This window comes from Luteimonas granuli, assembly GCF_007795095.1.
GTDB lineage: Bacteria > Pseudomonadota > Gammaproteobacteria > Xanthomonadales > Xanthomonadaceae > Luteimonas > Luteimonas granuli.
Map to the genome: position 1 here is coordinate 1585353 of NZ_CP042218.1, position 54917 is coordinate 1640269.

Annotated in this window: 56 protein-coding genes and 3 pseudogenes (2 of these 59 cut by a window edge); 20 read left to right on the forward strand and 39 right to left on the reverse strand. The window is 69.2% G+C overall.

Going from position 1 to position 54917, the window contains the following annotated elements; translation table 11 throughout:
- Positions 1–1648 carry the 3' portion of a M28 family metallopeptidase gene (locus FPZ22_RS07240; RefSeq protein WP_144891704.1) on the forward strand. The gene continues 50 nt to the left of window position 1, outside the view, so only the last 1648 of its 1698 coding nucleotides appear in the window; its start codon lies beyond the left edge, outside the window; the stop codon is at positions 1646–1648.
- Between the two features lie 59 nt (positions 1649–1707).
- On the opposite strand, the gene FPZ22_RS07245 is transcribed toward FPZ22_RS07240, so the two are convergent.
- The 4 genes from FPZ22_RS07245 to FPZ22_RS07260 form a co-directional block, all read right to left on the reverse strand.
- Positions 1708–2013: a hypothetical protein gene (locus tag FPZ22_RS07245; RefSeq protein ID WP_144891706.1), complete on the reverse strand. Its 306-nt coding sequence runs from the start codon at positions 2011–2013 to the stop codon at positions 1708–1710.
- Positions 2014–2132: 119 nt separating this feature from the next.
- Positions 2133–2408, reverse strand: coding sequence for a DUF4242 domain-containing protein (locus FPZ22_RS07250; protein ID WP_144891708.1), 276 nt, complete (start codon positions 2406–2408; stop codon positions 2133–2135).
- Positions 2405–2800 (reverse strand): hypothetical protein, encoded by a 396-nt coding sequence (locus FPZ22_RS07255; RefSeq protein WP_144891710.1) that lies wholly within the window; start codon positions 2798–2800, stop codon positions 2405–2407. The genes FPZ22_RS07250 and FPZ22_RS07255 overlap by 4 nt, the downstream gene beginning before the upstream one ends.
- A gap of 131 nt (positions 2801–2931) precedes the next feature.
- Entirely contained in the window at positions 2932–3222 is a 291-nt protein-coding gene (locus FPZ22_RS07260; RefSeq protein ID WP_144891712.1) for a helix-hairpin-helix domain-containing protein, read from the reverse strand.
- Positions 3223–3483: 261 nt separating this feature from the next.
- On the opposite strand from FPZ22_RS07260, the gene istA reads away from it, so the two are divergent.
- A complete protein-coding gene (gene istA, locus FPZ22_RS07265) occupies positions 3484–4497 on the forward strand; it encodes an IS21 family transposase (protein WP_144891714.1) in 1014 nt (337 codons plus the stop codon).
- Complete coding sequence (gene istB / locus FPZ22_RS07270; protein WP_144891716.1) at positions 4494–5270, forward strand: IS21-like element helper ATPase IstB; 777 nt, start codon at positions 4494–4496, stop codon at positions 5268–5270. Before istA ends, istB begins: the two co-directional genes overlap by 4 nt.
- Positions 5271–5291: 21 nt before the next feature.
- On the opposite strand, the gene FPZ22_RS07275 is transcribed toward istB, so the two are convergent.
- The 14 genes and pseudogenes from FPZ22_RS07275 to FPZ22_RS07340 all read right to left on the reverse strand — a co-directional run bounded on the left by FPZ22_RS07275 (position 5292) and on the right by FPZ22_RS07340 (position 12768).
- Positions 5292–5612, reverse strand: coding sequence for a hypothetical protein (locus FPZ22_RS07275; RefSeq protein ID WP_144891718.1), 321 nt, complete (start codon positions 5610–5612; stop codon positions 5292–5294).
- Positions 5613–5654: 42 nt separating this feature from the next.
- A complete protein-coding gene (locus tag FPZ22_RS07280) occupies positions 5655–5999 on the reverse strand; it encodes a GFA family protein (RefSeq protein WP_144891720.1) in 345 nt (114 codons plus the stop codon).
- Between the two features lie 109 nt (positions 6000–6108).
- A complete protein-coding gene (locus tag FPZ22_RS07285; RefSeq protein ID WP_144891721.1) occupies positions 6109–6450 on the reverse strand; it encodes a YciI family protein in 342 nt (113 codons plus the stop codon).
- 102 nt (positions 6451–6552) lie between these two features.
- Entirely contained in the window at positions 6553–6786 is a 234-nt protein-coding gene (locus FPZ22_RS07290; protein ID WP_144891723.1) for a hypothetical protein, read from the reverse strand.
- 576 nt (positions 6787–7362) lie between these two features.
- Positions 7363–7914: a hypothetical protein gene (locus FPZ22_RS07295; RefSeq protein WP_144891725.1), complete on the reverse strand. Its 552-nt coding sequence runs from the start codon at positions 7912–7914 to the stop codon at positions 7363–7365.
- 119 nt (positions 7915–8033) lie between these two features.
- Entirely contained in the window at positions 8034–8417 is a 384-nt protein-coding gene (locus FPZ22_RS07300; RefSeq protein ID WP_144891727.1) for a VOC family protein, read from the reverse strand.
- A gap of 103 nt (positions 8418–8520) precedes the next feature.
- Positions 8521–8967, reverse strand: coding sequence for a hypothetical protein (locus FPZ22_RS07305; RefSeq protein ID WP_144891729.1), 447 nt, complete (start codon positions 8965–8967; stop codon positions 8521–8523).
- 43 nt (positions 8968–9010) lie between these two features.
- A complete protein-coding gene (locus FPZ22_RS07310; protein WP_144891731.1) occupies positions 9011–9241 on the reverse strand; it encodes a hypothetical protein in 231 nt (76 codons plus the stop codon).
- A gap of 106 nt (positions 9242–9347) precedes the next feature.
- Positions 9348–9680 (reverse strand): nucleoside triphosphate pyrophosphohydrolase family protein, encoded by a 333-nt coding sequence (locus FPZ22_RS07315; RefSeq protein WP_144891733.1) that lies wholly within the window; start codon positions 9678–9680, stop codon positions 9348–9350.
- Between the two features lie 331 nt (positions 9681–10011).
- Positions 10012–10329 (reverse strand): annotated as a pseudogene (locus FPZ22_RS14060) (GFA family protein); the annotation flags it as partial.
- 70 nt (positions 10330–10399) lie between these two features.
- A complete protein-coding gene (locus FPZ22_RS07325) occupies positions 10400–10744 on the reverse strand; it encodes a hypothetical protein (protein ID WP_144891737.1) in 345 nt (114 codons plus the stop codon).
- Between the two features lie 406 nt (positions 10745–11150).
- Positions 11151–11510, reverse strand: a complete 360-nt coding sequence (locus FPZ22_RS07330) for a VOC family protein (protein WP_144891739.1) — start codon at positions 11508–11510, stop codon at positions 11151–11153.
- 68 nt (positions 11511–11578) lie between these two features.
- Positions 11579–12205: a hypothetical protein gene (locus FPZ22_RS07335; protein WP_144891741.1), complete on the reverse strand. Its 627-nt coding sequence runs from the start codon at positions 12203–12205 to the stop codon at positions 11579–11581.
- A 68-nt stretch (positions 12206–12273) separates the two neighbouring features.
- On the reverse strand, positions 12274–12768 hold the full coding sequence (locus FPZ22_RS07340; RefSeq protein WP_144891744.1) for an adenosylcobinamide-GDP ribazoletransferase: 495 nt from the start codon (positions 12766–12768) through the stop codon (positions 12274–12276).
- Positions 12769–12938: 170 nt separating this feature from the next.
- Here FPZ22_RS07340 and FPZ22_RS07345 point away from each other — a divergent pair, with 170 nt between their 5' ends.
- Positions 12939–14015, forward strand: coding sequence for an integron integrase (locus FPZ22_RS07345; protein ID WP_144891746.1), 1077 nt, complete (start codon positions 12939–12941; stop codon positions 14013–14015).
- A gap of 19 nt (positions 14016–14034) precedes the next feature.
- Here the strand turns inward: FPZ22_RS07345 and FPZ22_RS07350 are convergent, their stop codons facing one another.
- Positions 14035–14514 carry an Lrp/AsnC family transcriptional regulator gene (locus tag FPZ22_RS07350; RefSeq protein WP_144891748.1) on the reverse strand — a complete coding sequence of 160 codons (480 nt, stop codon included), beginning with the start codon at positions 14512–14514 and terminating at the stop codon, positions 14035–14037.
- 239 nt (positions 14515–14753) lie between these two features.
- Between FPZ22_RS07350 and phhA the strand changes: the two genes are divergently transcribed.
- Both phhA and FPZ22_RS07360 read left to right on the forward strand, forming a co-directional pair.
- Positions 14754–15656, forward strand: a complete 903-nt coding sequence (gene phhA / locus FPZ22_RS07355) for a phenylalanine 4-monooxygenase (RefSeq protein ID WP_144891750.1) — start codon at positions 14754–14756, stop codon at positions 15654–15656.
- 154 nt (positions 15657–15810) lie between these two features.
- Positions 15811–17956: pseudogene (locus tag FPZ22_RS07360) on the forward strand (TonB-dependent receptor family protein).
- Between the two features lie 59 nt (positions 17957–18015).
- On the opposite strand, the gene FPZ22_RS07365 reads toward FPZ22_RS07360, so the two are convergent.
- A complete protein-coding gene (locus FPZ22_RS07365; protein WP_144891752.1) occupies positions 18016–19107 on the reverse strand; it encodes an MgtC/SapB family protein in 1092 nt (363 codons plus the stop codon).
- A 246-nt stretch (positions 19108–19353) separates the two neighbouring features.
- On the opposite strand from FPZ22_RS07365, the gene FPZ22_RS07370 reads away from it, so the two are divergent.
- Positions 19354–20364: a class 1 fructose-bisphosphatase gene (locus tag FPZ22_RS07370; protein WP_144891754.1), complete on the forward strand. Its 1011-nt coding sequence runs from the start codon at positions 19354–19356 to the stop codon at positions 20362–20364.
- An 83-nt stretch (positions 20365–20447) separates the two neighbouring features.
- Here the strand turns inward: FPZ22_RS07370 and FPZ22_RS07375 are convergent, their stop codons facing one another.
- Genes FPZ22_RS07375 through FPZ22_RS07385 form a run of 3 tightly spaced genes read right to left on the reverse strand, consistent with a single transcriptional unit; the run spans position 20448 to position 22897 of the window.
- Positions 20448–20912 carry a response regulator gene (locus FPZ22_RS07375; RefSeq protein WP_144891756.1) on the reverse strand — a complete coding sequence of 155 codons (465 nt, stop codon included), beginning with the start codon at positions 20910–20912 and terminating at the stop codon, positions 20448–20450.
- Positions 20909–21727, reverse strand: a complete 819-nt coding sequence (locus FPZ22_RS07380) for a sensor histidine kinase (RefSeq protein WP_144891758.1) — start codon at positions 21725–21727, stop codon at positions 20909–20911. Before FPZ22_RS07380 ends, FPZ22_RS07375 begins: the two co-directional genes overlap by 4 nt.
- A gap of 54 nt (positions 21728–21781) precedes the next feature.
- On the reverse strand, positions 21782–22897 hold the full coding sequence (locus FPZ22_RS07385) for a PA0069 family radical SAM protein (protein ID WP_144891760.1): 1116 nt from the start codon (positions 22895–22897) through the stop codon (positions 21782–21784).
- A 52-nt stretch (positions 22898–22949) separates the two neighbouring features.
- Between FPZ22_RS07385 and cls the strand changes: the two genes are divergently transcribed.
- From cls to FPZ22_RS07400, 3 genes are all read left to right on the forward strand, one after another.
- Positions 22950–24398 (forward strand): cardiolipin synthase, encoded by a 1449-nt coding sequence (gene cls, locus FPZ22_RS07390; protein ID WP_246121017.1) that lies wholly within the window; start codon positions 22950–22952, stop codon positions 24396–24398.
- A 101-nt stretch (positions 24399–24499) separates the two neighbouring features.
- Positions 24500–24766, forward strand: a complete 267-nt coding sequence (locus FPZ22_RS07395; RefSeq protein WP_144891764.1) for a hypothetical protein — start codon at positions 24500–24502, stop codon at positions 24764–24766.
- 63 nt (positions 24767–24829) lie between these two features.
- A complete protein-coding gene (locus FPZ22_RS07400) occupies positions 24830–25570 on the forward strand; it encodes a pyridoxine 5'-phosphate synthase (protein WP_144891766.1) in 741 nt (246 codons plus the stop codon).
- 779 nt (positions 25571–26349) lie between these two features.
- On the opposite strand, the gene FPZ22_RS07405 is transcribed toward FPZ22_RS07400, so the two are convergent.
- The 10 genes and pseudogenes from FPZ22_RS07405 to dnaA form a co-directional block, all read right to left on the reverse strand.
- Complete coding sequence (locus tag FPZ22_RS07405; protein WP_144891768.1) at positions 26350–26763, reverse strand: ExbD/TolR family protein; 414 nt, start codon at positions 26761–26763, stop codon at positions 26350–26352.
- A gap of 15 nt (positions 26764–26778) precedes the next feature.
- The gene (locus tag FPZ22_RS07410; RefSeq protein WP_144891770.1) at positions 26779–27204 is read right to left on the reverse strand and encodes an ExbD/TolR family protein; all 426 of its coding nucleotides are present in this window, start codon (positions 27202–27204) and stop codon (positions 26779–26781) included.
- Between the two features lie 32 nt (positions 27205–27236).
- Positions 27237–27983, reverse strand: coding sequence for a MotA/TolQ/ExbB proton channel family protein (locus FPZ22_RS07415; RefSeq protein WP_144891772.1), 747 nt, complete (start codon positions 27981–27983; stop codon positions 27237–27239).
- A 99-nt stretch (positions 27984–28082) separates the two neighbouring features.
- Positions 28083–28748 carry an energy transducer TonB gene (locus tag FPZ22_RS07420; protein WP_144891774.1) on the reverse strand — a complete coding sequence of 222 codons (666 nt, stop codon included), beginning with the start codon at positions 28746–28748 and terminating at the stop codon, positions 28083–28085.
- Between the two features lie 142 nt (positions 28749–28890).
- Entirely contained in the window at positions 28891–30087 is a 1197-nt protein-coding gene (locus FPZ22_RS07425; RefSeq protein ID WP_144891776.1) for a tetratricopeptide repeat protein, read from the reverse strand.
- Positions 30088–30208: 121 nt separating this feature from the next.
- On the reverse strand, positions 30209–31024 hold the full coding sequence (locus tag FPZ22_RS07430; protein WP_144891778.1) for a M48 family metallopeptidase: 816 nt from the start codon (positions 31022–31024) through the stop codon (positions 30209–30211).
- A 140-nt stretch (positions 31025–31164) separates the two neighbouring features.
- Positions 31165–33618, reverse strand: coding sequence for a DNA topoisomerase (ATP-hydrolyzing) subunit B (gene gyrB, locus FPZ22_RS07435; RefSeq protein WP_144891781.1), 2454 nt, complete (start codon positions 33616–33618; stop codon positions 31165–31167).
- A 724-nt stretch (positions 33619–34342) separates the two neighbouring features.
- A complete protein-coding gene (recF, locus tag FPZ22_RS07440) occupies positions 34343–35428 on the reverse strand; it encodes a DNA replication/repair protein RecF (protein WP_144891784.1) in 1086 nt (361 codons plus the stop codon).
- A gap of 73 nt (positions 35429–35501) precedes the next feature.
- Positions 35502–36603, reverse strand: a pseudogene (gene dnaN, locus FPZ22_RS07445) (DNA polymerase III subunit beta).
- A gap of 254 nt (positions 36604–36857) precedes the next feature.
- The gene (gene dnaA / locus FPZ22_RS07450; RefSeq protein WP_144891786.1) at positions 36858–38192 is read right to left on the reverse strand and encodes a chromosomal replication initiator protein DnaA; all 1335 of its coding nucleotides are present in this window, start codon (positions 38190–38192) and stop codon (positions 36858–36860) included.
- A gap of 233 nt (positions 38193–38425) precedes the next feature.
- Here dnaA and rpmH point away from each other — a divergent pair, with 233 nt between their 5' ends.
- The 5 genes from rpmH (at position 38426) to FPZ22_RS07475 (ending at position 43321) form a co-directional block, all read left to right on the forward strand.
- Positions 38426–38566, forward strand: a complete 141-nt coding sequence (gene rpmH, locus FPZ22_RS07455; protein WP_027070414.1) for a 50S ribosomal protein L34 — start codon at positions 38426–38428, stop codon at positions 38564–38566.
- A gap of 50 nt (positions 38567–38616) precedes the next feature.
- A complete protein-coding gene (rnpA, locus tag FPZ22_RS07460; protein WP_144891789.1) occupies positions 38617–39033 on the forward strand; it encodes a ribonuclease P protein component in 417 nt (138 codons plus the stop codon).
- Between the two features lie 13 nt (positions 39034–39046).
- Positions 39047–40813 (forward strand): membrane protein insertase YidC, encoded by a 1767-nt coding sequence (yidC, locus tag FPZ22_RS07465; RefSeq protein ID WP_144891791.1) that lies wholly within the window; start codon positions 39047–39049, stop codon positions 40811–40813.
- A 10-nt stretch (positions 40814–40823) separates the two neighbouring features.
- Positions 40824–42194, forward strand: a complete 1371-nt coding sequence (gene mnmE / locus FPZ22_RS07470; RefSeq protein WP_246120666.1) for a tRNA uridine-5-carboxymethylaminomethyl(34) synthesis GTPase MnmE — start codon at positions 40824–40826, stop codon at positions 42192–42194.
- Positions 42195–42292: 98 nt separating this feature from the next.
- On the forward strand, positions 42293–43321 hold the full coding sequence (locus FPZ22_RS07475; RefSeq protein WP_144891795.1) for an energy transducer TonB: 1029 nt from the start codon (positions 42293–42295) through the stop codon (positions 43319–43321).
- Positions 43322–43392: 71 nt separating this feature from the next.
- Here FPZ22_RS07475 and FPZ22_RS07480 read toward each other — a convergent pair whose 3' ends face one another.
- From FPZ22_RS07480 to FPZ22_RS07500, 5 genes are read right to left on the reverse strand one after another with little or no spacing between them, the layout of a single operon-like run.
- Entirely contained in the window at positions 43393–44574 is a 1182-nt protein-coding gene (locus FPZ22_RS07480) for an ABC transporter permease (RefSeq protein WP_144891797.1), read from the reverse strand.
- Positions 44571–45317: an ABC transporter ATP-binding protein gene (locus FPZ22_RS07485; protein ID WP_144891799.1), complete on the reverse strand. Its 747-nt coding sequence runs from the start codon at positions 45315–45317 to the stop codon at positions 44571–44573. Before FPZ22_RS07485 ends, FPZ22_RS07480 begins: the two co-directional genes overlap by 4 nt.
- 1 nt (position 45318) lies before the next feature.
- Positions 45319–46833 (reverse strand): alpha/beta hydrolase, encoded by a 1515-nt coding sequence (locus FPZ22_RS07490; RefSeq protein ID WP_144891800.1) that lies wholly within the window; start codon positions 46831–46833, stop codon positions 45319–45321.
- Entirely contained in the window at positions 46830–47027 is a 198-nt protein-coding gene (locus tag FPZ22_RS07495) for a helix-turn-helix transcriptional regulator (protein ID WP_210412651.1), read from the reverse strand. The genes FPZ22_RS07490 and FPZ22_RS07495 overlap by 4 nt, the downstream gene beginning before the upstream one ends.
- A 21-nt stretch (positions 47028–47048) precedes the next feature.
- Positions 47049–47771, reverse strand: a complete 723-nt coding sequence (locus FPZ22_RS07500) for an FAD-binding oxidoreductase (RefSeq protein WP_246121018.1) — start codon at positions 47769–47771, stop codon at positions 47049–47051.
- Positions 47772–47894: 123 nt separating this feature from the next.
- Here FPZ22_RS07500 and FPZ22_RS07505 point away from each other — a divergent pair, with 123 nt between their 5' ends.
- The 3 genes from FPZ22_RS07505 (at position 47895) to FPZ22_RS07515 (ending at position 50696) form a co-directional block, all read left to right on the forward strand.
- Entirely contained in the window at positions 47895–48866 is a 972-nt protein-coding gene (locus FPZ22_RS07505) for an ABC transporter ATP-binding protein (protein WP_144891804.1), read from the forward strand.
- A complete protein-coding gene (locus FPZ22_RS07510; RefSeq protein ID WP_144891806.1) occupies positions 48863–49672 on the forward strand; it encodes an ABC transporter permease in 810 nt (269 codons plus the stop codon). The genes FPZ22_RS07505 and FPZ22_RS07510 overlap by 4 nt, the downstream gene beginning before the upstream one ends.
- A 76-nt stretch (positions 49673–49748) precedes the next feature.
- Entirely contained in the window at positions 49749–50696 is a 948-nt protein-coding gene (locus FPZ22_RS07515; protein WP_144891808.1) for an OmpA family protein, read from the forward strand.
- Between the two features lie 3 nt (positions 50697–50699).
- On the opposite strand, the gene FPZ22_RS07520 is transcribed toward FPZ22_RS07515, so the two are convergent.
- Positions 50700–51497, reverse strand: a complete 798-nt coding sequence (locus FPZ22_RS07520) for a TatD family hydrolase (protein WP_144891810.1) — start codon at positions 51495–51497, stop codon at positions 50700–50702.
- A 631-nt stretch (positions 51498–52128) separates the two neighbouring features.
- On the opposite strand from FPZ22_RS07520, the gene hrpB reads away from it, so the two are divergent.
- Positions 52129–54672: an ATP-dependent helicase HrpB gene (hrpB, locus tag FPZ22_RS07525; RefSeq protein WP_144891812.1), complete on the forward strand. Its 2544-nt coding sequence runs from the start codon at positions 52129–52131 to the stop codon at positions 54670–54672.
- A 107-nt stretch (positions 54673–54779) separates the two neighbouring features.
- Positions 54780–54917, forward strand: partial view of a hypothetical protein gene (locus FPZ22_RS07530; RefSeq protein WP_144891814.1) — the beginning only. 294 nt of this gene lie beyond the right edge of the window; 138 of the gene's 432 nt are visible here — the first part of the coding sequence; the start codon lies at positions 54780–54782; its stop codon lies beyond the right edge, outside the window.

Genomic DNA, 54917 nt, shown 5'->3' on the forward strand with positions numbered 1-54917 from the left:
CCTGCTGCTGGCCATGCCGGCCTGCAAGCGCGAGCCCGCGCCCGAAGCCGGCGCGCCCACCGCGGCCGTCCTGGAGCGCTCGCAGGACCCCGCCGCCCACCGCATCGAGGACGACGTCCGCGCCCTGGCCGACGACCGCATGCAGGGTCGCGAGACCGGCACCCCCGGCCACGAACTCGCCGCCGACCACGTCGCGCAGCGTTTCGCCGACGCCGGCCTGGTCCCCGGCGGCGAGGATGGCGGCTGGTTCCAGCGCGTGCCGCTGCTGCGCGCCACCCTGGACGCGGACGCGCGCCTGCAGATCCACCTCGATGGCCGGGTGCGCGCGCTGGAATTCCAGCGGGACTTCCTGCCGCTGGCCAACTTCGACCTGCCCGAGGCCTCGGTGGGGGAGGCCCCGGCGGTGTTCGTCGGCCAGGCCATCCATGCGCCCGGCCTGGGCCACGACGACTTCGCCGGCCTGGACCTGCGCGGCAAGGTCGCGGTGATGTTCGGCGGCGCGCCGGAGCGCTTCGACGCCACCCGCCGCGCCTTCCATGGCTCGACCCGCGAGAAGCTGCAGAACGTCGCGGCGCGAGGCGCGGTCGGCGCGGTCTTCGCCGGCACGGCCGCCGACGAGGTGCGCGCACCCTGGGCCCGCAGCGCCGCCGACTGGCAGCGGCCGTCCATGCGCCTGCGCGACGCCGACGGCCGCGCGATCGACGGCTGGGCCGGCCTGGAAGTGGTGGCACGCGTGAGCGCCGCCGCGGCCGACGCGCTCTTCGCCGGCGGCGACCGCAGCGCCGCGCAGCTCGCCGACGCCGCCCGCGCCGGCACGGCCGGCGGCTTCGACCTGCCCGTGCGCCTGTCGCTGGCGGCCCGCACCCGCGTCGAGCCGCTGGACTCGCGCAACGTGGTCGGCCTGCTCCGCGGCAGCGACCCGGTGCTGGCCGACGAGTACGTCGTCCACACCGCCCACCTCGACCACATCGGCATCGGCGCCGGAGTCGACGGCGACACCATCCACAACGGCGCCCTCGACAACGCGCTCGGCGTCGCGATCATGACCGAGGCCGCGCGCGGCCTTGCCGCCGCCGACGCGGCGCCGCGGCGTTCGCAGCTGTTCGTCGCCCTCACCGCCGAAGAGCAGGGCCTGCTCGGATCGCAGTGGTTCGCCACCCGGCCCACGATTCCCCGTGGCGCCCTGGTGGCGAACATCAACATCGACATGCCGGTGCTCACCGCGCCCAGCCGCGACGTGGTGGCGATCGGTGCCGAACATTCCTCGCTCGCGGCGGTGGTGGCCGCCGCCGCCAGCGACATCGGCGTGCGCGTGTCGCCTGACCCCTTTCCCGAGGAAGCCGTGTTCGTGCGCAGCGACCAGTTCTCGTTCGTGCGCCAGGGCGTTCCCGCGGTCTACCTCGACGCTGGCATCGAGCCGGTCGACCCGGACCGCGACCCGAAGGTCTCCGCCACCTGGTTCATGCGCAACTGCTACCACCGCCCCTGCGACCAGGCCGACCTGCCGATCCACTACGACGACGCCGCCCGCCTGGCGCGCCTGTCGGCGCGCATCGCCGGCCTCATCGGCGACGCCGACGCACGGCCGGCGTGGAACGAGGGGGACTTCTTCGGCGAACGCTTCAGCGGCGCTGCAGGGGTACGCTGAGGCCGGGAAGCCACCTCAGCGCATTGCGCAAAGCCCCGGCTCGAAGCCCCGGCGGATGATCATGCGTCGTTCGGGCGGCGCCGCCGCGACCGCGCCCTCGCCAGTACGGCGTCCGCGCCAAGGTAGGGCAACAGTCCCAGGATGACGACGAGAGCCGCGTCCACAGCGCCGGGGAGCCCGGGAGCGTAGCGGGCAAGCAGATTCGAGACGGCGTGGGGCCCGATTCCCGCGACTTTCCACAACGCCACGAGCGTCCTGAGCCGCAGCGACCCGGAGGGAAGATCCACCACGAGGAGCAGCAGGAAAAGGAACAGGGAGCCGACCCCGAGGAGCAGGAACGGATGGGTGCGCAGCCACTGGCGCATGAGGCGACTCCGGATGCATGCGGTGGGGCGGACCGAAGAATGGTACCGCTCCGCGGCGCCCGCCATGACGTGCGCGGATCGCGACATGCGCACCCGGGCCCGATGCGCGCCCTCGCGCGCTAGCCCTCGGCCGTACCGGGATCGATGACCGCGGTGATGGGGGTGATCCTGTCGGCCGGGAATCCGGCCTTCTCGGCGTGCTCCCGGATCAGCTGCTCATTCGATGCGTCGTAGATGCAGTAGATCTTGTCACCTGCCACGTAGCTCTGGACCCAGGTGATCCCCGGACCCATCTCCGCAAGCACTTCGTTCGAACGCCTGGACGCGTCCCGAAGCGCTTCCCGGGACATGTTTCCGGCACCGGCCATTTCCCGCTCGATCAGGTACTGGGTCATCGCTTTTCTCCTGTCGCCGGATTGGCGCGGCTCGCCTTGAGTGGATTGTCTGACGCCACGTCGACTTCGATGCAACGGAGCTCATACCGTTTCCCACCCTTGACGGGGAGAGATTCAACGGAGGACCCGCGTGCATCGACAAAGCGTCCGTGCAGATCAAGCGCGGGAAGCAGGCCTCCGGCGTGGCTGGCCGGCTCGTTCGCGTCACACCAGTCGAGAGTGTCGTTGATGCATTGCCTGTAACCGGCATCTCCCAGATCCTTGCCGGGATGCTCCCGGTTGCAGGTCTGCGTCGCGCGGTTGTAGCAGTCATCCGACCCTGCATCGGGTTGTTTCGGTGCGGCTGACGCGATTGCCGGAACGAGCAGGAGGGGCAGAACGATCTGCATCATTCGACTATTCGACATGGCTGGTTCCTCCTTGCGGGACAGGGCCCCTGGAGGAACGCCGGATCCGGCGGGAACAGGCCATGCGCCTGACGGAGGCTCGTACGGGGGCAGGGCCGCGAGGAAGGGATCCCTACCTACAACCGTCCATAGCGCTGCTTCCGCTTTTCCGTGAAGTGCCACCAGGGTTCGGGTGGTCCACCGGCCAGGAAGGACGTGACGGACATGAAGACATCCAGGACACACGGGTCCTGCCGCGTCCCTGTCGCGATGCAGAGCGACTGATAGAGATCCAGTGGATCCGCGCCGACCAGCTGGCCCGGTTCACTGTAGCCCAGCACTTCGAAGTCCCTGGCCGCGGCGGGCCCGACATTCGGCAGGTCGGTGAAGCGCTTGACCTCTTCTCTCACGACTCTGGATGGATTCATGGCCGCCAGCGCCCGGGGTCAGGTCGACTCTCGCCGGCGCCACCGGTCCCCCGGTGCCTTGAAGTAATGCCGGAAGACATGGTTCCACGGAATCACGATGGGTACCAGCACCACGCCCATGAGAGTCGCGAACAGTGTTTCGGACGCGTACTCGTCCAGCCCGGGGCCCAACTGTCACCGCCGACGTAAAACTGACCCACCCGCGCCGATGTAAATCTGACCCACCCGGGCGAGGATGGCGGTCTTTTGGAGGCCGCCTGGATGTTAGCCCAGGAGGAAGCAGTGGAAGTCAGAGTGATGGCCCGTCAGGGCAAGGGGATCCGGGAGATCGCACGCGATCTAGGGGTGTCTCGGAACACGGTTCGGCGGTACCTGCGAGGCGCCCAGGCGCAGTACACGCCACGGCCCAAGCGGCCGACCAAGTTGGCGCCGTATGAGGACTACGTCCGGGCACGATTGGCCGCGGCCCAGCCGGATGTGATCCCGGCGACGGTGCTGATGCGCGAGTTGGCCGAGCAGGGCTACACCGGCGGCATCAGCCAGCTCAAGGCGTTCATGGCGCCGCTGCGTCGTGCAGCAGCCGACCCGGTGGTGCGCTTTGAGACGGCGCCGGGCGAGCAGATGCAGGCGGACTTCACCACCGTGCGGCGCGGTCGTGACCGACTGGTGGCCTTCGTGGCCACGCTCGGCTACAGCCGCACGACCTACGTGCGCTTTGGCGAAGAAGAGAGTTTCCCGGCGTGGGAGGCCGGGCTGGTCGGCGCGTTCGACTACTTTGGCGGCGTGCCACAGCACGTCCTGTTCGACAACGCCAAGCCGGTGCTGCTGGATCGCGACGTGTACGGCCCTGGCCAGCATCGCTGGAACCCGCAGATGCTGGATCTGGCCGAGCAATGCGCCTTCACCCCTCGCGCGTGCCGGCCCTACCGTGCCCGCACCAAGGGCAAGGTGGAGCGCTTCAACGGCTACCTGAAGGGCAGCTTCGTGGTCCCGCTAACGGCCACTCTGCGCAGCGGCGGACTGGTGCTGGACGTGCACACAGCCAACCGGGAGGTGCGCCGCTGGCTGGATGACGTAGCCAACCGTCGGACCCACGGCACCACCCAGGCCCGTCCCTGCGACCTGCTGGTGCACGAGCACCAACACTTGCAGCCGCTGCCAGAGGCTGTGATGTCGAGGGTGCTGCCCCCACCGCCGACCGCCCGGGTGCTCCCGTTCCCGTCGATCCAGCACCCGCTGTCGGTCTACGGCGAGCTGATGGAGGCGATGGCATGAACCTGCAGCACGACACGGTGCAGGCGCTGTGCGAGCAACTGCGCTTGCCGGCGATCGCCGCCCAGTGGCCAGCCCTGGCCCAACATGCGGTCGCCAACGAGGCCAGTTATGGGGACTTCCTGGAGCAGGCGCTGCAGGCCGAGATGGCGGCCCGCACCGAGCGCACCCGCCAGACCCTGCAGAAGCTGGCCACTCTGCCCTCGGTCAAGACGCTGGAGGCGTTCGACTTCGGCTTCGCAGCCGGCGTCTCCAAGCCCCAGGTCATGGAGTTGGCCAGTCTGGCCTTCATCGAGCGGGCCGAAAACGTGGTGCTGCTGGGCCCGTCTGGCGTGGGCAAAACGCACTTGGCGATCGCGCTGGCCATGCGCGCCGTCCACGCCGGCATCAAGACCCGGTTCCTGTCAGCCGCCGACCTGATGCTGCAGCTGGCATCGGCCAACGGCCAAGGGCGGCTGCGCGAGTACTTCAACCGCGCCGTGCTGGGGCCACGGTTGCTGATCGTCGACGAGCTCGGCTACCTGCCGTTCGGCCGCGAGGAAGCCAGCCTGTTCTTCAACGTCGTCGCCAAGCGCTATGAGCGCGGCAGCATGATCCTGACCAGCAACCTGCCGTTCCCGCAGTGGGCCGGCGCTTTGGCCGACGACGCCACGCTGACCGCGGCCCTGCTGGACCGGCTGCTGCACCACGCCCACATCGTGCAGATCACCGGCGACAGCTACAGGCTGAAGGACAAGAGAAAGGCCGGAACCATCCGGCCGCAAAGCACCACTTGAGCGCCCGAGGTGGGTCAGATTTCAATCGGCGATAACGGGCCAAAGTGGGTCAGATTTCAGTCGGCGTTGACACAACCACATGGGTATGGCGGATGCCACGACCCAGATGAGCTTCCACAGCAACTCGAAGAGGAGCAGGGGAAGCATTCGCAGTGGATATCGCAGCCCCAGCAGACACATCACGGCCAGCGCTCCCAGGAGAGCGCGGATCACCGAGTTGGGCCCCGCCACCAGGCTTGCCGGGGCGATGATGTGCGGCCAGATCGTGACTGCCAGGCCCATCGCGACAAGCAGGTACATGGCTCGAAGCAGGTACAGCCTCAACGTGCTGACGTCGTTCATGTGGCGCCGCTCCCGGGATGGATGGATTGTCAGCTGTCCTTTCTAGAACTCACGACCGTTGACCGGCACCCGCGGGATGCGCTCCAGCTCGATGTCGTCCAGGCAGCGCACGTTCACCGCGGCCGTTTCCACTCCGTCCGGGCGCCGCCCGATGCTGAAGGGCTGGCTGCCGCAGTCCGAGCAGAACTGGTGCCTGATGACGTGCTTGTTGAACGTGTACGTGGTGAGCTTCTCCTGGCCAGCCACGACCACGAGGGCCGACTCCGGTACGAACCAGAGCAGCAGGCCCTTGCTGCTGCAGTGCGAACAATTGCACTCGATCGCCCTGTCGGGTTGGCCTTCGGCGGTGAATCTGACGGCGCCGCAGTGACAGCTTCCAGACTGCATGAGTGCTCCCAGGACCGCTGAGGTCCGGATCGATCCCGCCGCGTAGCGGCAGAAGCCGGAGAATGACACGTCTGGCGCCCGCTATGCACCATGCGTGCGTGCGCTTCTCTCAGGACTGCGGGTCGTACCCGAAGACTCGCAGCTCCTGGTCACAACGACAGGCCTTGGCGATACGTGCGGCCCATGCGACAGCCTCGCCTCGCGAGGTCAGCTCCAGCACGGTGAAGCCTCCGTTGAGCGGGGGCGCCCAGGGGTAGCCGCCCTGGGCAATCGCACCCGTCGCCGAAACCAGCACGGGAGGCACGCCCTCGTCGATTCCCCCGCCGAAGACGTAGACACCTGCGGCCTTCGCCTCCTCGATCACGACATGAGAGTCGCGGACCACCGCCTCCCATTCATCGTCAGGCACAACCATTGCGGCGCCGGGAAAGGAAATCAGGTACTTGGCCATAGTGCCGACTCCTCTTGGATCTGACGGCCGGGCTCTCTCGACCGGCATCGATCCATCGATGTGAGCCCGATCACCTCTACGGGCGCCGGCCTGAACGCATTGTCAGGCCGCTGCCGCCTGGCGCCCATGCCCTCTCGCGGAGCGCCAGCCCAGTAGACGAGCCGGCAGGAAGAGAATCGCCTGCAGGAGCGCAAACATCGCGCCGCAGGTGATGCCCACCAGGCGGAACGGCAGGGAAAGCAGCCAGGCAAGCGGCCAGAGTACGAGCGCCAACAAAGCGAGTGGCCAGCACAGAACAAAGAGGATGCACCAGGCAACCACACCCACGAAGGTCATTCCCAAACTCCTTGCCGCCATGTGACACGGCTCCGTTGGTTAGATTGACGCGCTGGATAATGCCTGGCAATGGGTTTGCGACGAAGCGCCCGATAGCCCGACGAAGCGGGATTACTGGCGCTAGGCCGCGCCCGAGCCTTGTGCGAGAACCAGAAGCGCGGCGCCAAATGCCACCCATGCGGCCGCCGTGGCAATTATTGCAGCAAGTGACAACCGGCGAGCCAATGTTGCGGAGCCGCTCCTCCGCCAGATAAAAGTAGCGGACCCTACGGCGGCCAGCGATGCCAGAATCACGACAGCAGCGGGCCAGGGCGATATGGCGACGTACGTGGGGCCGTCGCCGCCGAGCTGCGCGACGTGCCAGATAACCACTGCCAGACAGAGGATGGCGACAGAAAAAAGCAGAGCGCCTGCGGCCATGAGGAACCCTGACCAGCGGACTAGTGAGTTTGAACTGTGGATGACGTCCATAGCGGGATGACAGTCAAGCCGAGACTCGTAGTGGGGCGAAGCACATGACAGGCTGTACCCGCCATGTGGTTTTCGGAGCGAAGCGGCATCGGCTGGAATGAATTGTCAGTCGCTAGTCGCCGAATGCTCAAACTTGATCTTTGCACCGTTCATCAACCGCATAAAGGGCTCCGTAGGCGACAACTTCAAGTCTGCCCACAGAGTGACCTCAGTGGGGTTTGCTGGCACTTTTGAGAATGGCGCGCTGACGCTGAACTCAAAGCCTGTCGGGTCCTGTACGAGTACGTGGCGCTGCAGCAGTTGGAGCTGACGAGCGCCGTCAGAGCTCAGCGCCAGCAAGTACGTGGACACAGGGATGTCTGCCTTGAACACTCCGCCAGGGCGTGACTCCTTGGTCACGCCAAGAAGCGACAGCTTCATCGCGGCCGAGCGAACTCCGGACGGGGTTGTGAGAGACAAACCCAGATGGCTTTCGGGAACGTCGATCTCGAAGTCTGCCGGCACGGATATCTTGACCCGGACTTGTGTGGGGTCAATCTGTGCCAGGGCACGAGGTGACATCGACGACAGGTTCAGGACAGTGGCAAGCGGGATGGATGCGCAGCCGCCATTTAGAGCCATCATCATTGTCAGCACTACCATCGCAACAGCTCGCATGACTTCACCTGACAGCTAACATCTGAATCAGGGCGGCCCGCTCAGTGGTGCGGAACACATGGCAAGCTCTTTCTGCCATGCGGGCCGCGTAACGAAGCGGCTTCGGCCGGAACGCATTGTCAGGCCGCGGCCGGGACCCGCCAAGGCGGATTCTTGCGGTTCTGCCCGGCCCAGAAGAGGCAGAGAGTGTTGCCAGAGGGGTCCTGGAGCCTGGCCTCGCGCCAAAGCCCGCGCTCATCCGTCGGGAGCCTGGAGAAGACAAAGCCGCGCTTCTGCAGCTCCACCACCCGCGCATCCAGATCGGTGCACTCGAAGTACACCACAGCGCCATTCGACGCCGAAGGAGCGTCCGACAGATGGACCGAAAAGGTTGCTTCGCCCTCAGGGCACTCAAACCTCGCGTAGTGAGGCGAATGAACGATGAGCGTGAATCCCATGCCTTGGTAGAACGCGATGGCTGCGTCGGTATCCACGACGGGAAGTGTCACCTGGTTCAAGTTCACTGCGGTCCCTCCTGGCGGCCCAACGCTTGAGTCAAGCCGGCGTCTTCTGCCATGTGTTGATGGAACGAAGCAAATTCGGCTCGAGCGAACTCCTAGTCCTCAGCTAGAGCACTTGGATCTGTAATGCGTCGGTGACCCGCACATGCGTCTGGTAGTAGTACTTTCCGCTGGGCTTGCCGCCTACAACGAAGTCGATCCTCGTGCGACGTGCAGTCCCTGAGACGAGAATACGCTTGCCTTTAAGCGCTACCTCAGGGGGAGCGTGGAGAAGGGCCTCCAGCTCCTCAGCGGCACTTGGCATTACCGCAATGGAAAGGTTCCGCGGATCTCGATAATCCGCTTCGGAGTTGAGGTGGACCCTGTTTGTGCGGCCCGTTGCTTTTACGGTCATGGCGAACACACCGGTTAAGCCAGTCCTTGGGGCCGCAGCCGCTTGAAGCACCGCTTGACCAGGCTCGATCCAGGGCAACGTCGATGGCGCAGGAACGCTCGCACAGCCGGCAGCCCAAGCAAGGATGAGAATGAGGGTTGTTGCTTTCCAGAAGTTCATAGGAATCCTTTCGTGAGGATCAGCCGCCCGCCCCTGGACCGAGTTAAGCCGCGGACCGCTGCAACCTTTGCGCTGCCAGCTCAGTGCGTGTGGCCGCCAGTTCGGCTGCGATACGCCCCAACTCTGCGTTGGTCCTCTTTGACTCCTCGATGATCGCGGCAAGCTTGTCTTTCGTGCCAAAGATCGCAAAAGGAAGCAAGAACCACAGCAGTGCGAGTACAAAGAGAAACAGGATGATGATGAGGCCGAAGCCGCCCCCCAGTAGATCAGCCATCTCTAACTCCCCCTGAGTTGATGTTGCGGATCACAAACAGAACTGGCCCCTGTGAGGCCTAAGCCGCGCCGCGAAGAAGCGTCGGCTCGGACGAACTGTCAGGCGGCTACCGCCACCTCGCGAGCTCGCCTGACACATACTCGGAAATCTCGCTGGTGTTCTTGATGAACTCCGCCTCGAGATCGACGCCGCACTTGTTGGCCAGGACCATAATCGACCACAAGCAATCGGACAGTTCGTGGCCTATTTTCGCCTGATGATCTTCAATGGTTCGGACGCCGGCGTGCGCTTGGATCAGCTTTGCAAGATCGCCGACATCGCCCATGAAGCCAAGCGCCAACTCCTGCGTGGTCCAGACGCGACCCCACCGTTTGACCTCCAGCTCTTCGTAGAGACCATTGAGCTCAAGCGCTGCTTCTTCGAGATCGCTGAATTTCATTTCATGCTCCCAGCGGCTCCGAGATCACGCCCTGAATCCATTCGATGTAGTGGCTCAAGCGGACATTACAGGTCAGCTGGCCATAGAGCCCTGGCCGCGTGGCCCTGACATCGCCGTGAATGAATCCCCAGGCGGACAGCCCGACCAATACCCATTGGTCATTGATCTGGACGAGCGCCGGTCCGCCGCTGTCTCCGCTTCCAGTTTTGCCCTCAAGGGGCAGGGCTGACGAGGACTCGTCGAAAACATAGCAGAACCAGCGCTCATGAGCACTGGTGATCGTGTTGAACGCGCGGCGAAGCTCCGTGCGGTTGGGACCGCGGACGTCATGCCCAGCGTTGAAGCCGTATTGGTCGGGATTGGACCGGCGTTGGTGGTGCGTGTAGATGCCGCAGTTGCCACAGAAGTAGTGCTTGGCAGTACGGGTGTTGAACTCGTAGAGCTTGAGATGCTCCGAGCCTTTGACGATGCGAATCCCCGATAAGGAAACCGAGGCCACCACTGCACCCTTGCGACGGCAGATGGAACAGTCGCAGCGCCGGGGATCAACGATGCCCTGTGGCAGATCAAGCTCGAGCTCCACCGAGCCGCAGTGACACGTGGCACGGTGCTTGGCCAGGACAGGCACGCCGCCGATCTCTTTGAGCACCTCGGACTCTCCCTTGAGGCCTGACACCAGAATCAAGCCGCGCCGCGAAGCGGCGTCCGCTGGAACAGCGTCAGGCTCCACGTGCTGTATGTGCGAAGCCGGTCCGAAATGTAACGAGTTGGTGGAAACAATAAATGCCCCCAATCAAGCTTATCGTCACATGGAGCAACAAAGCCGCCCAGTACGCTTTCGTGCGCTCCAAGGGAGCAGGCATAGCCAAGTTCTGCAGAATGCCAGGCAGCTCGGGCTGGAAAGCGTCGATCACGACCATGGCCATGAATGTCAGCGACGCGGCAATCCCACTGGACCACCCGACCACGCCCGCCACCCGAGGAGCTACACCACGCACCAAGTAAGCGATACAGACTATCGCCAGAGCAGCATAGATAATCATCGGAAATGTTTGTTGGTTCATATGGGTTCCAACACGCCTTGTTAGGCTGCCCGCGGCCAACGGCGGAATCCGCTACTGAAGCTTGCGGGCATGGCCTGCATTAGTGGGGTTCAGAAGGCTGGCTGCACGTCCCGCTGTAGCCATCCAGGTACCCGCGGGCAAAGTCCGGAAAGCCCCCCAAGAAAAGTGCAATGCCTGCCACTACAAGAACGTACCGATTGTTCTTTGCAAACCCAACAAGAAGTAGAACAAGACCAAGTAGAGCAAACGCAATCCCGATCCACTGCATTTTCGGTCCTCCGACACGAATTTTTCGGATGCGAGGCCTAACACCTAAGTTAAGCCGAGACGCGCAGTGGAGCAAAGCACATGGCAAGCTTTATCTGCCATGTGCTTTGCGTAACGAAGCGGCTTCGGCTTGAACGTGTTAGGCCTCAGGCTCCGACCACACAGCGAGCTCATTGCCACCGGGCTCTGTGAAATGGAACCTGCGACCACCTGGGAAAGCAAAGATTGGCTTGACCAAGTCACCGCCTGCAGCCTCGACTTTGCGGAGCGTACCTTCGAGGTCGTCACTGTAAAGGACGATAAGTGCGCTTCCTGCTTCTGTGCGAGCCGCCAAATTAGACCTGAAGAATCCGCCATCCAGTCCTTGGTCGGAAAATGCGACGTAGTCGGGACCGTAATCCTCGAACGCCCAGCCGAATGTCTGGCCGAAGAATCGCTTCGTTCCCTCCAAGTCTCGCGAAGGGAACTCAACGTAGTTGATCTTCTCGTGTCGCGGCATTGCTGGCTCCTGAGGCCTAACGCCAGAATTAAGCCGAGCTGCGAAGCGGCTCCGGCTTGAATGAATTGTTAGATTTCACCGCCGGACCGCAGATCTTGCAAGATCACAAGATAGTGGTTGGCGATGAGGTCAAATCCAAAGCGCAAATCCAAGAAGGGAAAGTTGCACTGTCTTCCGAAGACATGCTCAAACACGGCATTCAAGTTCTTTCCGTGAGTATCAAAGCTTGCAATGCGATAGACGAGGTACAAGTAATCCAGCCTGTCGCCGTGATCATTTTTTAACTGAGCGAGCATGCTCTTCACGTCTAGCGCAGCAGGAAGGCCTGCCCAGGTCGGATCTGCAGCTTCAATTTGTGATTTCTGTGGAAATAGGTTCTCGTTGTAGAGCTTTAGATAGTCGCGCTTGAAAGAGTTTACAAACTCCTCATAGCGCGCCCCGCGAGTGGCAGGGGCATCAAATATGTACGCATGCCAGAAAAACCCTTCAATGACCGACCTCGCCAGAATGTGCGTTATGTAGCGCTCATCCACCGAACTCTTGTCGAGCTTCATGTTCTCCAACAGGGTGCCAGCGATCGAGTGAAACCGCATGACTTCTTGGCCGAAGTGACGGAGTGCGCCTGTCATATCTCCAAGCTTCTGGAAAGTTGGCAGCTCCGACTTGAGCAGGGCGAAGTGATCTGGACTTGGCATGGACTCTCCGTGAAATCTAACGCCTGAATTAAGCCGACCCGCGAAGCGGGTTCGGCTTGAATGAATTGTTAGGCACTACCGCCGTCACTTGCCTTGTCAGCAAAAGTGCGAACCGCGTTGTGATGCCTATAGATGAGAACTGCAGCGGCAAGCGACACCGCCAGGAACACCACTGCGCCCGCAGGAGACATGTGCCAGATGAGTGAAACGACGGCTATGAGCAGGAGGAGCATGCCGGAAATGGCGAAAGCAGCAGCAACCAAGGAACCCTTGGGGCTGTTGAAATGCTCATACGATGGCTTTCCGCAGAACATGTACGCCTCAACATACTGCCAAGCGGCGATCCAAGCGGGAATTGCGAAGATTGCAGAGTAGAGCGCGATCTCTAGCGCCCTACTATCGAGGCTTGTCTGTAGCAAAAGCAATATCACGCCGAGTGCAATGCCAGCGCCGCCTATAGCTTGGGTCCTCATACGTTCGAGCGTGGCCTCCGTAAGCCGCTCAGTTACGGCCGTGCGCATGCCCTTGGCGTAGAGACTGTTGAAGTCGCGCTGATCTGTCATGTGGTGCCTAACACTAAGTAGATCTCAAAAACGGAATGTAGCAGGTAGCCTCGCTCCGCGCCCTGCGAGTTCAAGCAAGAAAAATCCCACCCGAAATCAGGCCCTTGTCGCCTACCCATGCGCGCCCACAGCGGTAATGATTCCGGCAAATACCCCGTTGATGAGGCGGTATGTCATACCGGGCCAAGAGTGAGGCGGTAACCAGCGCTGCGGGGGACAGCGGCGCTTCCTCCGGCGCCCAGCGGCCCGCTGCGGGTTTCCCCGGATCCGGATCCCCCGCGCCGAACGGATCCCCCAATCTCCTCGACCAGATCCGCATCCGCTGCCGCGCGAAGCACTACAGCATCCGGACCGAACGCGCCTACGTCGGCTGGGCGCGCCGCTTCATCCTCGCCAACGACCGGCGCCATCCACGCGATCTCGGCCTGGCCGAGATCGAGGCCTTCCTCTCCGCACTCGCGGTGCGCCACGACGTCGCGGCCAGCACCCAGAACCAGGCGCTGGCCGCGCTGCTGTTCCTCTACAGGGAGGTGCTGGGGCTGGAGATGCCGTGGGTCGGGTCGGTCACGCGTGCGAAACGGCCGAAGCGCTTGCCGGTAGTGCTGACGCATGCGGAGGTGCGTGCGCTGCTGGCGCTGCTCGACGGGCAGGCGGCGCTGATGGGCTCGCTGCTCTACGGCGCGGGCATGCGGCTGATGGAGGCGGTGCGGCTGCGGGTGAAGGACGTCGACTTCGGGCGCCACGAGATCCTGGTCCGCAACGGCAAGGGCGGGAAGGACCGGAGGGTGCCGCTGCCGCGCAGGCTCGAGGCCGGGCTGCAGGCCCAGATCGAACGCGTGCGGGTGCTGCATGCGCGCGATCTGGCCACCGGGCACGGCGAGGTGTGGCTGCCGCACGCGCTGTCGCGGAAGTATCCGACCGCGGGGCGGGAGTCCGGCTGGCAGTGGGTCTTCCCGGCATCGCGGCTGTCGGTGGATCCGCGGAGCGGCACCCGCCGTCGCCACCACGTGGACGAGGCGGTGCTGCAGCGCGCGGTCAAGGCGGCGCGGGTGGCGGCCGGCATCGACAAGCCGGCGACCTGCCACACGCTTCGGCACTCCTTCGCGACGCACCTGCTGGAATCGGGCCACGACATACGCACGGTGCAGGAGCTGCTCGGGCACAAGGACGTGGCCACGACGCAGATCTATACGCATGTGCTCGGGCGCGGCGCGGGCGGCGTGCTGAGCCCGCTCGATCGCGATTGAGCGCGTTCGATCGCGGGAGCTACGGCGACGGCAGTGGCAGTCCGCGCATCGGCTTCACCGTGCGCAGCACGAAGCTGGAGTTCACGTCGCCCACGCCCGGGCGGGCCAGGACGCGGTCCAGCAGGAAGCGCGAGAAGTGCTCGAGGTCGCCCACGGCCACCTGCAACAGGTAATCCATGTCGCCGGTCAACGCATGGCAGGCGACAACCTCGTCCCATTCGTTGACCCCGCGTGCGAAGTCGGCGACGGCCGCGGCGTCGTGGTGGTTCAGGCGGATGCGGACGAAGGCGGTCAGGCCAAGGCCGAGGCGTTCGCGATCCAGTTCGGCGCGGTAGCCGGCGATCACCCCGCTGCGCTCGAGCCGCTGCACGCGCCGCAGGCAGGCCGAGGGCGAGAGGTGCACGCGCTCGGCCAGTTCGGCATTGCTCAGCCGGCCTTCGCGCTGCAGCTCGGCGAGCAGCTGGATGTCGATGCGATCGAGGGTGTCGGGGGCAGTCATGGCCGCTTCCGGTGGCTGGACGCAATGATATTGCGCCTGACGCCCTGGACACGGCAAGAATCGCAACCATATTGCGGGCGTGAGCGGATAAAGTCGAATGCAGACCGCGTCGTATGCGCGCGAAAGTTGCGGCGCCATGCCGTCGCGATGATCGCCCACCGGCAGGAGTCGGCCTTGCCTTTCCCCGGATCGACGGGGATCGGTCGCCCGGCCCCTTTTCCAGCCCTTCGGAGCCCACCATGTCCGCCCAGGCCCCCACCGCCCCCCGCCGCGTCGAGAACCTCCACACCGACAAGGGCAAGGTGCCGGTCTACGCCACCGGCGTGGTCGACCAGCACTGGGACAGCTACACCGCCGAGGACCATGCGACCTGGGCGACGCTGTTCGAGCGCCAGCGCAGGCTGCTGGTCGGCCGTGCCAGCGAGGCTTTCCTTCACGCGCAGGACGCGATGGGCATGACGCCCGACCGCATCCCGAAGTACGAGGACCTCAACCGGGTGCTGGAGCCGGCCACCGGCTGGCGCCTGGTCGGCGTCGAAGGACTGCTGCCGGAACTCGATTTCTTCGAGCACCTGGCCAACCGCCGCTTCCCGGTCACCTGGTGGATCCGCCGCCCCGACCAGATCGACTACATCGAGGAGCCGGACCTCTTCCACGACCTGTTCGGCCACGTGCCGCTGCTGATGAACCCGGTGTTCGCGGACTACATGGCCGCCTACGGCCGCGGCGGGGTCAAGGCGCACGGCATCGGCCCCGACGCGCTGCAGAACCTGACCCGCCTGTACTGGTACACGGTGGAGTTCGGGCTGATCCGCGAGTCCCGCGGGCTGCGCATCTACGGCAGCGGTATCGTGTCGTCGAGCGGCGAGTCGGTGCACTGCCTGGAGTCGGCCGCGCCCAACCGCATCGGCTTCGACCTCGAGCGCATCATGCGCACGCGCTACCGCATCGACACCTATCAGAAGACCTACTTCGTGATCGACAGCTTCGAGCAGCTGATGGACGCGACCCGGCCCGACTTCAGGCCCATCTATGCGCGCCTGGCCGACCAGCCGTCGATCCCGGCCGGCACGGTGCTGGACACCGACACGGTGTTCCAGCGCGGCACCGGCGAAGGCTGGCCGACCGACGCCGACGTCTGAACCGAGCCGCCCACCCTGTAGGAGCGGCTACAGCCGCGAGCAGCGAAACGCAAAAAACCAGGCATTCCTTTCGCGAGAGAACGCTTCCACCAGCCCGCCACCTGTCGCGGGCGACAATGGGCGCATGACTCCCGCCCCGCTCATCCTGCCGGCGATGGCGTCCGCGCCGGCGACGCTGTCCGTCGCGATTGCGATCGCGCTCGCATTCGCCGCCGCGCCGGTCCGGGCCCAGGCACCGGTCGCCTCGCCTCCGGGTTCCGCCGACGCCCCGACCACCCTCGACGCCGTCGTCGTCGAAGCCACGCGCCTGCGCACGGTCCCGGCCTTCGAAATCCCCGCGTCCACCGCCACCATCGACCTCGACGGCGAACGCTCGAACGCCGATGGCGACGTCTCCGAAGTGTTGCGCGGCATCCCCGGCCTGCTCGCGCGCGACCGCCAGAACCTGGCGCAGGACACGCAGCTCTCGATCCGTGGGTTCGGCGCGCGCGCGACCTTCGGGGTGCGCGGTCTGCGGCTGTATGCGGACGGCATCCCGGCCTCGATGCCCGACGGCCAGGGCCAGCTCTCGCACTTCAGCCTCGCCGGCGCCGAGCGCATCGAGGTCCTGCGCGGGCCGTTCTCGGCGCTGCACGGCAATTCGTCGGGCGGCGTGGTCTCGATCCACGGCGCCGACGGCCGCGCCGGCGATCCCTGGCGGGTGCGCGCCACCGTCGGCAGCGACGGCACATGGACCGGCGCGGCGCGGTTGCTCGGCGGGAATGGCGTGCTCGGCTACAACCTCGCCGTGTCGCGCCAGGACACCGACGGCTGGCGCGACCATTCGGCGGCGCGCCGCGACGTCGCCAACCTCAAGCTCGGTTTCGACCTCGGCGGGCGTCGCCGCCTCGACCTGGTGCTCAACCACGTCGACATCCCGGAAGCCCGCGACCCGCTGGGCCTGACCGCGCAGCAGGTGCGCGAGGACCCGCGCCAGGCGGTGGCCAACGCCTACCTCTTCGACACCCGCAAGAGCGTGCGCCAGTCGCAGGCCGGCGCGGTGTTCGAGCAGGGTTTCGGCGAGGCGCAGGCGCTGCGCCTGTCGGCCTGGGGCGGCGACCGCGAGGTGATGCAGGTGCTGCCGATCCCGCCCGCGCCGCAGCGCAATCCGCTGCATTCGGGCGGCGTGATCGACCTGGACAACCGCTACTCCGGGTTCGATGCGCGCTGGTCGTGGAGCGGTGCGCTCGCGGACCGTCCCCCTCGAAGTGGCGGCCGGCATCGCGGGCGAGCGCCAGCGCCAGCACCGCCGCGGCTTCGAGAACTTCGTCGGCGAGGCGCTCGGCGTGCGCGGCGCGCTGCGCCGCGACGAGCGCAACGAGGTCGAGTCCGACGCTCTTTACGCGCAGGCCTGGTGGCGGATCGCGCCGCGCTGGTCGCTGCTGCTGGGCGCGCGCCGCAGCGAGGTCGGTTTCAGCTCGCGCGACCATTACGTCAGCGCCGGCAATCCCGACGACAGCGGCCGCGTCGACTATTCGGAGACTTCGCCCGTCGCCGGCATCACCTTCGCGCCTTCGGAGCACCTGCGTCTGTACGCCTCGGCCGGCCGCGGCTTCGAGACGCCCACCTTCAACGAGCTGTCCTATCGCGCCGACGGCGGCGCCGGCCCAGCCTTCGGATTGCGTCCGGCGGTGAGCGACAATGTCGAGCTCGGCATGAAGTGGCGCATGCCCACCGGCGGCCGGCTGGAAGCCGCGCTGTTCCGCGCCGACACCGACGACGAGATCGCGGTGGCCACCAACATCGCCGGGCGCAGCAGCTACCGCAACGCCGGCGGCGCGCGCCGCGAGGGCATCGAGCTGTCGTGGTGGCAGCCGCTGGGCGAAGCCTGGGATCTGCAGCTGTCGGCGACGGCGCTGTCCGCTGAGTTCCGGGGCTGCGCGATCGGCGCGGGGGGCGGCTGCGATGCCGCCAGCGGCCGCCGCATCCCCGGGGTCCCCGAGCGCCAGGCCTTCGTGCGCCTGCAGTGGAATGACGGCGGGCCCTGGACCGCGGCGCTCGAAGCCGAAGCCATGGGCGACGTGATGGTCAATGACGCCGGCACGGAGTCGGCCGCCGGCCATGGCCTGCTGCACGTGGAAGCGTCGCGTCGCTGGAACACCGTCACCGGCCCCCTGCGCCTGTTCGCGCGGGTCGACAACCTGCTCGACCGTGACCACATCGGTTCGGTGATCGTGAACGAGGGCAACGGTCGCTACTACGAGCCAGGCGCCGGCCGCAGCTGGATGCTCGGAGTGGAGTGGCGCTTCGACCGCCCCTGACCGCCGCCTGTTTCATCCGCACGCGGATGCGTGGCGGGAAAAGCCCAGGCCGTCCTCCGTCAGCCGGGCGCCAGGGCGGCCGCCGCTGCGCCAGCGGCCAGCGACGCCAGCAGCCCGACGGCCACGCGCAGGCCGTAGCCGCGCCCGCCGCTGACCACCGCCAGCACCGACTTCGTGCCCATGCTCGCCGCCAGCAGGCCGACCATCAGCCAGCGCCCCTGTGCAGCATCGATCGCGCCGCCCAGGCGCAGGCTGCCGAGGGTGGCGATCGACGCATGCAGCTCCGCGGCCGCGGCGATCACCGCGGCCGCCATCGCGCCGCCGGCGCCGATCCACCGGTTCAGCGCCGCCGCGAGCAGCACCATGCCTCCGACCAGGACCGCGAAGCCCAGCGCGTGGCTGAAGCGGAACATGCGTGTCTCCGCGGTCGGCGGCGCCACTTCGTCCTCGCGACCGGCGTGCAGGCCGAGCAGGCCGCCGGCCAGCAGCACCGCGGCGACGGCCAGCAGCACCCAGCGCTGTTCGGCCACCAGCGAGGGCGACAGCGCGCCCAGCACCGGCACGCTCAGGCTCAGCGAAGCCAGGTTGGCCAGCAGCGCCGCGCCAACCGCCGAGCGCGTCAGCTGCGGCGACTCCTTCGCACGCTGGCCGAAGCCCAGCACCGCCGCCGTCGAGGAGACGTAGCCGGCGAAGAAGCCCGACACCGCCAGGCCCCAGCGGTTGCCGATCACGCGCAGCGCGACATGGCCCAGCGCACCCACCGCCATCACCAGCACCACCAGCAGCCACAGCGTGCGCGGATTGAGCGCGTCGTAGGGACCGAAGCCGCGGTCGGGCAGCAGCGGCAGCACCACCAGCGCCGAGGCCAGCAGGAAGAGGCCGTCGAACAACTCGCGCTCGCTCAGCAGGTCGCGGCTCAGCCTGTGCAGCGGCTGCTTCGCGAACAGCAGCACCGCGACCACCACCGCCAGCCCCGTGGCGAGCGCCGGCGAGCGCACCGCCAGCGCGCCCAGCAGGGCCGAGGACAGCAGCGCGACCTCGCCGGTCAGGCCGGGGTCGTCCTCGTGGCTGGCGTGGTAGGACATCGCCGCCAGCAGCGCCACCCCGGCCAGGACCACGAGCAGCACCGCGTTGCCCAGCCAGGCCGCCACCGCCGCCGACAGCGCGACGATGGCGTGGGTGCGCAGGCCCGCGGTGGAATGGGGGGGCGTGGCCGCGTTCGCGCACGAGGCCGATCAGCAGTCCGGCGCCGAGCGCCGATGAACCGGCCAGCAGCAGGGAAACGGTGTCGTCCGGCACGGGTCGCATGGTCCTCGGGAGATCGCCAGTCTGCCACGCGCTTGCTTCCCCGACGCAGGCCGGGAGAATGGCGGCCTCCAGTCCATCCCCGGGTCGCCATGTCCAGCCACGTCTCCCTCACCCGCCACCTGATCGAGGAGCAGCGCGCCGGCCGCATCAACGCCGACCTGCGGCAGCTGATCGCGGTGGTCGCCCGCGCCTGCACCAGCATCTCCATCGCCGTCGGCAAGGGTGCGCTGGGCGGCGTGCTCGGCGACGCCGGCACCGGCAACGTCCAGGGCGAGGCGCAGAAGAAGCTCGACGTGATCAGCAACGAGATCCTGCTCGAGGCCAACGCCTGGGGCGGCCATCTCGCCGCCTGCGCCTCGGAGGAGATGGAGCACTGCCACCCCATCCCCGACGCCTATCCGCGCGGCAACTACCTGCTGCTGTTCGATCCCCTCGACGGCTCCAGCAACATCGACGTCAACGTCTCGGTCGGAACCATCTTCTCGGTGCTCCGCTGCCCCGAGGGCGTGGCCGCGCCCGGCGACGAGGACTTCCTGCAGCCGGGCACCGCCCAGGTCGCAGCCGGCTACTGCATCTACGGACCTCAGACCACCCTGGTGCTGACCTTCGGCCACGGGACCCACGCCTTCACCCTCGACCGTGAGCAGGGCGCATTCCTGCTCACCCGCGAGGCGATCCGCATCCCGGAGGAAACGAAGGAATTCGCGATCAACATGTCCAACCAGCGCCACTGGGAGGCGCCGATGCAGGACTACGTGCGCGACCTGCTGTCAGGGAAGGAAGGCCCGCGCGGCAAGGACTTCAACATGCGCTGGGTGGCCTCGATGGTCGCCGACGTGCACCGCATCCTCACCCGCGGGGGCATCTTCATCTATCCCTGGGACCGCAAGGATCCGTCGAAGGCCGGCAAGCTGCGCCTGATGTACGAGGCCAACCCGATGTCGTTCCTGGTCGAACAGGCCGGTGGCGCGGCCACCAACGGCCGCGCGCGCATCATGGACATCGCACCCGCCGAGCTGCACCAGCGCGTGCCTGTGTTCCTGGGCTCCAGGGCCGAAGTCGAGGCCGCGACCCGCTACCACCTCGACCACGACGCCTGACCGCGGCGGCCCGGCGCTTCTCCCGCAGGGGGCGGCCCTGGCTGCGGCCCGGCGTGCCGGGAACCCCCCGGCCGTTCCCGCTCCTAAAGGGGGGCCGGCGGGACCAGGGGCTGGTCTTCGCGGGGGTGGTTCAGCACGAGCCAGTACAGGCCGACCTGCTTCACCGCCCACATGAACTGGCCGAAGTCCACCGGCTTGCGGATGTAGCTGTTCGCGCCCAGCGAGTAGCAGGCGTCGACGTCGAAGGGTTCCGCACTGGTGGTCATCACCACCACCGGCAGGCTGCGCGTGCGGCTTTCGGCGCGGATCGCCTGCAGCACCTCGCGGCCGTCCATGCGCGGCATGTTGAGGTCCAGCAGCACCAGCGACGGCTGGCCACCGTCTTCCTGGCCGGCATGCGCGCCGCGGCGGAACAGGTAGTCCAGCGCCTCGGCGCCGTTGCCGACGACATGCAGCGGGTTGGCGATCTTCGCTTCGGCAAGGGCGATGCGGGTGAGCTCGACGTCGTCCGGGTTGTCCTCGACCAGCAGGATCGGACGGGTGTTCATGACGGCGTGGAGCCTCCGGCCCGCGGCAGCCCGACGTGGAAGGTGCTGCCCCTGCCGGGCGCGGTGTCGACGCCGATGTCGCCGCCCAGGCGCACGACGATGCGCTGCGCGATCGCCAGGCCCAGCCCGTGGCCGCCGCCCTCCTCGGGGGCGTGCATGCGCTGGAAGGGTTCGAAGACCTGCCCGGCATGCCGCGGGTCGAAGCCGCTGCCCTGGTCGCGGACGTGGATGCGCACGCGGTCGCCGACGGATTCCGCGGTCACCGAGATCCGCACCGGCCCGGTGCCGGCGGAGAACTTCCAGGCGTTGTGCAGAAGCTGGTCGAAGAGCAGCTTCAGCAGGCGCTCGTCCGCACGCACCTGGATGCCCTGCTGCACCTCGGCCTCCACCGGACGCGCGAGGTCGGCGTCGCGCAGCTCGGCCAGGGCCCAGTCGGCGAGCAGGCTGGCATCGACGTCGGCGATGTCGAGCGGGTCGTGCGCGGCCCGGGAGAGCGCCTGCAGCCCGTCGATCAGCGACGCCATGCGCGACGCCGCGGCGCGGATGCGGGCGAGGTGGTCGCGTCCGGAAGCGTCCAGCGCCTCGCCGGCGGTGGCCTCCAGCATGGCCGCGAAACCGTCGATGGCGCGCAGGGGCGCGCGCAGGTCGTGGGCGATGCCGTAGGACACGAGGGCCTGGTCCTTCAGCACGCGCGCCAGCTCGTCCTGGCAGGCGCGCAGGCGCGCGCCGGCTTCGCCCTCGTCGTCGGCGTGCGCGTCGGACGTCCGCGGGGACTGCCCGGAGGGCGACCAGGCCTGGGTGGGTTCCGGCATCATCGCGGCACCGTACACCAACGAACCGTGGTCGCGGCGTATAGGGTTGCCGAAGCTCTAGAACAGACAACCCTGCGGGGATTCCGGGCGCGGCGGGACGAAGCGGGAGCAGTCCAGCGGCGGCGGCCGGATGAACCCCAGCTGTCGGTGCGCGCGGGCGAAACGTGCGGCCAGCAGCTGCGCGAACGGCCCCTCGCCGCGCATCCGCGTACCGAAGGCGCTGTCGTAGTCGCGGCCGCCGCGCATCTGCGCCACCAGGCTCATGACATGCGCCGCCCGGCCGGGATAGTGCAGCGCGAGCCATTCACGCCAGATCTCCTTGAGTTCGTGCGGCAGGCGCAGCAGCACATAGGACGCGGTGCCGGCGCCCGCACCGCGGGCGGCCTCCAGGATCGCCTCCAGTTCGGAGTCGGTGATCGCCGGGATCACCGGCGCCACCATCACGCCGACCGGCACGCCGGCCTCGTGCAGGCCGGCGATCGCCTTCAGGCGGGAATGCGGCGCCGAGGCCCGCGGTTCCATGCGCGCGGCCAGCCGGTTGTCCAGCGTGGTCACGGAGACCGCCACCTGCACCAGCCCCTGCGCCGCCATCGGCGCAAGCAGGTCGAGGTCGCGCAGCACCAGCGCGTTCTTGGTGATGAGGTGGACCGGATGCCGCGCCTCGGCCAGCACTTCGAGCAGTCCGCGGGTGATGCGGCGGCGGCGTTCGAGCGGCTGGTAGGCGTCGGTGTTCACGCCCAGGGCGATCGGCGCGCAGCGATAGGAGGGACGCGCCAGCTCGGCGCGCAGCAGTTCCACGGCGTTGGCCTTGGCGAACAGGCGGGTCTCGAAGTCCAGCCCCGGCGACAGGTCGAGATAGGCGTGGCTCGGGCGCGCGAAGCAGTAGACGCAGCCGTGCTCGCAGCCGCGATAGGGGTTGATCGACTGGCTGAATCCGACGTCCGGCGACTGGTTGCGGCTGATGATGCTGCGCGCGCGCTCCTCGCTGACCACGGTGTCCGGGCCCGGCTCGATGGCCTCGCCGGTGGCGTCGCTGAAGTCGTGGCCCGAGCCCCAGCCGTCGTCGATGCGGGCGGCGCGGCGCTGTTCGAAGCGACCGGGCACGAACGAGGCCGCGCCGCGGCCCTTCCCCGGCCCCAGCACCGCCAGCCTGGTCTTGCCATCGTCGCGCATCGGGCTAGCCTACGCCCACGGTGTCGCAGCGGCTGCGACGGGGGACGCGAACCTGGACGCACTGCGCGACGCCTGGCAGGAACTGCTCTCCCTTCCCCACCTGGTGGCCTGGCTGGGCCTGGCCTGGGCGGTGTACATGGCGGTGCTGGGCGGCTGGATCGTGCTGCAGAAGCGCGAACCGGTGGCCACCCTGAGCTGGCTGCTCGGGCTGGCGCTGCTTCCCTATCTGGGCTTCCTCATCTACCACGTGTTCGGGCCGCAGCGGATCCACCGCCAGCGCCTGCGCCGGGCGCGCAGCCGCGAGCTGCTGCCGGCCGAGGGGGACCTCGGCGGAACCTTCCACGTCGACGCCGCCGAGCTCGCACGCCTGGGCGCGGCCACCACCGGACTGCCGCCCGCGAGCGCGAGCGACGTGCGCCTGCTGGTCGACGGCGGCGCGAAGTACGGCGCGCTGCTGGCCGACATCGCGGCGGCGGAACGGCACGTGCACCTGGAGTACTACATCTACGAGCCCGACCGGACCGGCACCGCCCTGCGCGATGCGCTGGTCGAGCGTGCGCGCGCCGGCGTGCAGGTCCGGCTGCTCCTCGACGCCATCGGCTCGGCGCGGGCGCGGCGCTTCTTCAGGCCCCTGCTGGATGCGGGGGGCGAGCTGGCCTGGTTCCATCCGATGCGCTTCGGCCGCATCTGGCGGCGACCGTGGGCCAACCTGCGCACGCACCGCAAGATCGTGGTCATCGACGGTCGCGTGGCCTACACCGGCGGCATGAACATCACCGACGAACAGGACGAGCGCCTGGGGGATTCCGCCTACCGCGACCTGCACCTGCGGCTGGAGGGCCAGGTGGTGCGGTCCCTGCAGCTGGTGTTCTGCGAGGACTGGGCCTACGCCACCGGCGACCGCGGCTTCCTCGCCGCCGTCGCCCGCGAGACGCCGCGCGAGGCCGCCCCCGGTCCGGTGCGCGCGCAGGTCCTGGTGTCCGGGCCGGACTCGCCCTGGGAGGCCATTCATCGCCTGCACGTGTCGGCGATCCAGGCGGCGAAGACCCGGGTGTGGATGACCACGCCCTACTTCGTTCCCGGCGAGGCGGCGATGATGGCGCTGACCTCGGCCGCGCTCGCCGGCCTCGACGTGCGCCTGCTGGTGCCGCGCGAGAGCGACTCGACGCTGGTGACCCTGGCCGCGCGCTCGTACTTCGGGCCGCTGCTGCTGGCGGGCGTGAGGATCCACGAGTACGGCCCGCGCATGCTGCACAGCAAATCGCTGCTCGTGGACGACGCGCTGGTGGTGGTGGGCAGTGCCAACTTCGACCATCGCAGCTTCCGCCTCAACTTCGAGGTCTCGGTGCTGTTCGACGATCCCGGCATCGCGGCGGAGCTTTCGGCCCTGTTCGAAGGCGAGCTCGCGCATGCGCCGCGGGTGCACCGCGGGCGCCCCCGGCCGCTGCTGCGCGCACGCCTGCCCGAAGCGCTGGCGCGGCTGATGTCGCCGCTGCTCTAGCAGGACCGCGACCGGCGGCGCGCCGCGGCCGCCGGGCGGCGACGCCGGTCGCGGCCGGCAGCGGCTAGACTTCGCTGCGAGTCCCTGCCGAGGCGCGCACGATGTCCTGGGTGTTCCTGCTGCTCGCGCTGGCCGCCTTCGCGGTGGCGCTCAATACATCGTCCGTCGCGCTTGCGGTGGTCTGCCTGCTGGTCGCGCTCGCGGCCACGGTGGCCTGGGTCCTCGGGCTGCTGGCGCAGCGCGTCGGCAGCCTGGCGCGCGACGACAGCGCGATGCTCGATCCGGCCGAACTCCGCCGGCTGCGCGAGCAGGCCGAGGCGCGCCGCGCGGCGGCAGAAGCCGCCGGCGCGGAGCCGCCCCAGGCCTGAATCCGCGACGTGATCGCGGCGTCGCATGCGCGACGCCGTGCCGGCGGCGTTATCCTGCCCTGCATGACCCGCCTCAGCGTCAATCTCAACAAGATCGCCCTGCTGCGCAACTCGCGTGGCGGCAGCGAGCCCGACGTGCTCCGCGCCGCCCGCACCTGCCTCGATGCCGGCGCGCACGGCCTCACCCTGCATCCCCGCCCCGACGCGCGCCACGCCCGCGCCGACGATGTCATGGCGCTGGCCGCGCTGGCATCCGGACGCGACGTCGAACTCAACCTCGAGGGCAATCCTTTCGCCGCGCCGCGGCCGGGCTATCCCGGTTTCATCGCGCTCTGCCGCGAGGCGCGTCCGGCGCAGGCGACGCTGGTTCCCGACGACGACGGCCAGATCACCTCCGACCACGGCTTCGACTTCGCGCGCGACGGCGCCCGGCTCGCACCCGTGGTGGCGCAGCTGCGTGCCCTCGGCTGCAGGGTCAGCCTGTTCGCCGATGCCGGGAGCGCGGTCGAGGCCGCCGCCGCCACCGGCGCGGATCGCATCGAGATCTACACGGGGCCCTTCGCCGACGCGCACGCCGAAGGCGATGCGTCCGCCGCGCTCGCGGCCTGCGCCGACACCGCCCGGCGCGCGCGCGCCGCCGGCCTGGGCGTGAATGCGGGACACGACCTCAGCCAGTCCAACCTGCGCGACTTCCTGGCCGCGGTCCCGGAAGTCGAGGAAGTCTCCATCGGCCACGCCCTGGTCGGCGAAGCCCTTTACGAAGGCCTTTCGACGACGATCAGGCGCTACCTCGAGCTTCTGTAGCCGCCCTTTTCCGTAGCGAACGGAAAAGGTTGGTCTCCAGGCCCAGGGGTGATGGCGGGCAGTGGGCGCGGTTGTCGTGCCAGGAAGAGCGAGGAAGAGCCAGGAGCAGCTTCATTGGGGCCCGCGCAGCCCGTCCCGCGGCACAGGAGCGGCTCCGTTGTGGTCCGCGCAGCCCGTCCCGCCGCACAGGAGCGGCTCCGTTGTGGTCCGCGCAGCCCGTCCCGCGCACAGGGGGTGTGCTCCCCCGGCCGTCTCCGCGTCCTGCTCCCATCGGCCGGCCGCCGGCCATCCATGGCCGGCTGTCCGCACACCCCCTGTGCGCGGGACGGGCTCCGGCGTTCTCCGGCTTCGGGAGGGAAGATCAAGAGCGGTCACGGCCTGCCCGGCTGCTCCCGGTGATGCCCCCCTTTTCGACATCGACGTCGACCTTCTTCCCGACCTCGACCAGAGGTCGTGCCCGCCGCGGATGCAGGGGGGATGCCCAGAGCCGGCCATGGATGGCCGGCGGCCGGATCTGGCAGCAGGACGCGGAGAATCCGGCTGGGCATCCCCCCCTGCGTCCGTGGCGGGCGGCCCGGACTCCAGCGGAGCGCCCCTGGCGGGCGGCCCGGACTCCAGCGGAGCGCCCCTGGCGGCCGACCCGGACTCGAACGGAGGCGTCCCCTCGATCGGGAGAAGAACCCAAAAAAAGCGCCGCCCTTGTGGGGCGGCGCAAGAAAGCAAGCGTGTTGTTGTCCCGTGGCGCGCTGCAGGCGACGCCGCGGGCGGTTCTTCCTGGATCAGTTGCGGACGAAGCCGATCTTCATCATCTGCGCGTTCTTGGCCTCGGCAAGCACCTTGGCCAGGACGCCGTAATCGGCCTCGGCATTGACGTCGATCTGCAGCGTCGGCTGGTTGCCCGGATCGCGCTGCACCTCGGTCTCCATCATGTTGCGGAGCGCCGAGATCGGTGCCGGGCTGTCGTTCCAGAAGATCTGGCCCGAGCCGTCGATCCGGAGCTTGATCGGCTCCGGCGGTTCGACCGGGTTCTCCGGGCGGCTGAGCGAACGCTGCGGGAGATCGATGTCGATCGGGTACGACAGCTGCGGTGCGGTAACCATGAAGATGATGAGCAGGACCAGCATCACGTCGCAGAGCGGAATGATGTTGATCTCGGCCATCGGCCCTTCGCCGGAACCTGAAGAAAAAGCCATGGTACGAACTCCGGGTCAGTTGCTCTCACGGGTGGCGACGAAGCCGACCTTGCGCATGCCCGCGGCCTGCGCGAGGTCGACGACCTCCTTCACCATCCCGTACTTCGTGGTCTTGTCCGCGCGGACGTTGACCGGGGGCTGGGGGGTCTTCTGCGCCTCCACCGCAAGCGAGCTCTCCAGCAGCTGGAGGGTCACCGGCGAGTCGTTGAGGAAGACGTCCCCGTTGTCGGTCACCGCGATGGTGATCGGCGGGGCGGGCGGCGCGGTATCCGGCCGCTCGTCCAGATTGGCCTGCGGGAGCTCGACCTGGACCTTGTGGGCCATCAGCGGTGCCGTGACCATGAAGATGATCAGCAGCACCAGCATCACGTCGACCAGCGGCACGATGTTGATCGTGGCGTTGACCTTGTCATGGCCATTACCGCTTGAACTGTAAGCCATGTCGGTTCTCCCTAGGACCTGACCTTACCGACTCAGCGCTTCTGCTCGCCGACGCGCGAGCCGGTGGCGAAGAAGTCGTGCAGGTCGTGGGCGAAGGTGTCGAGCATGTTGTTCACGCCGCGGTTCAGGCGGACGAAGAAGTTGTAGCCGAGCACCGCCGGGATCGCGACGCCGAGGCCGATCGCGGTCATGATCAGCGCCTCGCCCACCGGGCCGGCAACCGCGCCGATGTCCGCCTGGCCGCTGGCACCGATGCGGATCAGCGCACGGTAGATGCCCCACACGGTACCGAGCAGGCCGACGAACGGCGCGGTCGAGCCGACGGTGGCGAGCACGGTCAGGCCGGCCTCGAGCTTCAGCGACTCGCGGGTCACGCCCTGGCGCAGGGCGCGGTCGACGAACTCGGAGCGGTTGAGCGACTCAACCAGGCGCGAACCCTCGTGGCGCTGGTGGTGCGCGGCGGCCTGGGCGGCGTCGAGCGCGACCTTGGAGAAGGGCTCGCTGCGCGACTCCTCTTCCATGGCGCGGATCGCGTCCTGCGCGTTCTGGGTTTCCCAGAACGTGCTGATCACGCGGTCCGAGCTGCCGCGCAGGCGGGCGTGCTTGATGGCATTGAAGATGATCCAGTAGATCGACATGGCCGACATGACCAGGAGGGTGATGAGCACCACCCAACCGACCGCGTCCATGTGTTGGACCATGTCCGCGAAGCCCATCTGCTGGAGCGCAGCGGCGTTGCTGCCTCCGGCGGCGGGGACGTTAGTGGTTTCCTGCAGCATGACGCTTACCTTCTAGATGTTGTGGTGTTGGAAAAAGGGTGGAGCGGGCACAGCGGGTGTTGCATGGGGTGCGGTGGCGCGCCATGGCGCGCCGCCGTGTCAGAGGACGAAGTCGACCGGGACGCGGACGCGGCCGGCGACTGCGACGCCGTCGCGGATCTCCGGGTTGAAGCGCCAGCGGCGCGCGGCGTCGATGGCGGCGCGGTCGAGGTCGCGGTTGCGGCTCGAACGCTCGACGGACACATTGGTCACGTTGCCGTTCGGGTCGACGTCGATCACCAGGATCACCTGCCCGGTGATGCCCGCGCGCAGGGCTGCCGGCGGGTACTTCGGCGGGTTCATGCTGCGCGAGGACGGGTCGACGCTGGCGCCGATGTTGGGCGTCGGAGCCGGCGGGGCCGGGGGCGCCGGCGGCGGGGCCGGGGTGTCCATCGGCGAGGGCTCGTCGAAGACCACCGGCGGCTCTTCCGGCGGCGGCGGCAGCGGCGACGGCTGCGGCGGCACCAGCTCGCGGATCGGCTGGGGCTCCGGCGGCTTCGGCGGCGGCGGCGGCGGCGGCGGGGGTGGCGGCGGCGGTTCGATGATCACCACGCGGGTGACCTGCTCTTCCTCCTGTGCGGCGCCGGGCGGATTGACCGGGGCCAGCAGGAGCAGGACGGCGGCGGCGTGGAATGCCACCACCATGGTGAAACCGGCGATACGCGCCCAGTTGAGGCCCTCGTCCTGGTCATTGTTCCGGTCAAGGGTCGTGGCGTGCTGCGTCATGCGGGGAACTCGATTCTGGCTGGGCGATGAGCGCCCCGAACGGTGTCAGGACCCGCGCCCTTGTTCTGCGCGGGAATTTCCAAGCTTATACCAATCAATGCACGGAGTACCACCGCGCCTGGCATGCGATTTCCGGGACGTGTCAACGCGCGAGAAGCTTGCGCGCTTCCTCCGGATTCGGCAGGCCCTTGTCGAGCGCCTGCTGCGCCGCGGCCTTGGATTCCGCGGTGCGGCCTTCGTTGGCCAGCACCTTGGCGAGGTTGAGGTAGGTGCCGCCGTCGTCGTCGAGCGGGGCCGCCTTGCGGTACGCCTCGATCGCCTTCTCGTACTGGTCGGAGAAGTAGTAGGCCTGTGCCAGAGAGCTGTAGGTGGTGTAGTCGCCCTTGAGGACACCCTTCGCCAGACCCTCGTTGATCACCTCGATGGCGGCGCGCTCGCCGTTGTCGGTGTTGAGGTGCAGCGCGGAGAGGTTGCGGTAGTCGCGCTCGTCGCTGAGCTGGCCGGCCTGGCGCAGTCGCTCGTAGACGGCGATCGCCTTCGGATAGTCGTCCGTCTGCAGATAGACGCTGGCGAGGTTGAGCTGGGCGCGCTTGTCGTCGGGCGTCCGCGATGCGATCTGCTCTGCGAGGGCCGTGGCTTCGCCGGCGCGCCCGCTTTCGGCGTAGGACGCCATCAGCAGCTGCGTCCAGTCCGCGCGCGCGTCGGGATTGCCCTTGATCACTGGCTCCAGCGCGGCGATGGCCTCGTCGTAGCGCTCCAGGCGGTACAGGGCGTTGCCGCGCAGCACCTGGATCTCCGGCTTGTCGGATTTCGTCTCCGCCAGCATCCTGTCGAGCATGGCCAGCGCGCCGGTGTAGTCGTCCTCCTGCATCTGGATCTGCGCCAGCGCGAGCATGGAACCGTAGTGCTCGTTGTTGGCGAGCCCGTCCAGTTCGATGGTCTGCCGCAGGTAGTCCTTCGCGCGCTCGTTGTCGACGTCGAGCAGGAGGTCGGCGAGCAGGCGCAGGGTGATCGCGCGTTCGTAGGCGTTGGCCTTGTCATTGCCGAGGATCTCCGCCGCCGCTGCCTCGGCGGCGGCGAGGTCGCCTGCCTGGTGGGCCTCGGAGACCTTGTTGATGCGCGGCCCGATGCGCGAGCTGGCGCGCAGCCCCGGATCCTTGCGCGCGGCCGCCGGATATTCCTCGGCACTTGCGCCCTTCTTCGCGGCCTCCTGTGCGGCCTGTCGCGCGGCACGGCGTTCGCCGGAGGACTGGGCGAAGGCGTCGCCGGCGGTGCCGAGAAGGAGCACGGCGGCGATCGTGGCGGCCACGACATTGCGGGGAGTCTGGTAGGTGGACATGCGGACCTCGGGAAGCGTTGGCACGTATGGCGACGGACGCCGGCCCGTGCGCAGGGATTTGCCAAAACTAACAGAATCGGGGCTACCCGCGCGACCGCACTAATGGCCGATGACAAATGGTTCAGCCGCAGGCTGGACGGCGCCCCGCCCCGCGTGCCTGCTCCCAGATCGGCATCAGGGAGGTGGCCCGCGCCTGCAGTTCGCCGATCCGGGCCCTGGGGTCGGGATGGGTGGAAAGCCACTGCGGCGGCCGGCTGCCGCCGCTTGCCGCGATCATGTTCTGCCACAGGTCGACCGCCTGGCGCGGATCGAAGCCCGCCTGGGCCATCAGCCGCTGGCCGACGATGTCGGCCTCGGACTCCTGCTCGCGGGAGTTGGGCAGCAGGAAGAGACCCTGCGCCGCGGCGCCGCTGATCTGGGTGGCGGTCTGGCTGGCGCCCTCGCCGTAGCGCGAACCGACCAGCGCTCCGACCAGGCCCACGCCCGCCTGCGCGCCCAGCTGCCGGGTGATCCGCTCGTCGTGGTGGTGGGCGATCACGTGCCCGATCTCGTGCGCGACCACGGCGGCCAGCTGGTCCTGGTTGCGGGCCGTGGTGAAGATCCCGGTGTATACGCCGACCTTCCCGCCGGGCAGCGCGAAGGCGTTCGGGTTGTCGTCGACGAACACCGCCGATTCCCAGGCGATCTGGCGTTGCGCCGGCGGCAGCTGCGCGACGATCGCGTCGACCACGCAGCCGACGTAACGCTTCTGGCCGGCGTCGCCGGTCTGCCGCTTCGTCGTCTTCTGCTCGGTGAAGGCCTGGGCGCCGAGCCGGTCCAACTCCGCCTGCGACACCGCGCCGATGTACTGGGTGCGGCCGGTGGGCGAGGTGGTTGTGGCGCAGGCGACGGCCAGCAGGGCGGCGGCCAGCGCCGTGGCGAACGGCGGGATCCTCATCGGTGCGTCCTCCTCAGCTGCGATTCTTGTATCGGCATCCGCCTGAAGGCGGCGTCAACCGGTCAGGGGCATGCCTCCCCCGGGGGGCCGGGCGAAACGCCTGGCCCGCCCGGACGCCGCGCCGCAGGGACCCGGCGCCCTCAGACGTCCAGGTTGGAAACCCTCAGGGCGTTGTCCTCGATGAAGGCGCGGCGCGGTTCGACCACGTCGCCCATCAGGGTGCTGAAGATCTGGTCGGCCCCGACCGCATCCTCGATCGTCACCTGCAGCAGGCGGCGGGTCTCTGGATTCACCGTGGTGTCCCACAGCTGCTCGGGATTCATTTCGCCCAGGCCCTTGAAGCGCTGGATCTGGCGGCCCTTCTTCGCTTCCTCCAGCAGCCAGGCCTGGGCCTGGGCGAAGCTGGTGACCGGCTGTGCGCGGTTGCCGCGGACGATCTGCGCGCCTTCGCGCACCAGGCCGTGCAGCAGCGCCGCCGCGTCGCGGAGCGCGCGCAGTTCGCCGCCCTCGAAGGCCGAGAACGGCAGCACCTGCACCGCCTCCACGCCCATGTGCCTGCGCTTGACCACCAGGGCCGGACCGGCGGTGGTGGTGGCCGGCTGGAAATCCAGGGCGTAGCGGGGCTTGCCGAGGCCGGACTCGTTGAGGCGCTTCTCGAGCATGTCGAGTTCGTGGCGTTCGTCGACGTTCTGGGCCAGGCGCTCGGTATCGAGCGGAGTGAAATCGACCAGGGCGCGGAGCACGTCGGGATCGTAGCGCCAGGCGTTGCGGTCGATGGTGTCGCGCGCGGCGGCGTAGGACAGCAGCAGCTTCTCCAGCGCCTCGCCGCTGATGCCGGGTTCGCCCTCGGCCGGGATCAGGGTCGCACCCTCGACCGCATTGCCGGCGAGGTAGGCATCCAGCGCCGCGTCGTCCTTGAGGTAGAGCTCGGTCTTGCCCTGCTTGATCTTGTACAGCGGCGGCAGGCCGATGTAGACGTGGCCGCGCTCGATCAGCTCCGGCATCTGCCGGTAGAAGAAGGTCAGCAGCAGGGTGCGGATGTGGGCGCCGTCGACGTCGGCGTCGGTCATGATGATGATGCGGTGGTAGCGCAGCTTGTCCGGGTTGTACTCGTCCTTGCCGATGCCGGTGCCGAGCGCGGTGATCAGCGTGCCGACCTCGGCGCTGGACAGCATGCGGTCGAAGCGCGCGCGCTCGACGTTGAGGATCTTGCCGCGCAGCGGCAGCACCGCCTGGTTCCTGCGGTTGCGACCCTGCTTGGCCGAGCCGCCGGCCGAGTCGCCCTCGACGATGAAGAGTTCGCTGAGCGCCGGGTCCTTCTCCTGGCAGTCGGCGAGCTTGCCCGGCAGGCCGGCGATGTCCAGCGCGCCCTTGCGGCGGGTCAGGTCGCGGGCCTTGCGCGCCGCCTCGCGGGCACGGGCGGCGTCGACGATCTTGCCGGCGATGGCCTTGGCCTCGACCGGATTCTCCTGCAGGAACGCGTCGAGCTCGGCGCCGAAGGTGTGCTCCACCACCGGACGCACGTCGGAACTGACCAGCTTTTCCTTGGTCTGCGAGGAGAAGCTCGGGTCGGGCACCTTCACCGAGAGCACCGCGATCATGCCTTCGCGCATGTCGTCGCCGGACAGGCTCACCTTGGCCTGCTTCGCGATGCCGTTCTGTTCGATGTAGTTCGTCAGCGTGCGGGTGAGCGCGGCGCGGAAGCCCATCAGGTGGGTGCCGCCGTCCTTCTGCGGGATGTTGTTGGTGAAGCAGAACATGGTCTCCTGGTAGGAGTCCGTCCACTGCAGCGCGACTTCCACGGTGATGCCGTTCTCCTCGCCGGAGACCGCGATTACCTTCGAATGCAGCGGGGTCTTGAGCTGGGCGAGGTGTTCGACGAAGGAGCGGATGCCGCCCTCGTACTCGAACACGTCGCGGCGCGCTTCGTCGCCGCGCTCGTCGGCGAGCGTGATCTTCACGCCGGAGTTGAGGAAGGACAGCTCGCGCAGGCGGCGCGCCAGGATCTCGTAGTGGAACTCGACGTCGCTGAAGACCTCGGTGGCGGGCTTGAAGCGCAGCGTGGTGCCGCGCCGGCCCTCGGACGTGCCCACCGCCTTGAGCGGGTACAGCGGCACGCCCAGGGAGTATTCCTGGCGGTGGTGCTGGCCGTCGCGCCAGATGTCCAGCCACAGGTGCTCGCTGAGCGCGTTGACGACCGAGACGCCCACGCCGTGCAGGCCGCCGGAGACCTTGTAGCTGTTGTCGTCGAACTTGCCGCCGGCGTGCAGCACGGTGAGGATCACCTCGGCCGCGGAGACCTGTTCTTCCTTGTGGATGTCGACCGGGATGCCGCGGCCGTTGTCCGAGACCGAGACCGAACCGTCTTCATGGATGGTGACAGTGATGTCGTCGGCGTGGCCGGCAAGCGCCTCGTCGATCGAGTTGTCGACCACCTCGAACACCATATGGTGCAGGCCGGTGCCGTCATGCACGTCGCCGATGTACATGCCCGGACGCTTGCGCACGGCCTCGAGGCCGCGCAGGACGGTGATCTTGCTGGAGTCGTAGCCGGTGTTGGCGGCCTCGGGGGTGCTGCCGGTGTGTTCGGTCATCTAGAGGTTCTGGCCGTTTGGATCGCCCCGGCAACGGCCGGCGCGGCTGCGCCGGCGCACGACACATTACTTATAGGGGCTTGAGGCGCGATTATAGCATTCCGGGGCGCGTGGCAGGGCCTGGGGCCGCGTCGGGACGCCGCGGGGCGGACGCTCCGATGGAGTCGCTCCCGCACAATTCGGCACACTTCGGCGCTTTCCAGCGCTCCCGCGCCCCTGGTGCACTGCCGCGCGGAGAAGCTCCTCGTTGGAGCCCGCGCAGCCCATCCCGCGTACGGGGGGTGTGCTCCCCCGACCGTCTCCGCGTCCTGCTACCACGGCCGGCCGCCGGCCATCCATGGCCGGCTGTCCGCAACCCCCTGTACGCGGGACGGGCTCCGACGTTCTTCGGCTTCGGGAGGAAGCGAAAGAAGGGCGAGGGCAAGAGCGGTCGCGCCCAGGGCCGCTCCTGGCCCGTCAAGACCCCGACCGCTTCGACGTCGACGAGTTGGTTGCCTGCGTGCGGGCCGGCCTTCCATTCGCTGATCTTCTCCCCCGACCGCGACCAGAAGTGGGGACGGTTGCGGCAACCCGATGCAACGGCCGAGCGGCAGCCACGCAGGGGACACTGGACGCTATAGTTCCACGTGAAACCATTCACCAGTCCCGGGAGCTGCGGTCTCAGCCCCTTCCCGGTCCAGCGTTCCGGAAAGGGCGCTGATGCTCCCCGGCCTGTCTGCCAGCTTCATTCACGCCGGCTGACGCGACCCTGTTCCACGTGGAACACCACGGCCGTGGCCGTGCTTCTGACTGTTTCCGGCTCGTCTGTCCCCGTGATGAACACCTGTGCCGGCGTGGCATCGAGGTAGTCCAGGACGCGCTGGCGGTGCGCGGCATCCAGCTCGGAAGCCAGGTCGTCAAGAGCGATGACCGGCCAATCTCCACGCTCGTCGGCACAATCCGCGGCCTGGGCGAACAGGCACGAAAGCGCAGCCAGCTTGGCCTGCCCCCGCGACAAGGCTTCGCCACGCTCCTTCTCCGACAGCACCAGCTTCCAGTCGGCGCGATGCGGACCGACCGTGGTATGCCCCAGCATCCTGTCCCGGTCCCCCGCCACGGCCAAGGCGTCGGCCAGGGACAGGTCGGAGCGCCGCCATCCCGGGTCGAACTCGAGTGACATCCGGCCCAGCAGGGGCGCCAATGCCCCGGCCACGGGCGTGAGCCGCTCCTGCAGCCGATCCAGGTAGAGGGCGCGACGACGAGTCAGCTCCTCGCCGGCTGTCGCCAGCTCACGGTCCCAGGCCGCGATCTGTCCTGCCCCAGCCCCAGACTTCAGCAGAGCATTGCGCTGCTTCAAAGCTCGGGAATACCGGCGCCAGACCGGAAGGAAGTCCTGTTCCACGTGGAACAATCCCCAGTCCACGAAACGCCGCCGGGGCTCTCCGCCTCCCGACACCAGGGCGTGGCTTCCCGGCTCGAAGGTCACCACCATGAACGCTGCACAGAGCTCGCCAAGATGCGCCACCGGCGTGCCGTCGATACGCGCTTCCCAGTGATTTCCGGCATGCCGCAATCCGGCGCGGTGCTCGCCCCGGCCCCCTTCGAGCTCCCATTCGGCGAAGACGTTCACGGCATCCTGTCCGGTCCGCACCAGTCCGTCCCGGACCCGGCCACGGAAACTGCGTCCATAGGCCAGCAGATGCAGGCCTTCCAGGATGCTGGTTTTCCCCGCGCCGTTCGGTCCAACGAGCAGGTTCAGGCCCGGCCCGGGATGCAGCTCGACCTCGGCAAGGTTGCGCAGGTCGCGCAGGACGAGTCGGGTCAGGCGCACGGTACGTCGCTCGGAAAAGCAGAACGCCCGGGCGATGCCGGGCGTTCGTGTTCCACGTGGAACCCCGCGGACCTCACAGCCTCAGCGGCATCACGACATGGCGGGATCGTTCGTTGGCCGCCTCGCGCACCAGCGCCGAGGAGTTCGCGTCCCGCAGCGCCAGCACCACGGAGTCGTCGCGCAGCGCGCCCAGCGCATCGAGCAGGTAGTTCACATTGAAACCCACCGCCAGGCCGTCAACGGACGTATCCGCCTCGACCTCTTCCTGCGCCTCTTCCTGCTCCGGGTTGTGGGCGCTGATCTTCAGCTGGCCCGGCGACACCTCGATGCGCACGCCCCGGTACTTCTCGTTGGAAAGGATCGCCGCGCGCTGGAGCGCCGCACGCAGCACTTCGCGATCGATCCTGACCTCGCGATCCGCGCCGATCGGAATCACGGCCTCGTAGTCGGGGAAGCGACCGTCGATGAGCTTGCTGGTGAAGGTCACATCGTCGCGGCTCACGCGGATGTGGTTGCGGCCCATTTCCAGCTCGAGCACCCGGTCGCCGCCCTCGAGCAGGCGCTGCAGCTCGGTCACGCCCTTGCGCGGCACGATGATCTGGCGCTTGGAGCGGGCCTCGCCGTCGAGTGCGGCTTCCACACAGCGCCAGGCGGTGTCCATCGGTCGCCACGCAGCGCAGGCGGCCGTCCCCCAGGTCGAACAGCAGGCCGTTGAGGTAGTAGCGCACGTCCTGCTGGGCCATGGCGAACGCGGTGCGTTCGATCAGCTCCTTCAGCGCGGCTTCCGGCACCTCGACCCGTTCGGTCGCCTCGACCTCGTCGATCGAGGGGAAATCGTTGGCGGGCAGGCTGGCCAGGGTGAACCGGCTGCGCCCGGCCTGCACGGTGATCCGGTCGCCGGACTGGCTGACCGTGACCCTGCTGCCGTCGGGCAGGGCCCGGACGATGTCGAACAGCTTCCGCGCCGGGATCGTGACTTCGCCGTCCTGGGACTCGTCGACGGCGCAGCGCGCGACCATCTCGACCTCCAGGTCCGTGCCCGTCAGCGACAGCTGGCCGTCCTTCACCAGCGCCAGCAGGTTCGCCAGCACCGGCAGCGTCTGCCGGCGTTCGACCACGTTGACGACCTGCGCCAACGGCTTGAGGAAGGCTTCTCGCTGCAGACTGAAACGCATGCCGGTGATGTCCCCTTTGCCCTGCTCTTTAATGGGATAAATACAGAAGCTGGTGGAGGTGGTGTCCGCGAAACCGGTTGAAAACTCACCTAACCAACTGATTTATAACGTTTTATCTCGCCGACAACTCCGTGGACAGGACCGTCCGGTGCTGTGGGACAAGCTGTGGACAAGTTCCGTGCCCTTTTCTGGCGGGGCAGTTGTCCACAGCTTCTCCCCGACCCGTCCACCGCTTTCGCCGTCGCCGGACGGACTCACTCGCTCAGCTTGCGGATCAGCTTGTCCCAGTCCTCGCGGAGCTTGCCGTCGGTCTGCGTCAGCGTGCGGATCTGGCGGCAGGCGTGCAGGACCGTGGTGTGGTCCCGCCCGGCGAAGGCGTCGCCGATCTCGGGCAGGCTGTGCTCGGTGAGCTCCTTGGCCAGCGCCATCGCCACCTGGCGGGGGCGGGCCAGCGAGCGCGTCCGCTTCTTGCCCAGCAGGTCCTTGATCTGGAGACCGTAGTAGTCTGCCACGGTCTTCTGGATGTTTGCGATGCTGATGGCCGCCTGCTGCGCACGCAGCAGGTCGCGCAGTGTTTCCTGCGCGAACTCGGGCGTGATCGCGCGCCCCGTGAAGTTGGCCTGGGCCGACAGCGTGTTCAGCGCGCCCTCGAGGTCGCGCACGTTCGAGGGCATTTTCTTGGCGAGCAGGAAGGCCACGTCCTCGGGCACGTGGGTACCGCGCTCGCGCGCCTTGGCCAGCACGATCGCGGCGCGGGTCTCGAAGTCCGGCGGGTCGATCGCCACCGGCAGGCCCCAGGCCAGGCGCGACTTCAGCCGCGGCTCCAGGCCGTCCACTTCGCGGGGGAAGCGGTCGCAGGTCATGATGATCTGCTGTCGGCCCTCGAACAGCGCGTTGAAGGTGTGGAAGAACTCCTCCTGGGTGCGGTCCTTGCCGGCGAAGAACTGGATGTCGTCGATCAGCAGCGCGTCGAGCTGCTGGAACTGGCGCTTGAACTGGTCCGACGTGCGCTCCTGCAGCGAGCGGAAGAACGCGCTGTAGAAGTCGTTGGAACGCATGTACAGCACCCGCGCGCCGGGGTTGTTGCGGCGCATTTCGTTGCCGGCGGCGAACATCAGGTGGGTCTTGCCCAGGCCGGTTCCTCCGTACAGCAGCAGCGGGTTGTGGGCGCGGTCGCCGGGCTTCTGCGCCGCCTGCCAGGCAGCGGCGCGGCCGAGCTGGTTGCTGCGGCCCTCGACGAAGTTGTCGAAGGTGTAGTGGCTGTCGAGGTTGCCGTGGAACGCGGCGGCACCCGCCGCCGCCGCGGCCTGGGTGGCGGCCGCGGTCGCCGGGGTCCGCACGGGCTCGGCGGCCCGGGGCAGGGATCCGATCTCCAGCGACACCTGTCCGCCACCGCCGAAATGCCCCAGCAGCTCGCGGATCCGCGGCATGTAGCGCTCGTGCACCGCGTCGCGCACGAAGGCGTTGGGCGCGTACAGCACGGTGGTGTCGTCGCGCCTCTCGGCCTGCAGTGGCCGCAGCCAGGTGTGTACGTCCTCGGCCGGGAATTCGGTCTCCAGGCGTTCGAGGCAGCGGGGCCAGGCATCCATGATTGCGTTCGACATACCGACGGCGGATCCGCCGCGCGTCGTGGTCGGGCCACGTGCGGCGGGAGGTGGAAGGGGGGAAGCCAGCCTAACATCGCGCTCCGGGCCTTGCGCGCCTGCGGTCGCCGCGCCGGTCCCGGTCCCCTGCGGCTCCCGCGCGCCGGCCGTTTGACCGGGCCGCGTGCGACGGACTAGAATCGCCGGTTCTTTCCGCCGCGTCACGCTAGAGCACCGTCATGGCCACCAAGCGCACCTACCAACCCAGCAACCTCAAGCGCAAGCGCGACCACGGCTTCCGTGCCCGCATGGCGACCGCCGACGGCCGCAAGATCCTGGCCCGCCGCCGCGCCAAGGGCCGCAAGCGCCTCAGCGCCTGATGACGCCGGGCGGCCCGGACCCCGGCCGCCCCGCCGCGATCCGCACGCCCATGGACCGCCGCTTGCCCCGCCAAGCGCGAGTGCGCGTGCGCGCGGATTTCGACCGCGTGTTCAGCGAGGGTCGCCGCACCGGCACACCCCTGCTCGCCCTGCACCTGCTCCGCGACAACCACCCCGCGCGCCTGGGCCTGGCGGTCTCGCGCAAGGTCGACCGCCGTGCCGTCGGCCGCAATCGCATCAAGCGAGCCCTGCGCGAAGAATTCCGCGCGCTGCGTGCCGCCCTCCCGGACGCTGCCTTTGTCGTCGTCGCCCGGCCCGCGGCGGCGACGGCTCCCCGCACCGCGCTGCGCGCGGCCTTCCTCGACGCGCTGCGCCGCGCGGGCGCGTTGCCCGCATCCGGCCCGGGCGGCACAATGCCCGCCGCTTCCCCCGTCCCCGACCCGACGCCGTGTCCCTCCGGCGAATGAGCCTGCCTGCCCGATGAACCAGACCCGCACCTTCCTGATCTTCGCCTGGCTGATGGTGGCGACCCTGCTGTGGATGGAGTGGGGCAAGGAGCAGCGTGCGCCAGAGCCCGGGGCGGACGTCGCCGCGGCCGCGGTCGATGCCGGAGCGACGGTACCGGGCGCGCCCGCGAACACCGCCACGACCACCGCGGCTGCCGACGGCAGCGTTCCCGCCGCCGTTCCCGTCGCGCCGCAGGCCGGGCCGGTGCCGGGCATCGCCGCGGCACCGGCCGCCGCGCCCGCGGCGGGCCTGGTGCATGTCCGCACCGACGTCCTCGATCTCGCCCTGACCGGCGGCGCGGTCGTGCGCGCCGACCTGCTCCGGTTCCCGCAGACCCGCGACGGGGACAGCGCGCCGGTGCGCCTGTTCGACGACACCGCCGTACGCTTCTATGCCGCACAGAGCGGCTGGGTGAGCCAGGCCAACGCCGCACCCACGCATGCCGAGGGCTTCGTGCCGGAATCCGCCGGAGCCGAATACGTCCTGCCCGCCGATGCCGACACCCTGGAGGTGCCCTTCGTCTGGCGCGGCCCGGACGGCACCAGCATCCGCCGCAGCTACGTGTTCACGCGCGGCAGCTACGCCATCGAGGTCCGCGACACGGTCGCCAACCAGGGCGGGTCGGCCTGGCAGGGCCACGTCTACCGCCAGCTGATCCGGCAGCCGCAGGTCCTCAAGACCGGCTGGACCAACCCCGAGTCCTTCAGCCTCTACGGCGCCACCTGGTTCAGCCCGGGCGAGGGCTACCGGCGCGTCCGCTATGACGACTTCGCCGACGAGGGCCCCGTCAACGCGCAGCAGACCGGCGGCTGGCTGGCCATGCTCCAGCACCACTTCTTCAGCGCCTGGATCCCGGCCGCGACCGACAAGGTCACGGTCTCGCTCCACACCACGACCGGCCCCGGTGGCGCGCCGCATTATCTGATCCGCGAGGTCGGTCCCGGACTGGCGGTGGCGCCCGGCGCCGAGGCCACCACCAGCGCGCGCCTGTGGGTCGGCCCCAAGCTCGTCGGCCAGATCAAGGCGCAGCAGGTGCCGGGCCTCGACCGCGCCGTGGACTACAGCCGCTTCTCGCTGTTCGCCTTCCTGGGCGAAGGTCTGTTCTGGATCCTCAACAAGCTCCACGGCCTGTTCCAGAACTGGGGCTGGTCGATCATCGGACTGGTGGTGGTGGTCAAGGCCATCATGTATCCGCTGTCGAAGGCGCAGTACCAGTCGATGGCGAAGATGCGCCGGTTCCAGCCGCGCATCCAGCAGCTCAAGGAGCGCTACGGCGACGACAAGCAGAAGTTCCAGGTCGCCATGATGGAGCTGTACAAGAAGGAGAAGATCAATCCCGTCGGCGGCTGCCTGCCGGTGCTGCTGCAGATGCCGATCTGGTTGGCGCTGTACTGGGTGCTGCTGGAGTCGGTGGAGCTGCGCCACGCGCCGTGGATCGGCTGGATCCAGGACCTGACCGCCCGCGACCCGTACTTCATCCTGCCGGTGCTCAACATCATCGTGATGTGGGCGACCCAGAAGCTGACGCCGATGGTCGGCATGGATCCGATGCAGCAGAAGATGATGCAGCTGATGCCGCTGATCTTCGGCGTGTTCATGATCTTCTTCCCCTCGGGCCTGGTGCTGTACTGGGTGACGAACGGCGCGCTCGGCCTGCTGCAGCAGTGGTGGCTGATCCGCCGCTATGCGGACAGGCCCGATGCCGGCGACAAGGCGGGGAAAGCCGTCTCCGGTGACTGAGGGGCGGGCCGTGGCCGCAGCAGCCGCCCCTCCGGCGACGGCTGAAGCCGCGGTCGACACCATCGTCGCCATCGCCACGCCGCCGGGCACCGGCGGCATCGGCATCGTGCGCCTGTCCGGGCCTGCTTCGCGCGCGCTGGCGCAGTCCCTCTGCGGCCATGCGCTGCGGCCGCGCCACGCGCACCATGCGCGCTTCCTCGACGCTGCCGGCGAGGCCATCGACGACGGCATCGCACTGCTGTTCGCGGCGCCCGCCAGCTATACCGGCGAAGACGTGGTCGAACTCCAGGGCCACGGCAACCCGGTGCTGCTCCAGGCCCTGGTCGCGCGCTGCTGCGCGCTGGGCGCGCGCATGGCGCGGCCTGGCGAATTCACCGAGCGCGCCTTCCTCAACGGTCGTCTCGATCTGGCCCAGGCCGAGGCCGTGGCCGACCTCATCGCCGCCGGCGACCTGACCGCGGCGCGCGCGGCGCGACGCTCGCTCGACGGTGTGTTCTCGCGCCGGATCGGGGCGCTGGCGGACGCCCTGGTCGCGATCCGGGTCCACGCCGAGGCCGCCATCGATTTCGCCGACGAGCCGCTGGACACGCTGGGCGGTGCGCAGCTGGCCGCGCGCCTGGACGACGCGCGCGTGGACCTGGCCGGGCTGCTTGCCGCCGCCGACCGGGGCCGCCGCCTGCGCGACGGGCTGCACGCGGTCATCGTCGGTCCACCCAACGTCGGCAAGAGTTCCCTGCTCAATGCCCTCGCCGGCGGCGAACGCGCCATCGTCACCGACGTCGCCGGCACCACCCGCGACCTGCTGCGCGAGACCGTGCATGTGGACGGGGCCGAGCTGACCCTGGTCGACACCGCCGGCCTGCGCGCCGAGGGCGATGCGATCGAGCGCGAGGGCATGCGCCGGGCGCGCGCCGAGCTGGCACACGCGGGACTGGCGATCGCCGTGGTCGACGCGCGCGATCCCGAGGCCGGCCGCGCCGCCGTCGCCCGCGACCTCGCCGGCGTCCCGCGGGTGCTCTGGGTTCACAACAAGGCGGACCTGCTGCCCCCCGGTGCGCCGCCACCGCCCGAGGACGAGCTGCGGCTTTCCGCGGCCAGCGGCGCGGGCATGGATGGACTGCACGCGCGCTTGCGCAGCCTGGTGATGGGCGACCCCGGTGGCGGCGAAGGCGAGTTCACCGCGCGCGCTCGCCACGTCGAGGCGCTGGCGCGCGCCGCCGCGCATCTGGAAGATGCGGCGTCGGCGCTGGCCGCCGAGGCCCTCGACCTGGCGGCCGAATCGCTCCGCGCCGCGCACCGGGCGCTGGGCGACATCACCGGCCAGGTCGACGCCGACGCACTGCTCGGCCACATCTTTTCGCGCTTCTGCATCGGCAAATAGGCTCGGGCGGCACCGGGGGCCGGGTGTTGACAAACCGGCCGGCGTGTCGCGTCCTAGGCAGCTGTGCGGATCCGCACAACCAGGGGGAGTACAGACACATGTTCCTGAACAAGCAAGCCTCCGCGCCTCGCCCATGGCTGCGGCCGGTCCTCGCCGCGCTCCTGGCCCTGACGGTGGCCGCCTGCGGTGCGGACAAACCCGCCGCGTCGCCGGACGAAGCAGCCACCGCGGACTCAGGCAGCGAGGCGGCCGCCGGAACCCAGGCCGCCGAACAGGCGGCCCAGGCCGATGCGCTGGCCGAACTCGGCGTCGACGAGCTCCGCGAGCGCGGGCGCACCGCCTACGCTGAAAGCCGCCTGTACGCCCCGGCCGGCGACAACGCACTGGAGTACTACCTCGCGCTGCGCGAAAAGTCGCCCGGCGACGCGGCGGTGGCCAGCGTGCTCACCGACCTCATGCCGATGCTGGTGATCGCCACCGAGCAGGCGCGCGACCGTGAGGACTTCGAGGAAGCGCGCCGCCTGGCCGGCCTGGTCGCGCGCGCGGATCCCGATCATCCGGCCAGGCAGCGCCTGCAGGCCTCGATCTCCGGCGCCGAGGAAGCGGCGCAGCGGCGCATCGCCCAGCAGGCCCTGAGCGCCGAGCAGGAGGCCGAGCGCCAGCGTCAGCTGGCCGCCGAGCGCGAGAAGGCCCAGGCCGAACAGCAGCGGCAGGCCGCCGAGGAGCTGGCCCGGCAGCAGCGCACGGAGCGCGAGGCCGCGGAACGCGCCGAAGCAGGGCGCGTGGCCGAGGAGCAGCGCGCCGCCGAACAGCGCGCAGCGCAGCAGCGCCAGACGGTGCAGTCCCCTGCGCCGGCGCCGGCGGCCGCGGCCACCGCGCTCCGGCCGCTGAGCACGCCCGCGCCGCGTTATCCGGTGGACGCGCTGCGCGCCGCGCAGTCGGGCGAGGTGCAGGTGGAGTTCACCGTCGCGCCCGACGGCAGCGTGAGCGATGCTCGCGTGGTCCGGGCCAACCCGCCGCGCATCTTCGACCGCGAGGCGGTCGCCGCGGTCCGCCGCTGGCGCTTCGAGCCGGTGCCCGAGCCGGTCACCACACGACGCACGATCGCCTTCAGCCCTGGCGGCTGACCGGCCAGGGGTGGGACGAAGACAAGCCCGGCCATCGGCCGGGCTTGTTCGTCCGACCCGAGCTGCGTCGCTCAGGCCGAGATCGCGAGCTTCTCGCGGTGGTACAGGCGCGCCGCGGCGATCCACAGCAGCAGTCCGAGGCCGAAGCCGGCACCCAGGTAGGTCGCCCACTCCAGCGGCGTGATCCACTCGCTGCGGACCAGCTTCAGCAGCATCTGGTTCTGCGCCAGGAAGGGCACCGCGAACTGCCACAGCTGGTCCTTCACCGGGTTCACCAGCAGCACCACGGTGGGAATGATCGGCAGCAGCATCAGCACGCTCATGTAGCTCTGCGCTTCCTTCACCGATTTCACGCTGGCCGCGATCAGGGTCAGCAGGGTGGTGCCGATCAGCACCATCGGCATCAGCACCAGCAGGATCTGCAGCATCATCGGCGCCGAGACGGAAACCAGCTGCATCGAACGCGGCGCCAGCGCGAAGCTGAGGCGGAAGGCGACCACGATCAGCGCCAGGCTCAGCATGCCGAACAGGCAGGCGGCGAGGATCTTTCCGCTCATGATCGCGCTGCGCGACGAGGGCGTCGCCAGCAGCGGCTCCAGCGACTGCCGCTCGCGTTCGCCCGCGGTGACGTCGATCACGAGGTAGGCACCGCCCAGGAACGCACTCAGGATCAGCAGGTAGGGCAGGAAGGCCAGCAGCATGCCGCGCCTGGCCTCGGGCGTGGCGACGTCGCGCTGCGCCGCCATCACCGCCACCGTCGCCTCCGGGCTCAGTCCGCGGCTGATCATGCGCAGTGCGCCGACCTGCTGGCTGTACTGCGCCAGTGCGGCGCGCACGCGTTCCACCGGAATCCGCGAATCCTGGCGCGAGGAGTCGTACAGGATCTCCACGGTCGCCATGCGGCTTTGCCGCCAGAGCTCCGCGAAATCGGCGGGGATGCGCAGCACGACGTCATGCTCCTGTTCGCGCAGCGCGCGCTCCGGATCGGCCGGTGCCTCGATGGCTTCGATGTCGCGGGTGCCCAGGTAACGCACCAGGTTGGGCGCGTGCCCGGCGCCGATCACCGGCAGCTCCAGCACCGACTCCAGCTGCGTACGTGCCCGCTTTTCGGCCATCGAGCCCACGCCCAGGATCAGCACCGGGAACAGGATCGGGCCCATCAGCAGGCCCAGCATCACCGTACGCCGGTCGCGGAACAGATCGATCAGCTCCTTCCGGGCCACGGTCCACAGGGTGTTCCGGAACAGGCTCATGCGGACAGGCCCTCCTCGCTGCCGATCAGTCTCACGAATGCGTCCTCGAGGTTGTCCCGGCCCGACTGCGCGCGCAGTTCGTCGGGCGTGCCGCTGGCGCGCACTTCGCCGCCGGCGATGATCACGATGCGGTCGCAGAGCGCGGCCACCTCCTGCATGATGTGGCTGCTGAAGATCACGCAGTGCCCCTGCGCGCGCAGCTCCTGCAGGAAGCCGCGCAGGCCGCGGGTGGTCATCACGTCCAGGCCGTTGGTGGGCTCGTCCAGGATCACGTTGCGCGGTGCGTGCACCAGCGCGCGCGCGATCGCGGTCTTGGTGCGCTGGCCCTGGGAGAAGCCTTCGGTGCGGCGGTCGAGGAAGTCCTGCATGCCGAGCGTGCCGGCCATCGCTTCGATGCGCCGGGCGATCGTGGCTTCGTCCAGCCCGTGCAGGCGGCCGAAGTAGGCGATGTTCTCGCGCGCGGTCAGGCGCTTGTACACGCCGCGGGCGTCGGGCAGCACGCCCAGGTTGCGGCGCACGGCCGTGGCGTCGCGGGCGACATCCATGCCGTCCACGCGCACCGAGCCCCGGTCGGGCGTCATCAGCGTGTAGAGCATGCGCAGGGTGGTGGTCTTGCCGGCCCCGTTGGGGCCGAGCAGGCCGGTGATCTCGCCGTCGCGCGCGGTGAAACCGACGCCGCGCACCGCGTGCACCGGCCCCGCCTTCGCCTTGAAGGTCTTGTGCAGGTCATGGACTTCGATCATCTCAGGGCTCCCATCCATAGTTCCCGGCGAAGGGGGGGGCCGCGGCAAGGCGGTCCAGGCAGCGGGCGTCGATGCCTTCCGCATCCGCGCGCTCCACGAACTGCGCGAACAGCTTGGGCATGCAGCCGGCGCCGATGACGTTGTGGCCCTGGCCGGGCGCGACCAGGTGGCGCCCGCGCGGCAGGTGGCGGATCACCTCCTCGCCGTAGCGGGCGGGGGTGACCGGGTCGTACTCGCCGCTGATCGCCAGCACCGGCACGTCGCCGGTCAGCGGATCCCGGAAGCCTTCGGCACGCGGCGCCGTGGGCCAGGCCGCGCACTGCGCCTGGAAGAGCTCCACCATGCTGTTGCCGAGCAGGCTTCCGGCATCGTCGGGATCGGGTGCCATGTCGGCGACGTCCTCGGTGCAGATCACCGACAGCTGCATGCCGTGCGCGATCTGGCCGCCGACCGAATCCATCAGCATCCGCGACTGCGCCATCATCGGCGCGTAGCGATCCTCCGACGCCTCGTGCAGCAGCAGCGGCAGCGTGGCCGCGGCGGCGGGCTGGTAGGAGAACATGCGCAGCAGCGTCGCCAGGTGGAAGAAGGCGGGCCGGTCCTCGAGCCATTCGCCGCTGACCGGGTGCCGGTACTGCACCGGCTCCAGCTCCCCCGCCTCGAGCCGCGCACGCACTGCGCTCAGCTGCCGCGACGGGTCGCCCAGGTGCTCCACGCAGGCGGGTTCGGCGCGGCAGCGTTCGAACTGCACGTCCAGCGCCCGTTCCAGGTTCCGTGCGTGCTCCTGGCCCAGCACCATCGAGTTCGGCGCCACGCCGTCCAGCACCACCGTGCGCGTCGGCTCCCGGAAGACCTTGGCGTACTGCTGCGCCACGCGCGTGCCGTAGGAGATCCCGACCAGGTTGAGCTGCGGCACGCGCAGCGCCTGGCGCACGAGCTCCAGGTCGCGCACATGGTCCATCGTGGCGTAGTGCCTGAGGTCGGTGTCCTCCGACAGCGCGTCGCGGCAGCGTTCGGTGAAGGCGCGCATGGCCTCGGGCGAAGCTTCGTCGGGGCCGAACGCGTTCGCGCCGTCCTCCTCTTCGCAGCGCAGCGGGTGCGAACCGCCGGTGCCGCGCGCGTCGACCAGCAGCACGTGGCGGTTGCGGCGGACGTCGGAGAAGGCCTGCGCGACCTGGGGATAGGATTCCAGCGCGGACTGCCCCGGGCCGCCGGCGATCATCACCACCGGGTCGGGTTCCGCTTGCGCCCGCGCCGGCAGCAGCGCGATGGCGAGCTCGATCCGGCGGCCGTCGGGAGCGGCATGGTCCTCCGGCACCGCGAACGCGGCGCACTGGGCCTCGACGGCCGTGGCTCCGACCGTGCTCAGCGAGCAGGGCGCGAACTCGATGTCGCCCAGGCGCAGGTGGCCTTCGGGCGTGATGCCGGCGTCGTCCGGCGCGGGCGCGCAGCCAGCGAGTGCGGCGGCCAGTCCCAGGGCGAGCAGGTCCGCCCCGCTCGGATGTCTTTTTCTCATGCGTCGTTCCCGGGTTGGAAGATGGATTCGATGGGCTCGTCGAACAGACGGGCGATGCGGAAGGCCAGCGGCAGGCTGGGATCGTACTTGCCGGTCTCGATGGCATTCACCGTCCGGCGCGAAACATCCAGACGCTCGCCCAGGGTGGCCTGTGACCAGCCCCGCGCCTCGCGCAGCCCGACCCGGCTCTTCACGACGGATCCGGCGGCCGTGGACTACTTGCTGCTGACGTACTTCTCGCGGCGGATGCGGGGGATGGGCAGGCCGTGGCCCTTCAGCGCCTCGAAGCAGGCATCGACCATGTCGGGATTGCCGCAGAGGTAGGCGATGTCGCCGTCGGCCGAAGGCGCGAACTCCGCCAGGAACTGCTGCACATAGCCGTGGCGCACGTCGGGATGGTCGTGGGCGGATCCGGGCTCCGGAAGCTCGCGCGAGAAGCAGGGCACGAACCGGAAGCCCGGGTGCGCCCGCGCGAAGGCGCGGAACTCGTCGCCGTAAAGCAGCTCGGCGGGGGTGCGCGCGCCGAACAGCAGCACCACCTCGGCGCCACGCTCGGCAATCGCGCGCTCGAGCAGGGGCAGCATCGCGCGATAGGGCGTCACGCCGGTGCCGGTGCCGATCAGGAGGTAGCGGCCGTTGTCGTCGCCCGGCTGCAGGCAGAAGCGGCCGAAGGGCCCGCTGGCCTGCACCATGTCGCCGATCTCCAGGCCCTCGAACAGCGCCGTGGCGGCCCCGCCGGGCACGTAGCTGACCGCGATCTCCACCAGCTCGCCGGCGCCCATGGCGTGGTCGTGGATGGTGGCCAGCGAGTAGCTGCGCTTCGCCGGCGCGCCGTCGGCATACGTGAAGTGCACCTGCAGGAACTGCCCCGGAACGTAGTCCAGCGGCAGGCCGTCGTCGCGCGTGAAGGCGAGGTGGGCGACAGTGGGCGCCAGCATGCGGCGCGAGACGAGCTTGAGCGGGAACAGGGCTGGCACCTGGAATGGACCGTTTCCGGGCCTCGGCCCGCAGGGCAACTATAATACCGCCGCCCTCGCAATCCCCGCGGCCAAGGAGTTCCGATGACGCATGCCGCAACGCCTGCCGCACTGTCGGTGCGCGACCTGCGCAAGACCTACGACAACGGCGTCGAGGCCCTCAAGGGCGTCTCGCTCGAGGTCGCGCCCGGCGATTTCTACGCGCTGCTGGGTCCCAACGGCGCCGGCAAGTCGACCCTGATCGGCATCGTCTCCTCCCTGGTCAACAAGACCTCGGGGGAGGTGCGCGTGTTCGGCGTCGACCAGCAGGTCGACCGCGGCCGGGCGATGCGCCTGATCGGCCTGGTGCCGCAGGAAATCAACTTCAACATGTTCGAGAAGCCGCTCGACATCCTGGTCAACTACGCCGGCTTCTACGGCATTCCGCGCGCCGAGGCGATCGCCCGCGCGGAGGAAGAGCTGCGCGGCGCGCAGCTGTGGGACAAGGCCCACAAGATGAGCCGCACGCTCTCCGGCGGCATGAAGCGGCGGCTGATGATCGCGCGCGCGATGATGACGAAGCCGAAGCTGCTGATCCTCGACGAACCCACCGCGGGTGTCGACATCGAGATCCGCCGCGGCATGTGGCAGACCCTGCGGAAGATCAACGCAGAGGGCACCACGATCATCCTCACCACCCACTACCTGGAGGAGGCGGAGAACCTCTGCCGCAACCTCGCCATCATCGACCACGGCCGCATCGTCGAGTCCGGGCCGATGCGCGCGCTGCTCTCCAGGCTCGACGTCGAGGGCTTCCTGTTCGACGTCGAGGACGCGCTGCCCGCGGCGCTGCCGGAGATCCCGGGCGCCGAGGTGCGCGCGGTGGACGCGCACACGCTGGACGTCGACATGCCGCGCGCGATGGACCTCAACCGCGTGTTCGCCGCGCTCGACGCCGCCGGCATCCGCGTGCGTTCGATGCGCAACAAGTCCAACCGCCTGGAGGAGCTGTTCGTGCGCATGACCGGCGATGGTGCCACGGCTACGCCCCCGGCGGCGACGGAGGATGCCGCATGAGCACGACCACGCCCCCGGCCGCCGCCGAAGCCTCCGTGGCGCGCGCCAACCTCGTCGCCCTGGGCACCATCGCCCGCCGCGAGGTGATGCGCATCCTGCGCATCTGGAGCCAGACCCTGGTGCCGCCGGCGATCACCATGACGCTGTATTTCCTGATCTTCGGCGGCCTCATCGGCAGCCGCATCGGGACCATGGACGGCATCGGCTACATGGACTTCATCGTCCCCGGACTGGTGATGATGAGCGTGATCCAGAACAGCTACGGAAACATCTCGTCGTCGTTCTTCGGCGCCAAGTTCGGCCGCCACATCGAGGAGCTGCTGGTCAGCCCGATGCCGCCCTGGGTGATCCTGGGAGGCTACGTCGCGGGCGCGGTGATGCGCGGACTGATGGTCGGCGTGATCGTGCTCTGCATCGCGATGCTGTTCACCACCGTGCGCATCCCGCACCCGTGGGTGACGCTGTCGACGGTGCTGCTGGGCGCGACCATCTTCTCGCTGGCCGGCTTCGTCAACGCCGTGTTCGCGAAGAAGTTCGACGACGTCGCGATCGTGCCGATCTTCATCCTCACTCCACTGACCTACCTCGGCGGCGTGTTCTATTCGGTGCGCCTCCTGCCCGGCTGGGCCGAGACGCTGACCCATGCCAACCCGATCTTCTACATGGTCAACGCCTTCCGCTACGGGCTGCTCGGGCAGAGCGACGTGCCGCTGTGGGTGGCCTATGCGCTGATGATCGCGTTCGTGGTGGCCCTCGGCGCGCTGGGGCTGTGGTTGCTGAAGCGCGGCGTCGGCCTCCGCAGCTGAATTCGCGGGCTGACCCACACCCGAAACAGGCGTCGTATACCCTCGCGCCTTCCTTGATGGCGTGGGAGCAAGGGGAATGCGCAGAGCGAACCGGGCGATCGTGGGCGCGCTTGTACTGGCGTCGGTCGCCTGCGGCGGAACAGGCCCGCAGGACGGACAGGACATCGTGTCCGGGGAACGCGCGTTCACGATCACCGCGCGCTGGCGCGAGGCGTTCCCGCACCTCGTGCCGCCGACCGGATACGAAGCCGGCAGCAGGCCGAGGGGACGTGATCTGGACACGTACCCGTTCTGGACCGGCAACGGCTTCGAGGACGTGGAGGGCCGGACGTACGCCGCGCACGTCAAGGCCGCCGGAAACGCGCATTCGATGCACGAAGTCCGTCGCAACATCGAAGCGATGATGGACGAGGCCGGCGGCACGAAGGTGTTCGAAGGCCGCATCCCGGAGGAGGCCGGCCAGCGCCATGCCGGGGAACTCGATGGCTTCTACGGCGAGGCCACCGGCTTCGGCCGGGACGCCTACCACTCGCTCGTATACCGGGCCGACCTGCCCGGCGGCCGCGAAGTCTGGGTGCACGCGCGGCTGGGTGATCTCGACGCAGGCTGGGTGGTCGCCGAACGCGAACGGCCCGTAGCGGCCGCGCCGCTGCCGGCCGCCGCGCTGAAGCGGCGGCTCGACGCCGACGGCCGCGTGGCGATCCGGATCCGGTTCGCCGTCGACAGGGCCGACCTCCTCGCCGCCTCGCAGCCGCAGATCGACCAGGTGCTGGCGCTGCTGCGGGACGAGCCGTCGCTGCGCCTGTCGATCGAGAGTCACACCGACGCGACCGGTGACGCCGCACGCGACGAGCGCCTCTCCGGCGCGCGCGCGCGGAGCGTCGTCGCAGCGCTTACCGCGCAGGGCATCGATGCCGCGCGCCTGGAAGCGAAGGGCCACGGCCACGCGCAGCCGGTGGCCGACAACGACACGGGAGAAGGCCGGGCGAAGAATCGCCGGGTGGAGCTGGTGCGGCTGGACTGAGCGTCAGGAGGCGCCGGGCAGGCGGAAGAACGCGCGCGTGGTGGCCGTGGCGTTGGCTGCGGTCACCGCGACGTCCTCGCCGCGGTCGCGCGCCAGCTCCTCGACGATGTGCGGCAGGAACATGGGTTCGTTGCGCCGGTCCTTGGGCATGGGCCTGAGCGTGCGCGGCAGCAGGTAGGGGGCGTCGGTCTCCACCATCAGGCGGTTCGCCGGGATGTTCTTCACGATCGCGCGCAGGTGCTGCCCGCGGCGCTCGTCGCAGAGCCAGCCGGTGATGCCGATGTGCCAGTCGCGATCGAGGCAGTCGAACAGCTCTTCGCGGGTTCCGGTGAAGCAGTGCACGACGGCGGGACCGATGCGGCCCTCGAAGTCCTTCATGATCGCGACGAAGTCGGCGTGGGCGTCGCGCTGGTGCAGGAACAGCGGCTTCCCGGTGTCGGCGGCGATCTCGAGCTGGCGTTCGAAGGCCTTGCGCTGCGCGGGCCGCGGCGAGAAGTCGCGGAAGTAGTCGAGGCCGGTTTCGCCCACGGCCACCACCTCCGGGTGGGCGTGCAGGGCGCGCATCTCGGCGTCGCATTCGGCGGTGTAGTCGCTGGCGTGGTGGGGGTGGACGCCCGCGGTCGCGAACCATTCGCCCGGACGGGTGCGCGCGAGTTCCAGGGCCAGCGGGGAGTGTTCGCGGCTGGCGCCGGTGAGGATGGCCTGGGCGACGCCGGCATCGCGGGCGCGTTGCCAGACCTGGTCGCGATCGTGGTCGAAGCTGTCGTGGGTGAGGTTGAGGCCGATGTCGATGAGGTGCATGCCGGCATTGTAGATGGTGGGTTCCGGCGCTTCGCTGGAGTCCTGGCCGCCCGCCACGGACGCAGGGGGGATGCCCAGCCGGATTCTCCGCGTCCTGCTCCCAGATCCGGCCGCCGGCCATCCATGGCCGGCTCTGGGCATCCCCCCTGCGTCCGCGCCGGGCACGACCTCTGGTCGCGGTCTGGAAGATTTTCCAAGAGCGACGTCCACGTCGAAGCGGAGAGCGTCATGACCGGGAGCAGCGCGGCTCCGCCGCTCTTGATCTTCCCTCCCGAAGCCGCAGAACGCCGGAGCCCGTCCCGCGCACAGGGGGTGTGCGGACAGCCGGCCATGGATGGCCGGCGGCCGGCCGATGGGAGCAGGACGCGGAGACGGCCGGGGGAGCACACCCCCTGTGCGCGGGACGGGCTGCGCGGACCCCAACGGAACCGCTCCTGTGCGCGGGACGGGCTGCGCGGACCCCAACGGAACCGCTCCTGTGCGCGGGACGGGCTGCGCGGCCCCCAACGGAGCCGCTCCTGAGCGCGGGACGGGCTGCGTGGCCCCCAACGAAGCGGCTTCGAGGCGCGACGCTGCGCCAGAAGCGCGACAACGCGCCAACTGCACGTCAACTCCAACCTATCCTTTGCGGATGCAGGAACAGACCTTTCCCATCGACGAGCTGCTGCCGGCGATCCGTGCGTCGCTGTCGGCGCATCCGCGGCTGGTGCTGGAGGCACCGCCGGGGGCGGGCAAGACGACGCGGGTGCCGCTGGCGCTGCTGGATGCGCCCTGGCTGGAGGGGCGGCGGATCGTGATGCTGGAGCCGCGACGGGTCGCGGCGCGGGCGGCGGCGGGGTTCATGGCGGCGTCGCTGGGCGAGGAGGTCGGCCGGACGGTGGGCTACCGGATCCGCTTCGAGAACCGGGTGTCGGCGGCGACGCGGGTCGAAGTGGTGACCGAGGGCATCCTGACGCGGATGCTGCAGGACGATCCGATGCTCGAGGGCGTCGGCGCCCTGCTGTTCGACGAGTTCCACGAACGCCACCTGGCGGCGGACCTGGGCCTGGCGCTTGCGCTGGACGTGCAGGCGGGGCTGCGCGAGGAGCTGCGGATCCTCGTGATGTCGGCGACGCTCGACGGGGAGCGGCTTGCGAAGTCCATCGATGCACCGCGGCTCTCGAGCGAGGGGCGCAGCCATCCGGTGGAGATCGGGCATTTTCCGGCGCGCCGTGACGAGGCGCTGGAGCATCAGCTGCGGCGGGCGGTGGAACAGGCGCTGCAGCGGCATCCCGGCGATGTGCTGGCGTTCCTGCCGGGGCGGCGCGAGATCGCGCGCGCGTCGACTGCGCTCGCCGGCAGCGATGCGGTCGCGGCCGCCGGCGCCGGGGTGTTCGAACTGCACGGCGACCTGCCGGTCGAGGAACAGGCGCGGCTGCTGCGTCCGGCCGTGGACGGGCGCCGGCGCATCGTGCTCTCCACCAACGTCGCCGAATCCAGCGTCACCCTGCCGGGCGTGCGCGTGGTGATCGACACCGGCCTGGCGCGTGAGCCGCGGTACGACCCGAACAGCGGGTTCAGCCGGCTCGACGTGGTGCGCATCGCCCAGGCCTCGGCCGACCAGCGCGCGGGTCGGGCGGGGCGCGTGGCGTCGGGCTGGGCGTACAGGCTCTGGCCGGAATCGCAGCGGCTGGAGCCGCAGCGGCGACCGGAGATCGCACAGGTCGAGCTGTCGGGGCTGGCGCTGGAGCTGGCGGCCTGGGGCAGCGAGGCGCTGGGCTTCGTGGATCCACCGCCGGCGGGGACCATGGCCGCCGCGCGCGACCTGCTGCACATGCTCGGCGCGCTTGCGCCGGCGGCGGGTTCCGGAGAGGCCGGAACCGCGGCCTCGACCATCACGGCGACAGGACGCAGGATGCTCGCGCTCGGCACCCATCCGCGCCTGGCCGCGATGCTGCTGGCCGCGTCCGGTCCCACCGACCGCGCGCTCGCCTGCGATCTGGCCGCGCTGCTGGAGGCGCGCGATCCGCTGCGCAGCCGCAGCGATGCGCTGGCTGCGCGCTGGCGTGCGCTCGCCGCATTCCGCGAACGCCGTGTGCCCGCCGACGCCAGCCGCTCCGCACTCGCCGCGATCGATGCCGGCGCCCGCCAGTGGCGCCGCCGCCTGCGCGTGGACGCACCGCCGCCGGCCGACCTGCCCGCGCACGCCCTCGGCGATCTGCTCGCGCACGCCTTCCCGGACCGCATCGCCGCCCGGCATGCCGGCGATCCGCACCGTTACCAGCTCGCCAACGGGCGCATGGCGCGCCTGGCCGACGACAGCGACCTGGTCGGCGAACCCTGGCTGGTCGCCAGCGAGCTCCGCTTCGACGCGCGCGGCGATGCGCTGCTGCTGCGCGCCGCGCCAGTGGACGAGGTCGTGCTGCGCCGCCACTTCGGCGACCGCTTCAGCGAGCGCGTTGAAACCCGCTGGGATGCCGATCGCCGCGCCCTGGTCGCCGAGCGCGTGCGCCGCTTCGCCGGCATCGTGCTCGACAGCCGACCCGCCGGCAGGCCCGATCCGGCCGCCGCCGCGCAGGCGCTGGTCGAGGCGGTGCGCGCGCTCGGCCTCGAGGTCCTGCCGTGGAGCGACGCCCTGCGGCAGTGGCGCGCGCGCATCGGCGGGCTGCGCGCATGGATGCCGGAGCTGGGCCTGCCGGACCTGGGCGACGAGGCGCTGATGGCGACGCTCGACGACTGGCTGCGTCCCGCCTTCGCCGGCAAGACGCGGCTCGACGCACTCACCGCCGACGAACTCTCCGGCGCCCTTCGCGCGCGGCTCGACTGGGCGCTGCAGCAGCGTGTCGATGCGCTGGCGCCGGCGCGCATCACCGTGCCTTCCGGCCAGTCGCGCGCCATCGACTATGCGATCGGCGACGATGGCCGGCCGCGGCCACCGGTGCTGGCGGTGAAGCTGCAGGAACTGTTCGGGCTCGCCGACACGCCGCGCATCGCGGGCGGCCGGGTGCCGCTGCTGCTGCACCTGCTGTCGCCGGCGGGGCGCCCGCTGCAGGTCACCTCCGACCTGCGCAGCTTCTGGGACCGGACCTGGCCGGAAGTCCGCCGCGAAATGAAGGGCCGCTACCCGAAGCATCCCTGGCCCGAGGATCCCTGGAACGCCGTTCCCACCCATCGGGCACGCCCCCGCGGCGCATGAACGGCGGCGCGCGGATCACGCCGGGACGACGATGCGCGCCCCACACTGCCCCCGACCCTTCCATCGTCGGCCGGGGCGCCGGCACCAGCTCAGCGAGGACTTCCCCCATGCGCAAGCGCAGCGACATCCGCGATGCCTTCCCCGACCGGGCCATGGACTTCGCCCACCGCGTGGGCGACGGTCTGCGCCACGCGCCGGACGGGGCCGGCAGGTGGCTCCATGACGTCTCCGGCGAGGCGGGCAGG

Coding starts and splice junctions, on each gene's coding strand:
- gyrB (WP_144891781.1), bottom strand. CDS start 33,618: ATGACCGAACACACCGGCAGCACCCCCGAGGCCGCCAACACCGGCTAC.
- FPZ22_RS07315 (WP_144891733.1), bottom strand. CDS start 9,680: ATGAAATTCAGCGATCTCGAAGAAGCAGCGCTTGAGCTCAATGGTCTC.
- FPZ22_RS07275 (WP_144891718.1), bottom strand. CDS start 5,612: ATGAACGACGTCAGCACGTTGAGGCTGTACCTGCTTCGAGCCATGTAC.
- FPZ22_RS07340 (WP_144891744.1), bottom strand. CDS start 12,768: ATGACAGATCAGCGCGACTTCAACAGTCTCTACGCCAAGGGCATGCGC.
- FPZ22_RS07405 (WP_144891768.1), bottom strand. CDS start 26,763: ATGGCTTTTTCTTCAGGTTCCGGCGAAGGGCCGATGGCCGAGATCAAC.
- dnaA (WP_144891786.1), bottom strand. CDS start 38,192: ATGGATGCCTGGCCCCGCTGCCTCGAACGCCTGGAGACCGAATTCCCG.
- FPZ22_RS07510 (WP_144891806.1), top strand. CDS start 48,863: ATGAGCACGACCACGCCCCCGGCCGCCGCCGAAGCCTCCGTGGCGCGC.
- FPZ22_RS07290 (WP_144891723.1), bottom strand. CDS start 6,786: ATGACCTTCGTGGGTGTGGTTGCCTGGTGCATCCTCTTTGTTCTGTGC.
- istB (WP_144891716.1), top strand. CDS start 4,494: ATGAACCTGCAGCACGACACGGTGCAGGCGCTGTGCGAGCAACTGCGC.
- FPZ22_RS07310 (WP_144891731.1), bottom strand. CDS start 9,241: ATGGCTGATCTACTGGGGGGCGGCTTCGGCCTCATCATCATCCTGTTT.
- FPZ22_RS07295 (WP_144891725.1), bottom strand. CDS start 7,914: ATGCGAGCTGTTGCGATGGTAGTGCTGACAATGATGATGGCTCTAAAT.
- FPZ22_RS07430 (WP_144891778.1), bottom strand. CDS start 31,024: ATGAGGATCCCGCCGTTCGCCACGGCGCTGGCCGCCGCCCTGCTGGCC.
- FPZ22_RS07500 (WP_246121018.1), bottom strand. CDS start 47,771: ATGCTGGCGCCCACTGTCGCCCACCTCGCCTTCACGCGCGACGACGGC.
- FPZ22_RS07325 (WP_144891737.1), bottom strand. CDS start 10,744: ATGAACCAACAAACATTTCCGATGATTATCTATGCTGCTCTGGCGATA.
- FPZ22_RS07370 (WP_144891754.1), top strand. CDS start 19,354: ATGTCCAGCCACGTCTCCCTCACCCGCCACCTGATCGAGGAGCAGCGC.
- FPZ22_RS07425 (WP_144891776.1), bottom strand. CDS start 30,087: ATGTCCACCTACCAGACTCCCCGCAATGTCGTGGCCGCCACGATCGCC.
- FPZ22_RS07250 (WP_144891708.1), bottom strand. CDS start 2,408: ATGACCCAGTACCTGATCGAGCGGGAAATGGCCGGTGCCGGAAACATG.
- istA (WP_144891714.1), top strand. CDS start 3,484: ATGTTAGCCCAGGAGGAAGCAGTGGAAGTCAGAGTGATGGCCCGTCAG.
- FPZ22_RS07410 (WP_144891770.1), bottom strand. CDS start 27,204: ATGGCTTACAGTTCAAGCGGTAATGGCCATGACAAGGTCAACGCCACG.
- FPZ22_RS07285 (WP_144891721.1), bottom strand. CDS start 6,450: ATGGCCAAGTACCTGATTTCCTTTCCCGGCGCCGCAATGGTTGTGCCT.
- FPZ22_RS07375 (WP_144891756.1), bottom strand. CDS start 20,912: ATGAACACCCGTCCGATCCTGCTGGTCGAGGACAACCCGGACGACGTC.
- FPZ22_RS07475 (WP_144891795.1), top strand. CDS start 42,293: ATGTTCCTGAACAAGCAAGCCTCCGCGCCTCGCCCATGGCTGCGGCCG.
- FPZ22_RS07345 (WP_144891746.1), top strand. CDS start 12,939: ATGTCATACCGGGCCAAGAGTGAGGCGGTAACCAGCGCTGCGGGGGAC.
- hrpB (WP_144891812.1), top strand. CDS start 52,129: ATGCAGGAACAGACCTTTCCCATCGACGAGCTGCTGCCGGCGATCCGT.
- FPZ22_RS07415 (WP_144891772.1), bottom strand. CDS start 27,983: ATGCTGCAGGAAACCACTAACGTCCCCGCCGCCGGAGGCAGCAACGCC.
- FPZ22_RS07305 (WP_144891729.1), bottom strand. CDS start 8,967: ATGAACTTCTGGAAAGCAACAACCCTCATTCTCATCCTTGCTTGGGCT.
- FPZ22_RS07280 (WP_144891720.1), bottom strand. CDS start 5,999: ATGCAGTCTGGAAGCTGTCACTGCGGCGCCGTCAGATTCACCGCCGAA.
- FPZ22_RS07400 (WP_144891766.1), top strand. CDS start 24,830: ATGACCCGCCTCAGCGTCAATCTCAACAAGATCGCCCTGCTGCGCAAC.
- rpmH (WP_027070414.1), top strand. CDS start 38,426: ATGGCCACCAAGCGCACCTACCAACCCAGCAACCTCAAGCGCAAGCGC.
- FPZ22_RS07420 (WP_144891774.1), bottom strand. CDS start 28,748: ATGACGCAGCACGCCACGACCCTTGACCGGAACAATGACCAGGACGAG.
- FPZ22_RS07330 (WP_144891739.1), bottom strand. CDS start 11,510: ATGCCGCGACACGAGAAGATCAACTACGTTGAGTTCCCTTCGCGAGAC.
- FPZ22_RS07385 (WP_144891760.1), bottom strand. CDS start 22,897: ATGCGCGACGATGGCAAGACCAGGCTGGCGGTGCTGGGGCCGGGGAAG.
- FPZ22_RS07485 (WP_144891799.1), bottom strand. CDS start 45,317: ATGATCGAAGTCCATGACCTGCACAAGACCTTCAAGGCGAAGGCGGGG.
- FPZ22_RS07520 (WP_144891810.1), bottom strand. CDS start 51,497: ATGCACCTCATCGACATCGGCCTCAACCTCACCCACGACAGCTTCGAC.
- FPZ22_RS07245 (WP_144891706.1), bottom strand. CDS start 2,013: ATGCGCCAGTGGCTGCGCACCCATCCGTTCCTGCTCCTCGGGGTCGGC.
- FPZ22_RS07255 (WP_144891710.1), bottom strand. CDS start 2,800: ATGATGCAGATCGTTCTGCCCCTCCTGCTCGTTCCGGCAATCGCGTCA.
- FPZ22_RS07480 (WP_144891797.1), bottom strand. CDS start 44,574: ATGAGCCTGTTCCGGAACACCCTGTGGACCGTGGCCCGGAAGGAGCTG.
- FPZ22_RS07515 (WP_144891808.1), top strand. CDS start 49,749: ATGCGCAGAGCGAACCGGGCGATCGTGGGCGCGCTTGTACTGGCGTCG.
- FPZ22_RS07490 (WP_144891800.1), bottom strand. CDS start 46,833: ATGAGAAAAAGACATCCGAGCGGGGCGGACCTGCTCGCCCTGGGACTG.
- FPZ22_RS07395 (WP_144891764.1), top strand. CDS start 24,500: ATGTCCTGGGTGTTCCTGCTGCTCGCGCTGGCCGCCTTCGCGGTGGCG.
- FPZ22_RS07505 (WP_144891804.1), top strand. CDS start 47,895: ATGACGCATGCCGCAACGCCTGCCGCACTGTCGGTGCGCGACCTGCGC.
- rnpA (WP_144891789.1), top strand. CDS start 38,617: ATGGACCGCCGCTTGCCCCGCCAAGCGCGAGTGCGCGTGCGCGCGGAT.
- phhA (WP_144891750.1), top strand. CDS start 14,754: ATGTCCGCCCAGGCCCCCACCGCCCCCCGCCGCGTCGAGAACCTCCAC.
- FPZ22_RS07260 (WP_144891712.1), bottom strand. CDS start 3,222: ATGAATCCATCCAGAGTCGTGAGAGAAGAGGTCAAGCGCTTCACCGAC.
- FPZ22_RS07350 (WP_144891748.1), bottom strand. CDS start 14,514: ATGACTGCCCCCGACACCCTCGATCGCATCGACATCCAGCTGCTCGCC.
- FPZ22_RS07380 (WP_144891758.1), bottom strand. CDS start 21,727: ATGATGCCGGAACCCACCCAGGCCTGGTCGCCCTCCGGGCAGTCCCCG.
- yidC (WP_144891791.1), top strand. CDS start 39,047: ATGAACCAGACCCGCACCTTCCTGATCTTCGCCTGGCTGATGGTGGCG.
- FPZ22_RS07335 (WP_144891741.1), bottom strand. CDS start 12,205: ATGCCAAGTCCAGATCACTTCGCCCTGCTCAAGTCGGAGCTGCCAACT.